The organism is Brevibacillus sp. FW306-2-1A-C05A (assembly GCF_058781555.1).
Genome location: NZ_JBYSWV010000001.1, coordinates 340,637 through 398,307, shown reverse-complemented (window position 1 = coordinate 398,307; position 57,671 = coordinate 340,637). Strand labels below are relative to the sequence as shown.

Sequence of the window (57,671 nt, the reverse complement as noted above, 5' to 3'; positions counted from 1 at the left end):
TTTGAGCAAATAACGGTTCGCCCGCTGGATGGCAGGGTGGCTTGCGGGCAGGCCGCTTTGCTGCAAGGCGTGCGACAGCAGCGCCGTGTCCCAGACGGCAGAGGTCGCCAGTTGCAAGTGCGCGCCTTCCGCCGTTTGGCAGACCGAATCGCGCAAACCTGACATCGCTTTTGCGATCAGCGGATCACGCAAAGAGTAGCCGCGGGCGAGCAAGGCAAAAATCATGAAAAACGTCGAGGTCGAGTAGTTGTACAGCGTCCCGTCTGCCTCCACGCGCGCGAGGATAAACTGCTCCAATCTGCGCAAGGACAGCTCGTGCAGCAGGCCGGGTAAAAACGGCAAGCGCAACACGTACTCGTGGATAGAGGACAAAAAGCTTTGTCCGTCCCGCGTGAAGCGCTCCAGCAGCCGATGGGGATAGACGCCGGGAGCGATGGAAGGGTTCACATACAAATCGGACAGATCGGGGGTATCCGCCGTCACGTTGACGTATTTGCGGTCAGCGACAATCATCATCGGCGCCAGATGCACACGGGCGTACCCGACAAAATCGTAAAAGCTGATCGGAGAGCTAGGAGGCAAGAGCGCAATTTCTACAGGCACGAGAAAATGAGCGGGCCACTTGTACTGCCCCGCCAAGGCAGCGGCAAACTTCGTCAGCAGGTTCGCCTCGCTCAAGCCGCCTTTGCCGCGAATAAACGCGCGAGCGCGAGCCATCCGCGGCTCCTTTTTTTCATAGCGACGCGAGAGCAGCAGCGCATAGTAGCAATCTACAGTCGTCGAGAGATTTCCCTCGGCCTCGTCCGGGTACAGCTTCCATGCGCCATTTTCTTGCTGAAGGGCCGTGATCCGCGCAGTCAGCCCGTCAATGAGCCGCTCATCATCAATCCCGAGCGTCCGCAATAAGATAATCATGTGGGCGTCTGTCGTCGGAGAGCTTTCCAGACAGAAGCGCCAGGAGCCGTCCTGCTGTTGGCTGTGCAGGACAACAGACTGAATCCGGCTGATTTCTTCGCGTACTTCGCGCAACGAAAACCACCTCCATGTAGAAAACCTGGCTGCGCCAAGCCTTTGGCGCAGCCTTCGTTGCCCTTATACTGGATAAGAATTTTATCCATTCTTATCTGTACAAAAAATGCGTTCGCCAGGCAGGAGGGATCTGTATGGGATGGTCATGGCATGCGAATCCGGCTCTATGGCCGCTCGCACGCGAGCTAGCGAAAGCAAAAGAAGCGAGGCAGGCAGCCAACTCCCTCGTCACAACAGAACAGGACACGATCGCCGAAATCAGGCGCAAGACAGCAGCGAGCAACGCCGACAACCTGGACCGAACGAGCGCCTATTTGACTTTTTTTCACAAGCATCCGGAAGTTCACTGGTCCCTTTTGGCGCACCTCGTATCGCGCAACGCCGGCTGGAGCATGACCGATCTTCGCGGCGAGCTATTGCTGCAGTTGCTTCCCGCAAAAGTACAGCACGACTATTTTGCGTTTTTGGAGCGGGGCAACTGGCTGATTTTTCAAGATGCGTACCCTCAATTATTACTGTATGAGGAGAGCCTGAAGCGACAGACCAACCTTTTTCACCTTCTTCCCGAGTTGGAAGTCTCTGTGTTCATGCAGGCTGTCTGGAACCATTTCTGGAAAACAGGCGACAGCAAGCTGCTTTCGATCGGCCTGATTGTGAACGAACAGCATTATTTGCAGACGCACATGATGGGCGACGAAGCCTATCAGACTACTGTGGTGAAGACACTGCCGTTTGCTTTGCAGGAGGTACTGCGGCTCAATCTGATCCTGTTTCCGTACCGGGCGGCGGGCCAGGAGGACGGAGCATTGCGGCTTGCAGGCGAACCTGTTTTTCATTTTGCTTCCTTGGCAGAGCGCATCGAGCTGGGGAAAAGACTGTACAGCCTGCTGTTTTGCGACAACGAGATCAAGGAAGGCGCAATAGCGTGGGCCAGCCACAAGCCGCATACCGGCTCCCGCAAAGACTTTTGGCCGCATCTGTTCCACGACTTGCGCGAGACGGCACCCGGCAAGCCGTACCAGAAAAAACTGGCGAGCTGCCAGCTTTTGCCGGGCGCCCGGCGGTTGTATTCCCCCGCCCTGCGGCAAGCCTGGAAGCCAGTCCGGCACGAGCCGCCGACGGCAGTGGATTGGTACCCGGCCACAAAAGGCGTCGTGCACAAGCTCGTTTTGTCACGGGACCAGCCGGCTTTTTCCCGGGCAGAGGACGCGTACTGCCAGGCGCTGGAAAAAATCGAGCGGGCGGTGCTGGCAAAAGCGAAGCTGCTTGGCTCGTAACAGCGGCGCCTGATAAGCTGTTGCCAATTTTTTCAGCTTCGCTTGCCGAATGTAGTAGAATAGGAAGAGAGATTACACACGTAGGAGAAGAGCAGGCATGAAAGTTGTCATAGCAGAAAAACCGGACCAGGCCATGAAGCTTGCCAGTCCGTTTCCCCATAGAAAACAACAAGGCTTCCTCGAAGTGCACCCCAATCGGTTTTTTCCCAAGGGGGCCTTTTTTACCTGGGCGGTCGGGCACATCTGTGAGCTGGTGCCGCCAGAGGCGTACAACCCGGCGTGGAAAAAATGGTCGATCGCCACGTTGCCGCTCATCCCCGAGTCGTTTCAGCATCAGGTGATGAAGTCAAAGGCAAAGCAGTTTGGCATCATCAAACAGTTGCTGAAACGCGCGGACGTCACGGAAATTATTCACGCGGGCGACGCGGGGCGGGAAGGGGAGCTGATTGTCCGCACCATCGTCGAAATGTGCAAAGTGAAGAAGCCGATGAAGCGGCTGTGGATTTCTTCGCTGACGGAGCGCGCCGTTACCGCAGGGTTTGCCGCTTTGCTCGACGAGACGCAGACGCGCAATCTGTACCACGAGGCGTACAGCCGCTCTTGCGCAGACTGGCTGGTCGGGATGAATGCTTCCCGCGTCTACACGCTGCTGTTGAAGCAGAAAGGGATCAACGACGTGTTTTCCGCAGGCCGGGTGCAGACGCCGACGCTCGCGCTGGTCGTCAAGCGGGAAAAGGAGATCGCCGCCTTCAAGCCCGAGCCGTTCTGGGAGGTCAAGGCGACGTTTGCGATCGGCAAGAAGCGCTACGAAGGCGTCTGGCACAAGGACGACGGGGAATCGCGCATTCTCGACCCGCAGCTCGCGGAGCGAATCGCCGCTTTTTGCCGGGACAAGCCGGCAGAGGTGAGCGAGGTGGAGACGGAGCGCAAAGAATTTTTGCCGCCGTACTTGTTCAACCTCTCCTCGCTGCAGGCCACCGCGAACAAAATGTTCAAGTTCTCGCCGCAAAAGACGCTGGAAATCGCACAAAAGCTGTACGTGAAAGGGATTTTGTCGTACCCGCGCTCCGATTCGTCGTTTGTCACGCAAGAAGAGGCGAAGACGTTTCCCGACATTTTGGCGAAGCTGTCCAAGCAGCCTGAGTACCAGTCGCACTTTCCGCTGTCCAAAGCGTCCATCGCCCAGGACAAGCGGTACGTGAACCAAAAAAAGGTGACCGATCACTATGCGATCATTCCCACCGAGCAGGTGCCGACCGTCTCCAGGCTGAGCGACGAGGAGCGGAAAATATACGACCTGGTCGCCAGACGCCTGATCGCCGCGCACCAGGAGAGCGCGCTGTTCGACTACACGACGGTGACGACGCTCGTCGATGGCCGCGCCGTGTTCATCAGCAAAGGAAAGGTGCAAATTCGCGCAGGCTGGCGCGATGTTTTGTTCGACGAGGAAAAGGACGACAAGGAAGCGGTGCTGCCGCCGCTCGCCAAAGGCGAGACGGGCAAAGTGCACAAGGTAGAGGCCAAGGAGAGCAAGACCCAGCCGCCCAAGCGCTACACGGAAGGCCAGTTGATTACATTGATGAAGACAGCGGGCAAGCATCTCGACAACCAGGAGCTGGAAAAGGTGCTGATGAAAACGGAAGGGCTGGGCACGGAAGCGACCCGCGCCGGGATCATCAACATGCTCAAGGAGCGCAAGTACATCGAGGTGCGCAAAAACCAGGTGTTTGCGACGCAAAAGGGCATGCTGCTCATTGACGTGATCGGCGACAAAATTCTCGCCTCCCCGGAAATGACGGCAAGATGGGAACAGCGCCTCCAGGAGATCGGGCAGGGAGAAGCCTCCGCACAAGTTTTCATGGAACAGGTGCGCAAGCTCTCGCATAAAATCGTCGAAGATGCCGTCGAGCAGTCGCGCGAGTGGAAACTGGAAGGCTACGACGTCGAGGCGCTGCCCAAATCGAAGCAGGCGACGAAGTTTTCGCTCGGCTCCAAAGTGGCGACCTGCCGGGCATGCGGCGGGGATTTCGTGGACAAGGGCGATTTTTACGGGTGCGCCAACTACAAAAAGTCGCAGTGCACCGTGACCGTATCGAAGACGATCATGAGCAAAAAGATCACGCCCGCTGCCGTGAAAAAGCTGATGGAGACGGGCAAGACGAATCTCATCAAAGGCTTTGCCAAAGGAAAAGAGCGCTTCGACGCCTATTTGCAATGGGACGAAGCGGACAAAAAGGCGAAAATCAGCGTGCCGTCGTTGGCAGAAAAAAGCTCTTGAAAAAGAAATCCGCATCATTTTGAAACTTGCTTGCGTAAGTAACGTAGATACATGTATAAAGGGTGCGGCGAAACTGGGCCGAATTACCCGGCACGTACTGAAGGAGGAACGAACCATGTCCATTTTTAAACGGCTTCGCGATTTGACCATGTCCAACCTGTATGCCCTGATTGAAAAAGCAGAAGATCCGATCAAAATGACCGATCAATATTTGCGCGATATGCAAGACGACCTGAATGAAGCAGAAAAAGCGGTCGCTGCCCAGATCGCCCTGGAGAAAAAGTTCAAGGTGCTGTATGAAGAGCAGGAAGCGCTGGTGAAAAAGCGCGATGAGCAGGCACACGTAGCTGCGCAAGCGAAAAATATCGACTTGGCCCGCCGCGCACTGGAAGAGAAGAAAGCGGCTGAACAAAAAATGGCCGAATACAAGGAAGCTTACGAGAAAAACAAGCTGGCGGCAGACGGACTGCGCGACAAGCTGGCGGAAATGAAAAAACAGATTACCGAGCTGAAAAACAAGCGCGAGACGCTCGTCGCCCGCGTGAATGCGGCGAAAGCCCAGAAGACGATCAACCAGACGATGGCCGGATTCGACAGCAACTCGGCGATGGCGGGCTTAAAGCGCATGGAAGAAAAAGCGCTGCAAATGGAAGCGGAGGCAGAAGCAAGCGGGGAGCTGTACAAAAAGCAAAGCTCGCTCGACGACGAAATCGCGAAACTGTCCAAAGACCAGCAGGTGGAAGACGAGCTGGCCGCGCTGTTGAAAAAATACGAGGGGTAAACCGCTTGGGCGGTGCCCCTTTTTCCTTGAGGAAATCGAAATGACAACGAAAAGGCTTCGTCCAAAACAGGTGGCGAAGCCGAGCTTTCTCAACTCTTTTGGGCTACGGGGGGATCGACGTGGAATTGCAGCAAATACTGGGGATGCTGGTCTGGACGGGTGCCGGCGGCATTCTGCTGTTTTTGTTGATGTGGATTGACACGCTGTTCACAAAATACAAGGACATCGCCGAAATCAAAAAAGGCAACGTGGCTGTCACAACCCGCTTTGTGATGAAGCTGTTTGCCCAAGGGTATATTTTGTCGCAGTCAATTCTCAATTCGAACGATCTGTGGATCGCGCTGTTGGTATCTGTGGTCTCATTTATCATCTTGCTGTTGTTAGAGAAAATCGCCGAGCTGTTGTTGAAAACCTTTACCGGACTTGACCTGGAGCGCGGAACCCAGCAAGGCATGGTAGGACACGCCATGGTGGCGGGATCGCTGCACGTGGTAGGGGCGCTCATTCTCGGCGCATTGGTCTAGGGAAGGCTAAGGAAGGAGTAGGACCAGATGAGTTTGTTCAAACGCATTCAAAACTTATTTGCCAAGCATGAGCCGCCTGCGCCGGAAAAGAGCATCCTGACAGTAGGACCCGGTGACGTGGTGGAAGTCTCGCTTGTTACCTACCAGGTCACGGGTAAGTCGACCAATGCGAGCCGCAACGCGACGATGCTGACTTTGCAGGATGGAACGACCATCCGCTACTTATACATCGAAGAACGCGAAAAAACGATTTTTCAGCTTTACAGCGTCATCGACGGCCGCCTCGATTCGGTTGACGAGGTGCCGACCACGATTGAAATGGACGATGTGACGTACCATCTGGAGGAGCAGTACAACGGAAGAGTCCAGGTGGTTGGCAAAGCGCCGTTCCATACGTCCGGCGAGCAGTACATCTGGCAGTTTCAATCCGATGGCCGCGAGCTGCTGCGGATCGAATGGCAGGATGGAAGATTCATGCTGTACGAAGGAGAGGCGGTATTGCCAGCGGATGTGCAGGTACTTCGCGGAACGTAAGGAGGGGTGGGCATGCCGAACGATTGGATGAAATGGATCAAGCTTTTGCTGATTCCGGCGGTGCTTCTGCTGTCAATGGCCGGCTGCGGCAGCCCCGCGATTGGCGAGAGCTATCCGCTCGAATCCGTCTCCACAAAAGATAACGGGCAGACGTCGCGCATTTACCGCGCTGAAAACAAGACGGTGCCTGAGGTAGCGAAGGAGCTTGCTGAACAGAAGCAGCCGGACGAGATTTCCAAAGAAGATGCAGAGCACATGTTCCTCATCTACCCTGACGAGCTGTACCATTTGCAGCAAGATCAGGCGAAGCCGTCCGACACGCTGATTGAGGTCGATACGAAGGAGTACGTCCGGGAAAACTACGATTCGTCCTTTTTACAGGGCTACATCCTGGCCAGCGTCCTCGACGACCTGTTCGATGGACATAAAAAAAGCTCGAAGGGCAGCTATCGCGGTTATTCGAGCAAGGACATTTACAAGCCGACAGGCAGCTACCACGTGCCGTCCGAGGCGGAGAAAAAGACTGCGCCGCCGATCACGAAGGAAGGCACGGGCAGCATTACAAAGCGCAGCGACAGCAAGAAGAAGAGCAGCGCTAAAGTCGGCCAGGACGGCAACCTGTTCAAAAAGCAGGATACGTCGTCTAGCGGGAGCACAGGCAAAATTATTCGCTCGTCCGACAGCAACTCGTCCGTTTCCTCGAAAAAATCCTCGGTTTTTACCAAGCCGAAAAGCAAGTCGCCTCCGCGCACGAAGGTAGGAAGCTCCGGCAGAATTACGAAACGCAGATAAGCGCAAGACCAACCCGCTGACAAGGCGGGTTTTTTGCGTGCCTGAACAAGCGGCAGCCCTGCCTTAAAAAAAATTCGCTTGTTCCAACAATGTTTTGTAATCAATTTTTCATAAAGCAAAGCATGGAAGCTCTGTTGCGTTTGTAAGATGTAGAGTACACGAAAAACCGGGGAAAGAAAGCGAGGCAGCCTTCGACTTGTGAAAGCGATTTCCAAAGCTGCTTTCTCGACTTTTGTTTGGCAGTGACGAAAACATGATTGTTTATCGACAAAAGAAGAAGGGATGTGCGTCCAACATTCGACAGCCTTTGTTAACAGCTTTCGCTATGATGACATTGTGAATATATAAAGACGACATGCAAGTGGATAGCGGAAGGGAAACTTGGCGGAAAGGAGCGCATCACAATGCTGGAAAAAATTCTCGAATTGCGTGCACAATCCAAATCCATCGCACAAATTGCCAAAGAATGCGGGTTGACCATAGGCCAGGTAAAATATCGTCTGCAAAAAGACAGGGCGAAGGTGGAGCGTGTGTCGTCGGAGAATCGACAGACGCCTTCGCGGCCATCCCGACGAGACGGGGATTGGCAGCTTCCGGCCTTTTACGGGCGGGATATCGTCAAAGTAATGGCGCAAGGTCCGACCGTACTGTTCGTCTACTGGGAAATCACCTGGCCACGAATGAGAATGGTGGCATCGTACTTACGGGCAGATTTTCGCCATATTCAAAAGGGATTGCGCTTGTACGACGTGACGGAGCGCCTGTTCGATGGCCAAAATGCCCATTCTGTCAGAGACATCCTGGTGAACGAGGATGCGCACTCCTGGTACGTGTACGACGTGTTGCCAGGGCGGACGTATATCATGGACTTCGGTTTATTTGAGCATGGCCGCTTTTGTCCGATTTTGCGCTCGGATGTGGTCGTGACTCCGCGAAATACAAAAGCTGCCTGGGGAGAGCCGTTGGTGGAGCCTGCACCCGATCCTTCAACACCTGCCTGGTTTGAGAACTTTTCCTCGTATTCCCTCTATTCGAAAACATCCAAATAAGTGAGGTGTCCACTGTGCATAACGGTTATCTCTCCCTCGTGCTGCACGCCCACATGCCTTACGTACGGCACGGGGACCGGGACGATCGCCTGGAAGAGCGCTGGATGTACGAAGCCATGCTGGAATGCTACATCCCGCTGCTCATGGTATTCGACAAGCTTCTCTCGGACAAAATCGCTTTTCGCATGACGCTTGCCTTGTCTCCTACCTTGCTGTCGATGCTCGACGACGAGCTTATCGTGACGCGGTTTCGCGCGCATCTCGCCAAAACGGTGGAGCTGGCAGGCAAAGAAGTAAAGCGTGCGGCGAACAACCCGCAAGAACAGCGCATCGCCAAAATGTACCTGGAACGGTTTCGCGGGATCGCCTCGTTTTGCAGCAAGCTGGATTACCGGCTCGTCGAAGGCTTCAAGCGGGTCGCCGACAGCGGCTGCCTGGAGTTGATTACATGCGCGGCGACACACGCGTTTCTGCCTTTTGTAGAAACCGAAGAAGCGATTTTGGCGCAGCTTCGGGTAGGGCTCGACACCCACGAACGAATCCTGGGCAGGCGCCCGCGCGGAATCTGGCTGCCGGAGTGCGGCTATACGCCAGGGCTGGATCGGCTGCTGAAAGAGGTAGGGCTGCACTACTTTTTCGTCGACTCCCACACGATTGAGCACGCAACGCCCCAACCGAGAAGAGGCGTGCTCGCCCCGCTCGGCACTGGCCATGACGTGGTGGCATTCGCCAGGGATGAAGTTGCTTCCAGCCAGGTGTGGAGCTCCTCCAACGGCTATCCCGGCGACTACGATTACCGGGAATATTACCGGGATATTGGCTTCGACAGGGACATGGACTACATCGAGCCGTACATTCACCCTGCCGGCATCCGCATACATACCGGGTTGAAATACCACCGGATCACGGGACCCCATGGGGAAAAGCAGTTGTATCAGCCGGACTGGGCGCGGGAAAAGGCCGCTTCGCATGCAGGCCACTTCCTGTACCACCGGGAGCGCCAGGTCGAAGCGGCGGCAGCGTGGATGGACCGCAAGCCGCTGGTCGTCGCCACGTACGACGCCGAGCTGTTCGGGCATTGGTGGTACGAGGGGCCGCAGTTTCTGGACTATTTGCTGCGCAAGACCGCGTGCGATTCGCAAACGGTGAAGCTGATTACCCCGTCGGAGTACCTCGCGGAGTACCCCGAGCAAGACCGCGGATTTTTGCCGATGTCGACCTGGGGACGCAACGGCTACGGGGAAGTGTGGCTGAATGAAAAAAACGGCTGGATTTATCGGCATCTGCATCAGGCGGAGCGCGACTTGATTGAGGCCGTGACCGCTTTTTACGAGAACGGCGGGCAGGAGCCAGAGCACGACGAGCTTGCCAGCCGCGCCTTGCGCCAGGCGGCCAGAGAGCTGATGCTGGCACAAAGCAGCGACTGGGCGTTCATCCTGGATGGGCAAACCGTCGTCGAATACGCGGTGCGCCGGACCCACGATCACCTGGCGGGCATGCGCGAGTTGCTCGCGATGCTTCGCGAAAACAGACTGGACATAGAGAAAATTGCCCAGATGGAGACTGCTTTCCCGATTTTTCCCCACATGGATGAGACGTACTATTTGCCTAAACAAACGCATAGAGTGAACGTATCGCGTCAGCTAGTAGCGGCAAGCAAAGGGCCGGAGCCGGCCGGAGTCGTCCTGATGCTGGCCTGGGAATTTCCGCCGCACGTGGTGGGCGGGCTCGGCCGCGCCGTCTACGATCTCGCCCGGCATCTGGTGCGCCAGGGCCTTGAGGTGCACGTGCTGACCCGGGCATCGGATTGGAGCGTGGCGGAGGAAGTCATGGATGGTGTCCACGTACACCGTTTGCCGACGTACATTCCCGCAGAGCAAGAAGACTTTCTGTCATGGGTGTTCCAGCTTAACCTGGCGATGGCAGATGCCACCGAACGCTTGTGGAATAGCGGCGTGCGGCCTGACATCATTCACGCCCATGACTGGCTGGTCGGCTGGGCCGCCATGGAAATCAGGGAGCGCTACTCGCTGCCGCTCATCAGCACGATCCACGCCCTGGAGCACGGGCGGCACCAAGGGATTCACACGCCGTTTCAGGAGCGGATTCACGAGAGCGAGCGAACACTTGCCCACGCTTCGGATCGGGTCATTGTTTGCAGCCACTACATGGCAGAGGAAGTGCGGCGGCTGTTCGGCATCCCCGAGTCGAAGCTGCGCGTCATATACAACGGTGTCGATCTGGCTCCGCCGCCAGCATTCGACAAAGGCAAGCTGCGCGAAGAGCTGTCGATTGGCGACGGGCCCGTCCTCTTTTTTGTCGGGCGTCTGGTGCAGGAAAAAGGAGTCCACCTTCTGCTCGAAGCGATGGCCAGACTGCGCTACGAGTTCGGCCACGCCACGCTGCTCATTGCGGGCAAAGGGCCGATGCAAGGGCAGTGGCAGCGGCGCGCAGAAGAGATGGGCATAGCGGACCGCGTGAAGTTTCTCGGCTTTGTCGACGACGCACGGCGTGACCAACTGTTTTTGCTGGCTGATCTCGCGGTTTTCCCCAGTCTGTATGAGCCATTTGGCATCGTGGCTCTGGAAGCGATGGCGCTGGGAGTGCCGGTTTTGGTGGCCGATACGGGCGGGCTTCGCGAAATCGTCCGGCACGGAGAAAACGGAGCGACGATGTACGCGGGAAATCCGGATTCGCTCACCGATCAGCTTCGCTGGCTTTTACAGGACCCGGAAAAACGGCGTCAGATGGCGCAAACAGCGCAAAACGACGTCTTGCACCATTACAACTGGACGGCTTTGGCGACCCAGACCATAGAGGAGTACCGATCGCTTGGCGTAAACCGTCTGGCGCTATCGGAGAAATAAGCACAAACAGCGCATGCTCGCAACGATGATGAAGGAGGAAGGAAAAAAGATGAAGGCAGTAATTATGGCTGGTGGTAAAGGTACACGTCTACGTCCGTTAACGTCCCATACTCCAAAACCAATGGTGCCACTCTTGAACCGGCCGTGCATGGAGTACACGATCGATCTGTTGAAAAAGCACGGAATTACAGAGATTGCAGTCACGCTCCAGTACCTGCCTGATGTCATCCGCGATACGTTTGGCGATGGTTCGCGCTACGGTGTTTCCCTCGTGTACTTTGAAGAGACGACGCCGCTCGGAACGGCGGGCAGCGTGAAAAACTGCGCCGATTTTCTCGATGAACGGTTTCTCGTCATCAGCGGGGATACGCTCACAGACATTGATCTGACGGCGGCGATTCGCTTTCATGAGCAGAATGACGCCCTGGCTACGCTGATTCTCACCCGTGTGGAGACGCCGCTGGAGTTCGGCGTCGTCATGACGGACGAACGCGGGCGAATCACCCGTTTCCTGGAAAAGCCAAGCTGGGCGGAAGTGTTCAGCGATACGGTCAACACCGGGATGTACGTCTGCGAGCCGGAAGTGCTGTCTTATATAGAAGAAGAAAAAGAAGTCGATTTCAGCAAAGAAATTTTTCCGTACTTTTTACAGGAGCAAAAACCGCTCTACGGCTACGAAGCGAGCGGGTACTGGTCGGATATCGGCTCTCTGGAAGTATATCGCCAGGCACAGTTTGACCTGCTGGACGGCCGTGTCAACCTGGAGATCAAAGCCCAGGAAATTGCCCCGCGCATTTTTCTGGAAAATCACGTCCGTGTCGACTCTTCCGTGCGGCTGGAGGGGCCGGTTTATATAAGTGAAAATGTACACCTGCAGGCGGGAGTGGAGGTCGGGCCTTATACCGTGCTCGGAGACAACACCGTCGTCTCCTCGGGAAGCAAGCTGTCGCGAGCGATCTTCTGGGAGAACAACGTCATCGGGAAAAAGACGGAAATCACCGGGACCACACTCTGCCGCAATGTCCGCATTGCCGATTGCGTGCAGACAGGAGACGGTGCGGTCATCGGCGACAATTGCCTGATCGGCGCGAAATCCGTCGTGAAGGCAGGCGTCAAGATTTGGCCGGACAAGGAAGTGGGAGAAAGCGCGATCGTGACGACTTCTCTCATCTACGGCATGAAGCAGACGAAAAATTTGTTCGGAAACAGCGGGATCAAAGGCATCGGCAATATAGACATCACGCCGGAGTTCGTGACGCGGCTCGCTGCCGCATATGCCTATTTGCAAAAGCCCGGCAGCAAAATCGCGCTGTCTGCGTGCTCGCATCCTTTTGCCCAGTTGCTCAAGCACAGCATCATGACGAGCTTGTGCTCCTCGGGCATTGACACGGTGGATCTCGGCGTTGGCAACTCCCCGCTCATCCGCTACGGCGTCCGCTCGCTCGCGTGCATCGGCGGCATCCATGTATTCATGAATGAAAACGGAGACGAAAAAGAGATCGTCCTCCAGTTCATCGACCAGAAAGGGTTGCCGATCTCGCGCGACATGGAGCGGAAAATCGAAAATGCCTACTGGCAGGAGACGTATGTGCGCAACCTGCACCATTTGGGCGAGCTGCACGTCGAGCATCAGGTCCAGGAATCTTACTTGCGCGCCTTGGCCGAGCAGCTTGATGTGCCATCCATCCAGCGCCAGCGTTTTCACCTGTTGATCGACAGCGAAACGCGGTTTTTCCCGACTTTTCTCGCCCCGCTGTTTCACGATCTGGGCGTGACGGTCACGTATGGAGCGATCCAGGACGGCATCAGCAAAAAGAAAGCCGATCTCGGCATTCGCCTGGACAAAAACGGAGAAGCATTCGCCTTGTTCACCGAGGAAGGCGCGAAGCTGTCGACGGAGCAACTGCTGGCCTTGCAGCTTTTGGCTTGCAGCGGTCGCCACAAGCGGATCGGCTTGCCAGTCAGCGCGCCAGCCGAGCTGGAGCACCTCGCCCAACTGCTGCAAATCGAGGTCGTGCGGACGAAAGTAGCGCCGCGCGCAATGATGGAGGTAGCGTCCGACGAGCGTTTCCATCCGCTGTTTGACGCGGTGTACAGCCTGATGAGCATTCTGTCCTACCTAGCCCAGGAGGAAAAGCCGCTCAGCGTGCTGCTGGAGCTTCTGCCTGCGTGCCATATGGAGCGCAAAACGGTCTTTTGCCCATGGGGAGCGAAAGGCAAAGTGATGCGCAAAGTGCTGGAGGAAAACAAAGGCAAGCTGCTTGAACTCATGGACGGAATCAAGGTTTACGATACGAACGGCTGGGTGCTGATTTTGCCTGACTCGGAAGATTCGCACGTCAAGGTCATTTCGCAAGGAGCGACGGCAGAAACGGCGGCAACGCTCGCCTCCTCCTACGCCAGACGGATTGCGGAGTATCAATGAGGAAAAAGAGAATCGACAGCCTGAGTACGGGAAGGAAGGATGTGAAGGCATGCCGAGACCGCTCGTCGTCGGGAACGGGAAACTTTTGATTAATTTTGACGACAGGCTGCACATGCGCGATCTTTACTATCCGTATGTAGGCCAACTGAATCATGTCGGCGGACATTTCAGTAAGCTGGGAATCTGGGTACAGGGACGGTTCTCCTGGCTCGATGAGGATGGCTGGAAGCGGCAGCTTGGCTATGACCGGGAGTCGCTGGTGACAGATGTTCATGCCCATCATGAGCATCTGGCCGTCTCCTTGCAGATGGCAGATGGCGTGCACCAGCGCGATCCGATTTATTTGAAAAAAGTGTGCGTCCGCAATCATGCCAACGAGGCGCGGGAGATCCGGCTGTTTTTCAACCACGACTTCAGCCTGAACGAGACGGAGGTCGGGGACACCGCCGTGTACGACCCGATTCTCTCCACTGTCTATCACTACAAACGCAACGTGTACATGATGGCCAACGGCAAAACACCGGAGGGCGGAATCGACCAGTTCAGCGTCGGCATCAAGCGGTTCAACTATGCGGAAGGAACGTGGCGCGACGCGGAAGATGGGCTGCTCGCCGGCAATCCGATCGCGCAAGGCTCTGTGGACAGCACGATTTCGTTTCGCTTGCTGCTGCAGCCGCACGAGGAAAAAACGATGTACTACTGGCTGTGCGTCGGGGATTCGTACGACGCCGTGAGAACGCTGAACCAGTACGTGCTGGACAACGACCCGGATCGGCTGCTGGGCCGGGTAGCCGTGTACTGGCGGCGCTGGGTGAACAAGGAAGAGCGGGATTTCGCCGACCTTCCCCCGGAGGTCGTCCATCTGTACAAGACCAGCTTGCTTCTCGTGCGGACGCAGATCGACCAGAACGGAGCGATTCTCGCCGCGAACGACTCCGACATCCTCCAGTTTAACCGCGACCACTACAGCTACATGTGGCCGCGGGACGGGGCGCTGATCGCAAGCGCCATGGCGAAGGCCGGCTACACAGGAACGGTCGCTCCGTTTTTTACGTTTTGCGCGCAAGCCTTGAACGAAGACGGCTATTTGCAGCACAAATACAACCCGGACGGCTCTGTCGGCTCCAGTTGGCATCCGTACGTCGTAGACGGCGAAGTCCAGCTCCCGATTCAGGAGGATGAGACGGCTTTGGTGCTGTACGCCCTTTGGGAGCAGTACAAGAGCGGCAAGCAGATTGAAGACTGCCAGGCGCTGTATGCGACACTCGTTCGCCCGGCTGCCCGCTTTTTGCTGGAATACGTTCACCCGACCCTGGAGTTGCCGAAGCCGAGCTATGACTTGTGGGAGGAGCGGCGCGGCATCTTCACGTTCACGAGCGCCACGGTGTACGCGGGCTTGATGGCTGCGGCGCGGTTTGCGCAACTGTTCGGCGACGACCGCCGCCACAAGCGCTACGAGGACGGGGCGAAAAGCATTCGCGCCGCTATGGAAAAGCATTTGTACGACCCGGGGATCGGCCGGTTTTTGCGCGGCATTTACTTGCGCCCGGACGGAGGCGTGGAAAAAGACTTTACGGTGGAAAGCAGCCTGTACGCGCTGTTTGCCCTCGAAGTTTTCCCGGTGGACGATCCGCGCGTGCAGCGCACGATGGAGGCTGTGAAAAAGAGCCTGCGGGTCGACACGGAAGTAGGCGGCTTCGCCCGCTACCAGGGCGACTACTACTTCAAAAAGTCGCACGATATTGCCAGAGTGCCGGGAAACCCGTGGATCATCTGCACGCTATGGGTGGCGGATTGGGAGATCGCCAAGGCAAAATCGCTCGAAGAATTGCAAGAGCCGAAAAACAGGCTTCTGTGGGTCGTGCGCCATTCGCTGCAAAGCGGCGTGCTGTCCGAGCAGCTTGACCCGTATTCGGGTGCTCCCGTATCGGTTGCGCCTTTGACCTGGTCTCATGCTACGTTCGTAGCTACTGTTCTGCGTTATTTGGAAAAAGTGAATGAGTTGCGCTAACGAGGGGAGAGATGGAGATGACCGCAATCCGTTTCGGTACGGACGGCTGGCGCGACATCGTGGCGGACGGCTTTACGATGGAAAATGTCCGCATAGTCGCGCAAGCTATCGCCAGCTATACAAAAGAAATCGGCCAACAGGAGCAGCCGATTTTGGTCGGGCACGACACGCGTTTTCTCGGTCGGCGATTCGCCGAGGAAATCGTCAGCGTGCTGGCCGCGAACCAGATACGCTCTTACCTGGTCAATGAGGCGGCCCCTACGCCTGCTGTCGCTTTCGGGGTCAAGCATTTTGCCGCCAGCGGAGCGATCATGGTCACCGCCAGCCACAATCCGCCTGAGTACAACGGCATCAAATACATTCCCGAGTACGCAGGTCCGGCGACGCCGGAAATTACCGCCCGGCTGGAAGCTTGGATCAGCGAGATCGCATCCGCCAAAGAGGTGCCGACGGTTTCTTTGGCAGATGCGACCCGCGACAGGCTGCTGCAAGTGATCGTGCTGCGGCCCCATTACGAGGCGCATCTGCGGCGCATCGTCAACATGGACATTTTGCGCGGGTCGTCCCTGCACGTGGTGGTGGATGCGATGCACGGGGCAGGCAAGGGGTATGTCAGCTCGCTTTTGGCAGAAGCCGGGGTGAAGACGATCGGCATCCGGGAGACGCCGGACGCGGCTTTCGGCGGGGATTTGCCTGAGCCAAATGACAAGCATCTCGGCTTGCTGAAAAAAGAAGTGCTGGAACGCAAGGCGACACTCGGGCTTGCCAATGACGGCGACGCTGACCGCTTCGGCGTCGTGGATCGGTTTGGACAATACATTCCGCCAAACGATGTGCTCGTCCTGTTGACCTATCACCTGGTGAAAAACCGCAAGCTGACCGGGCGCATCGTGCGCACGGTAGCGACCACGCATTTGCTCGACCATATGGCAGAGCGCTACGGGCTGGAACTGGTGGAGACGCCGGTCGGCTTCAAATACATCGGGGAACAAATGCGCAAGGGAGACGTCCTGATCGGCGGCGAGGAGAGCGGAGGCGCGAGCATTCTCGGCCATATCCCGGAAAAAGACGGGGTGCTGATTAATCTGCTGCTCGCAGAGCTGGTCGCCTATGAAAACAAGGAGATCGACCAGATTTTGCGCGATGTGTACGATCAGTTCGGCGAGCTGTTCCATACGCGCATCGACATGCGGCTTGCGGAAAAAGACAAGTGGATTTCGCAGATGGTGACCACGCCGCCGGAACGGATCGGTCCGTACGCGGTGCAAGGGATCAATCGGATGGACGGGATCAAGCTGCTTTTGGAAGAAGGGCACTGGGTGCTCATCCGTCCTTCGGGCACGGAGCCGCTGGTGCGCATCTACTGCGAGGCGACGAATGCGACTTCGCTTTCCAAGCTGCAAGAAGCGATTCGGGACTGGTTTTCGGAAATCAATGTATGAGCCAATAGCAAGGAAGAGCGGGCACATAGCTGCCTCGTTCTTCTTTTTGCGTTTTCGGCCGCTTGGGAGTTTTTTTGCTTACGGGGTTTTTAAAAAAAATTCATTTTGCTAGAATCAACATAAAGAAGCCGGTATGGAATGAAAGATGGGGACCTATGCGCATTGACCGAGAAGTGTTGCAAGCTTTTTTGAAAGAAGTAAAGATAGAAAGCCAGTCGCCTGACGATCCGGTCGTCGCCCTGCACATCCCCTATCCGTGGGAGTTGGTCGGCACCGGCAACTACGCCGCCGTCTTTGCCCATCCCGATTATCCGCGTGTGGTCATCAAGCTGTACGCCCCAGGCAGACCAGGCTGGGAGCAGGAGATCGAGGTGTACAAAAAGCTCGGGGAGACGCGCTCGTTCCCGATGATGTACGACTATGGCGAAGGCTATCTGGTCATTAAACGAATCAACGGCATTTCTTTGTTTGACTGCGCTCGTTTTGGCATCCCCATCCCGCCTCAGGTGATCGAGGACGTGGAGCGGGCACTGAAGGAAGCGCGCGAAAAGGGGCTGTTTCCGCACGACGTCCACGGCAAAAACGTGCTGATGGACCAGGGGCGGGGGTACCTCATTGACGTCTCGGACTACTACAAGAACGTTCCGGACAGCAAATGGCGGGATTTGCGCAAGGCGTACTACAAGATATACCTTCCGTTTTTGAAGGACCGTGGCTGGAAAATTCCGTTGTGGGTGCTCAACGGGGTGCGCAAAGGGTATCGGCTGTACAAAAAGGCGAGGCGCTTGTTCACGTGAGCGCACTCTGGTAAAATGAGCATTTGACATTGTGTTTTCATGGCTGGTCGAAGCAGATGAAGGAGGACGTTCCATTGTTGTATTTTCTTATTGCGGCTGTGATTATTGGACTGGATCAGTGGACCAAGCACCTTGTAGTGAACCATATGGAGCGGGGAGAATCCATCCCGTTGATCGCGGATGTGTTTCATCTCACCTCGCACCGCAACATGGGGGCCGCGTTCGGCATTTTGCAAAATCAGCGCTGGCTCTTTATTGTCATTACGGTTGCCGTCGTCGTCGGCATCGTGTATTCGCTGATCCGCCTCGGCAAAAAACAGCCGCGCGCTTCTTTCGCATTGTCCCTCGTGTTGGGTGGGGCCATCGGTAATTTTATCGACCGCGCAACGACCGGACAAGTCGTGGACTTTTTGGATTTCACCCTGATTAACTTCCCGATTTTCAACGTCGCGGACATGGCGATTACGATCGGCGTCGGCATTTTGCTGTTGGATGTCTTCCTGGAAGGCAGGAAAAGCGGACGGTAATGCCCGTTTCGGGTGATACGAAACGGGGTACGGACAGTAACTTTGTGAGGAGACAAACATGAACGACACGCAACTATTCGAACGTTATGATTGGAACGTGGAGCCTGAGGACGCAAACGAGCGGATCGACAAGTTCATCACGCTGCAAAATGAAGACTGGTCGCGCTCGCAGGTACAGGCGTGGATCAAGGAAGGTCGCGTAACGGTAAACGGGGAGCCGATCAAGAGCAACTACAAGCTGCAGGCAGAAGATGAGGTTACGCTGCGCGTTCCGCCGCCAAAAGAAATGGCAATCAAGCCGGAGCCGATGCCGCTTGAGATCGTTTACGAGGACAGCGACGTCGTCGTCGTCAACAAGCCGCGCGGACTGGTGGTTCACCCTGCTCCGGGGCATTACAGCGGTACGCTCGTCAACGGACTTTTGGCGCACTGCAAAGATTTGTCCGGCATTAACGGCGTCCTTCGCCCGGGAATCGTGCATCGCATCGACAAGGACACGTCAGGGCTGCTCATGGTAGCGAAAAACGACAAGGCGCATGTCGGCCTGGCTGAACAGTTGAAGGAGCACTCTGTGACGCGCACATACATCGCGATCGTCCACGGGGTCATTCCGCACGAGATGGGCACGATCGACGCGCCGATCGGACGCGACCCGAAAAATCGCCAGCAGATGGCGGTCGTCTTTGAAAACAGCAAGCCTGCTGTGACGCATTTTATCGTGCTGGAGCGCTTCAAGGAATACACGCTGGTGGAGTTGAAACTGGAGACGGGCCGAACGCACCAAATTCGCGTCCACATGAAATACATCGGCTATCCGCTGGCGGGCGATCCGAAATACGGACCGAAAAACACGCTGGAGATCGACGGACAGGCTCTGCATGCGAAGACGCTCGGCTTTACTCATCCGCGCACGCAGGAGCGGCTGGAGTTCGAGGCGCCCATGCCGAAAGATTTGAGCGATCTCGTAGACTTTCTCAGACAGGCGTAAAAGACGGGAGGAAGGCAAGTGCTGAAAAGACTGGCGCATGTGACGCTGTACGTTCGCGATTGCGAGGAAGCTCTGCAATTTTACACGGAAAAGCTCGGCTTTGAAAAACGGATGGACACGCGCATGGACGACGGCTCGCGCTGGCTGACGGTCGGCCTTCCCGGCCAGGAGCTGGAAATCGTGCTGCATGATCCGACCCACTGGCACCGGGAGGAGATCGCACGGGAGATGCTCGCGGCCGTCGGCAAAAACCCGATGTGGGTGTGGGAGACGGACGATTTTTGGCAGACGTATGAAACGATGCGTCAGCGCGGCGTGAAGTTTGTCAGCGAGCCTGTCGAAGTCGTCTACGGCATGGAAGCGATTTTTGAGGATTTGTACGGCAATCGCTTTTTGCTGCTTGCACCTGCGAGCTTGTGATCGTACATAAAGGCATAAAGGCTTTGGGATTCGAAAACGCTAGAAGAGGGCAGCCGTTTTTTTCTGGCGTTTTTTCAATCGAGTTTGGCGGGGAGGGGATACTCATCAACCGAATATGGCGCAAAGCGGTCTCTGTGGCGGCGATGCTCGGCATGCTGGCGCTTGCGGGTGGACAGTCCATGGCAGCCGAACAGGGGCAGCTCCCGGTCAGAAGCAACAAGGAAGTGACCGTTCCGGCGCAGATCGCTTTTACGAGCAACCAACAGTTGTTTTTGCTGGACCTACAGGACAAAAATGGAGCGCCAAAGCCGATTACGAAAGACGGACTGGCGGAAATCGTCGGCTGGTCCGGTGATGGCCAATGGCTTTTGTTCGTGAAATACAAAGGAGCCGACCGTTATTCCGCCCCCGGCTACTTGTGGCTCGTTCGCGCGGATGGCAGCGGAGCGGTTCAGCTCGACGACAGGCCCGTCACGGGAGTGCCGAAATGGTCGCCGAAAAGAAACCAGGTGGCTTATATCGTCAATGCAGGCAGTAGCGAGCAGCCTCGAGGCGTGCTCGTGCTCAAGGAAGTCCGCGACAACGGAGAAGTGGCCGCAGGAGCTGCGACGCCTGCCGCTTTCTTCGACTTCACCTGGATGCCGGACGGAGAAGCGATTTTGACTTCCACAGAGGCGGGGAAAAACCGTCCGATGACGTTCGTCCTGCAAAATCTGGCCGGACAGCCATTGGCTACTTATCCGCTCGCGGAACCGCCCAATGTCGAAGAAGGCATTTACGCCCTGGCAGCCACAGGGATGAACGTATCGCCCGACGGCCAGCTCGTCGCCTACTACGTGCGATACAACGCCGCTTCGCTGTCTGCGGACGGCGTGCCAATCCAGTTGTTCAACCTGAAGCAGCCAGCGAAAAAGCCGATCGAGCTGGGCACAGGTCTGGCTTACCCGCAGTGGCTCTCTTGGACGGCGAACAGCCAGCAGCTCGCCTTCATCGACGGGACGGACCGGATGGCGACGCAAAACAAACATCTGAAGCTGGCAAATCGCGACGGCAAAGTCGTCTCGGCGAGCCCGGCTGACAGCGTGGATACGTATCCGGTCTGGACGGCAAAGCCGCCGTACACGCTGTTTTTTTCCAGAGGAAAAGCGACAAACTATGCGTTTGATCCGAAAAAGGTGATGGTTCCCGGCCAGCGCATCTGGGCGAGGGACGCGAACGGTGCGGAACAGCCTTGGACAAAAGGCGCGGAGCAAACGGCTGATTATTATCCGTCCCCGTCACCGGACGGCAGCAAGCTTTTGTTCCTGCGACTCGATCGGGCCGAGCACGGTTCGCTATTCTATCAGGCAGACGGAAAAGAAAGCGAGCTGGTCAAAGGCATTACAGGCGATATTGGCTACTACGCCAACTACTTGCCGGAATGGATCGCTGTCTATTGGAATAGTTAGATTTCTTTCCATTGCGTTGACACCGGGCTTGTTTCGTGACATAATCCTAATTGACGAATGGAACCTTTAAATCCAGTCCAGTGAGGCTGGCAAGGGCACGGAATGACAAGCAGGCATAGCGCGAGCTGGCCTCTTTGTCCGACGGCTTCTTGTCTCCTGACAAGGAGCCTTTTTTCGTAAAGCCACTGTTCCCGTCGAGGAGGGATCGAGATGATTAACAAAAGTGTCATCATGGATGAAGCGGCCATCCGCCGCGCGCTTACTCGTATCGCTCACGAAATTATCGAGCGAAACAAGGGTGTCGAGGATTGTATCATCGTTGGCATCAAGACCAGAGGGATTTACCTCGCGAAGCGCCTGGTCGAAAGAATCGAGATGATCGAAAACGTCAAAGTACCGGTCGGAGAGCTGGACATTACGTTTTACCGCGATGATCTCCAGCACAAGTCGGAGGATGCGGTGCTGCAAGGTTCGCAGCTTCCGGAGCAGATCACCGGAAAGACCGTCATTCTCGTGGATGACGTCCTCTATACCGGACGGACGGTACGCGCCGCTTTGGATGCGTTGATCGACAGCGGGCGTCCGCGGATGATTCAACTGGCGGTACTCGTTGACCGCGGTCATCGCGAGCTGCCGATTCGCCCGGACTTCGTTGGAAAAAATTTGCCGACGGCACGCACAGAAATCGTCGATGTGCAACTGTCGGAGGTAGACGTGATGGATATCGTGTCCATCCGTCAGCTCATCTAATTGAATGAATCCTCTTTAATAAGCGATCCCGTGAGGTCGACAAGAGGCAGGAATCTTCCCATGCGCATATGGTGAAGCTGGCCTCTTTGTGTCCACACAAAGAGGCTTTTTGTTTGCCGAAAGAGCGAAAACAACAGCAACGAGAGGGAAGAATAAAGAAACACAGGGGGAAGATAAAGTCATGAGCCAAAAAAACTATGTAGACGTCGATGAAACACCACATATTTCCAAACTGCTGCCACTGTCCATTCAGCACTTGTTCGCGATGTTCGGATCAACCGTTCTGGTGCCGATCCTGACCGGGCTGGATGTCGCTACCGCCCTTTTGACAAGCGGGATCGGGACGCTCTTGTTCCTCTGGATCACCAAAGGGAAAATTCCGAACTACCTCGGCTCGTCCTTCGCCTTCATCGGTCCGATTATCGCAGTGACGGCGTCGCACGGAGTCGGAACGGCCTTGCTCGGCTGCTTCCTGTCAGGGATCGTGTACATCATCGTCGCAGGCATCGTGCAAAAGGCAGGCGTCAAATGGCTGGACAAAGTGCTGCCTCCGGTCGTCATCGCTTCGGTCATCGTCGTCATCGGGCTGAGCCTGGCTGGCGTAGCGGTAGACATGGCGACGAAGGTGACGGTAGACGGCCAGTCGCAAATGTCGCTGACTTCGATTGAAATTTCGCTGGTGACCATGCTGGTGACCATCCTGGCAGCGGTGATGCTGCGCGGTTTCCTTGGCCTGATCCCCATTCTGATCGGAATTATCGTCGGTTATGCGTACTCGCTCGTTCGTCACCCTGAACTGATCGATTTTCAAAAGGTTGTGCAAGCAAAAGTGTTTGCCGCTCCGCCGCTCAAGGTGGGCGAAGTGATGAGTGTCATCAGTGACGGTTCTGCCTGGATCGCGGCGCTCGTCATCGCGCCAGTCGCGTTCGTAACCCTGGCCGAGCATCTGGGCCACCTCTTGGTTACAAGCAAGGTCATGGATCGCGACCTGATGAAAAATCCGGGTCTGCACCGCAGCCTGCTCGGGGACGGGATCGCCACTTCCCTGGCGGCTTTCATCGGCGGACCGCCTGCGACGACATACGGCGAAAACATCGGGGTTCTGGCGATCACCCGCGTTTACAGCAGAGTGGTCATCGGCCTGGCTGCGGTATTCGCCATCCTGTTCGCCTTCAACGGCAAGATCAGCGCTCTCTTGATGACGATTCCGACTCCGGTGCTTGGCGGCGTCTCGATCATCCTGTTCGGGATTATCGCAGCGCAAGGCTTGCGGATGTACGTAGAAAACAAAGTGGATTTTGCCAACAAGCGCAACATGATCGTCGCGGCTGCCATCCTGGTCACGGGAATTGGCGGATACAAAATCAGCTTTGCCGGTGTCGGGTTGCTAAGCGACCTGACCATTGACAATATCGCTTTCTCCACCTTCCTGGGAATCTTCCTGCACCTCATCCTGCCGGGCAAAGAGTCGGCGATGGGGGAAGCGTCCCGCGAAGACGAAAAACAAATTGCCTAAAACGTTCCTCATTCCTTTAAATCCAGTCCCGAGAGGCTGGCAAGGCATAGAACGTCGTTTTGGCTGCCCAGAAATGGCGCCGGATCGGCTTCTTGTCTCGCTTGCCTTGCGACAGGCAACGTGAGCCAAGAAGCTTTTTTCTTTCGATAAAACAGGAAAAAACAGAGTAACCGGAGGGATTTCGATGAACAACCTAGCGCACCTGATTGGCTTGAAAGACTTGTCCAAACAACAGATCGTCCAGCTCCTGGACCGCGCGCATTACTGGGCCGAGAGACCGGGCGAGCAGGCAGACATTCTGCACGGCCGCTTCGTGGCGAATCTGTTCTTTGAAGCCAGCACCAGAACCCGCTTTTCGTTCGAGGTGGCACAAAAAAGACTCGGCGCACATGTGTTGAACTTCATTCCGGAAACCTCCTCAACCGTAAAAGGCGAGACGGTGTACGACACGATCCGCACGCTGGAAGCGATGGGCGTGGAAGCAGCCGTGATCCGCACGAAAAAAGAAGGACTGCTGCAAGAGCTCGCCCAAAGCGTTGACCTGAAGCTGGTCAATGCGGGCGACGGGACAAACGAGCATCCGACCCAATGCCTGCTCGACCTGCTGACCATGAAGCAGCAGTTTGGGATGCTGGAGGGCTTGACGGTAGCGATTATCGGAGACTTGCGCCATAGCCGCGTACTGGGATCGCACCTGCACGCCATGCCGAAGCTCGGGATCAATCTGCTGCTCTCAGGCCCGCCGACGATGATGCCAGCGCAAATTCCGCAAGGCGTCAAAGTCGTCGGCATGGAGGAAGCGGTTCAGACAGCGGACGTCGTCATGATGCTCCGCGTGCAACTGGAGCGCCACACCGAATCGCTCTACATCTCCAAGGAAGAGTATCACAAGGCGTTCGGCCTCACGCTTGAACGGGCCAAAATGATGAAGCCAGGCGCGGTCATCATGCATCCGGCCCCGGTCAATCGCGGAGTTGAGATTCACACCGATCTGGTAGAATGCGAAACATCCTTGATTCAAAAACAAGTAACCAACGGAGTCGCAGCTAGAATGGCTGTGCTGGAAACTCTGCTGAAAGGGAGCGAAACAAAATGGGAATCATCCTTGGCAACGGCAACGTACTAAATCAGGCGGGGGAACTCACTCCGGTAGAAATATTGGTAGAAGATGGACGGATCGCGGCGATGGGCGAAAAGCTCTCCCGCGACGGCCATGAATGGGTAGATTGCAAAGGCGGAATGATTAGCGCGGGACTGATCGACGTCCACGTCCACTTGCGCGAGCCAGGCTTCGAGCATAAAGAAACGATTGAGACAGGAGCAAAAGCGGCGGTGCGCGGCGGCTTTACCACGATTTCCTGCATGCCGAACACGCGCCCGTCCATCGACAGCGTGGACACGGTGACGTACATCTTGGACAAAGCGCGCGAAGCGGGACTGGCTCGCGTGATTCCGTACGGCGCGATCACCGTGCGCCAACTGGGCAAAGAGCTGACGGACTTCGCCGCCTTGAAAGAAGCGGGAATTTTTGCCCTGACCGATGACGGTGTCGGCGTGCAGTCGACCGCGATGATGAAAAAAGCGATGAAAAAAGCAGCCGAGCTGGGGCTGTCCATCGTGGCTCACTGCGAAGACGATGATCTGCTGATCCCGGGAGCCGCCCTGCACGACGGCGTGGTCGCAGCGCGCCACGGACTGCCTGGCATTCCTTCCGAGTCGGAGTCCGTCCACGTCGGACGCGACATTTTGCTGGCGGAGCAGACAGGTGTGCACTACCACGTGTGCCACATCAGTGCCAAAGAATCCGTGCGCCTGGTGCGCGACGGAAAACGCGCCGGCGTCAACGTGACGTGCGAAGTGACGCCGCACCACCTGCTTTTGTGCGACGAGGACATCCCGGACAGCCTCGACACCAACTGGAAAATGAACCCGCCGCTTCGCTCCCGCGAGGATCGCGCGGCGCTGATCGCCGGACTCAAAGACGGCACGATCGACATGATCGCCACAGACCATGCGCCACACACCCAGGAAGAAAAAGCGAACGGCATGGCCCGCGCGCCATTCGGCATCGTCGGTCTGGAGACAGCCTTCCCGCTGCTCTATACGCACCTCGTGCAAACAGGCGAGCTGACTTTGCAAAGACTGGTCGAGCTGCTGACGGTGCAGCCAGCGAAAGCTTTCGGGCTGCCGTACGGACGCCTGGAAGTCGGAGCGGTAGCAGACGTGACCGTCATCGACCTTGCGACAGAAAAAACGATTGATCCGACCACCTTTGCGAGCAAAGGGACCAATACACCGTTTGCCGGATGGGCGTGCAAAGGATGGCCGATCCTCACGCTGGTAGACGGCAAGATCGTACATCAAGAGGCGTAGAGCCACACACGCCAGTGCCCCACGGAGAAGGCGGCTTTACCACGAAAATGAAGGAGGAGCATAGATGCGTGCAAGATTGATTTTGGAAGACGGAACGGAATTTATCGGAACGGCGTTCGGAGCGACGAAGGAATCCTACGGGGAAGTGGTGTTCAACACAGGACTGACGGGCTACCAGGAGGTTTTGTCTGACCCGTCCTACTGCGGACAGATCGTGACCATGACGTACCCGCTGATCGGCAACTACGGGATCAACCGCGACGACTTCGAAGCTGTTCGTCCGTACATTCACGGCTTCGTCGTCCGCGAGCATTGCGATATGCCGAGCAACTGGCGGAATACGAACACGCTGGATGAGCTGCTGAAAACATACGACATCCCGGGGATTGCAGGCGTTGACACGCGGATGCTGACGCGAAAAATCCGCTACCACGGCACGATGAAGGGCATGATTACGACGAGCGAAGCCCCGCTGGCCGAACTGCTCGCAGCCCTGAACAACACTGCCTTGATGACCGATCAAGTATCGCGCGTCTCTACGAAAAGCGTCTTCAGTTGCCCAGGTACAGGCCATCGCGTCGTGCTGGTAGACTTCGGCTCCAAACACGGCATCTTGCGCGAGCTGACCAAGCGCAACTGTGATGTGGTGGTCGTGCCGTACAACGTGACGGCGGAAGAAATTCGCCGCATCCAGCCAGACGGCATCCTGTTGTCCAACGGCCCTGGCGACCCGAAAGACGTGCCGCAAGCGATCGAAATGATTCGCGGCATCCTTGGGGAATACCCGCTGTTCGGCATCTGCCTCGGCCATCAGTTGTTCGCACTCGCCTCTGGCGCTGACACGATGAAAATGAAATTCGGACACCGCGGCGGCAACCATCCGGTAAAAGAGCTGCCGACCGGGCGCACATACATTACATCCCAGAACCACAGCTACGCCGTAAAAGAAGATTCGCTCGCAGGAACCGAGCTGGAAATTACGCATATCGCCCTCAATGACGGAACAGTCGAAGGGCTGCGTAACAGAGCGAAGAACGCCTTCTCCGTCCAGTACCACCCGGAAGCGGCTCCAGGCCCATACGACTCCGGCTACCTGTTCGACCAGTTTCTTGCGATGCTGGAAACCGCTAAGGAGGAAAAAAACTATGCCAAAACACGCTAACCTGAAAAAAATCCTCGTGATCGGGTCTGGTCCTATCGTCATCGGGCAGGCTGCCGAGTTTGACTACGCGGGCACACAGGCTTGCGAAGCGCTGAAAGAAGAGGGGATGGAGGTTGTCCTGATTAACTCCAACCCGGCGACGATCATGACCGATACAAACATGGCGGACAAAGTGTACATCGAGCCGATCACGCCTGAATTTGTAGCACGCGTCATCCGCCAGGAAAAGCCGGACGGACTTTTGCCTACGCTCGGCGGCCAAACGGGCTTGAACATGGCTGTCGCGCTTGCCGAAGCGGGCATTTTGGAGCAGGAAAACGTGAAGCTGCTCGGCACGAAGCTGGAATCGATCAAGCAAGCGGAAGACCGCGAGCTGTTCCGCGCCCTCATGAAGGAGTTGGGCGAGCCTGTGCCGGAATCGGTCATCGTCAGCACGGTAGAGGAAGCCGTTGATTTTGCCAACGAGATCGGCTACCCGATCATCGTGCGGCCAGCCTACACCTTGGGCGGAACGGGCGGCGGCATTTGTGAAGACGAAGAAAGCCTCCGCGAAATTGTCGCGAGCGGCCTGAAATACTCGCCGATTACGCAATGCCTGATCGAGCGAAGCATTGCTGGCATGAAGGAAATCGAGTACGAAGTCATGCGCGATGCCAACGACAACTGCATCGTCGTCTGCAACATGGAAAACATCGACCCGGTCGGCGTGCACACGGGTGACTCCATCGTCGTCGCGCCGAGCCAGACGCTTGCCGACCGCGAGTATCAAATGCTGCGCTCGTCTGCCTTGAACATCATCCGCGCACTCGGCATCGAAGGCGGCTGCAACGTGCAGTACGCGCTCGACCCGCATAGCTTCCAATATTACGTCATCGAGGTAAACCCGCGCGTGAGCCGTTCTTCTGCGCTCGCTTCCAAGGCGACAGGTTACCCGATCGCGAAAATGGCGGCGAAAATCGCGATCGGATACACACTGGATGAGCTGAAAAACCCGGTAACTGGGCAAACGTACGCCTGCTTCGAGCCGACGCTCGACTACATCGTGAGCAAAATTCCGCGCTGGCCGTTTGACAAGTTCCAGTCTGCCAACCGCAAGCTCGGTACGCAAATGAAAGCGACAGGCGAAGTCATGGCGATCGGACGCACGTTTGAAGAATCGATCATGAAAGCGATCCGTTCCCTGGAGATCGGCACGTACCACATCGAGATCAAAGGAGCAGAGGAAATCAGCGAAGAGGAACTGAAGACCCGTCTGGTGCATGCGGATGACGAGCGACTGTTCCTCGTGGCAGAGGCGCTGCGCCGCGGCTGGACCATCGAGGAGCTGCACAGCCTGACGAAGATCGACCTGTTCTTCCTGCACAAGTTCCATAAAATGGTTGATTTTGAACAGGAGCTGGCAAAAGGTCTGACGGCTGAGAAGCTGTTCGAAGCAAAACGGATGGGCTTCACAGACCGCAAAATTGCCGAACTGTGCGGCGAAACGGAAGAAGCAGTCCGCGCGCTGCGCAAGGAAAAAGGCTATGTCCCTGTGTACAAAATGGTCGATACGTGCGCAGCCGAATTTGAGGCGCAAACGCCGTACTACTACTCCAGCTACGAAGTAGAGGACGAGCGCATCGAAACAGGCAAAAAGCGCGTGGTCGTGCTCGGCTCCGGCCCGATCCGCATCGGCCAAGGGATCGAATTTGACTATGCGACCGTGCACGCTGTCTGGGCTTTGCGCGAAGCAGGCTACGAAGCCGTCATTATCAACAACAACCCGGAAACGGTATCGACAGACTTCAACACTTCGGACCGGCTGTACTTCGAGCCGCTGTACATCGAAGACGTGATGAACATTCTCGATGTGGAAAAACCGGAAGGCGTAATCGTCCAGTTCGGCGGCCAAACCGCCATCAACCTGGCTGACAAGCTGGCGGAACGCGGTATCAACATTCTCGGAACGAGCCTGGAAAACATCGACGCAGCGGAAAACCGCGAGAAGTTCGAAGCGCTCCTGCGCAGCCTCGACATCGCACAACCGCCAGGCAAGACGGTAACCTCCGTGGAGCAAGCAGTGGTAGCAGCGGAAGCGCTCGGCTTCCCGGTACTCGTTCGCCCATCCTACGTGCTCGGCGGACGCGCAATGGAGATCGTCTACAATCAGTCTGAGCTTTTGGAGTACATGGAAAAAGCAGTGAAAGTCAACCCGGATCATCCGGTACTGGTCGACCGCTACATGGTCGGGGTAGAGGCCGAAGTCGATGCGATCTGCGACGGGGAAAACGTCCTGATCCCGGGCATCATGGAGCACATCGAGCGCGCAGGGGTGCACTCCGGCGACTCCATCGCGGTCTATCCGCCGCAATCGCTGTCCCAGGCGATCAAAGACGAGCTGATCGAGATGACGACGAAGCTGGCGCGGGCGCTGCAAATCAAAGGGCTGCTCAACATCCAGTTTGTCATCTACAAAGATCGTCCGTATGTGATCGAGGTTAACCCGCGCTCGTCCCGTACAGTGCCATTCCTGTCCAAAGTGACAGGCATCCCGATGGCGAACATCGCGACCAAAGCGATTCTCGGTCACTCGATTGCCGACCAAGGCTTCACGCCTGGCTACCATCCGGAAGAGTCTGTCGTATCGGTAAAAGTTCCGGTGTTCTCCTTTGCGAAGCTGCGCCGTGTGGATATTACGCTCGGACCGGAAATGAAGTCCACCGGGGAAGTAATGGGACGCGAAAGCACCCTGGCCAAAGCGCTGTACAAAGGCTTGGTCGCAGCAGGCATGAACATCCCGACGCAAGGCACCTTGCTCGTAACGGTCGCCGACAAAGACAAGGAAGAGGCGCTCGCAATCGTGAAACGCTTCCGTCACCTCGGCTTCAAGCTGATGGCGACAGCGGGCACAGCGGATTATCTGGAACAGGCGGGTCTGCCTGTGACGCGTGTTAACAAACTGTCCGAGGGTACGCCGAATTTGCTCGACGTGATCCATACAGGCGAGGCCAACATCGTGCTCAACACGCTGACAAAAGGCAAAACGCCACAGCGCGACGGCTTCCGCATTCGCCGCGAAGCAGTGGAGAACGGCGCGGTTTGCCTGACGTCGCTGGATACGGCTGCGGCCCTGCTGCACGTACTGGAAACGATCACCTTCTCGACAGAAGCGATGCCTGCCCAACGCGCAGGTGCCAAAGTCGCAGCGGTGACTGTATAAACGAAACGGACCCAAGCCATGGCGGCAGGGAGAAAAAGGGGAGAGCAGTGTGCAACAACAACTGACAGATGTGCGGGAGCGTATGATTGTTGCGCTCGACTTTTCCACGATGGATGAAGTGAAAAAATGCCTGGAGCCATTGCAAGGGCATATCCGCTACGTAAAAGTGGGGATGGAGCTGGCCTATGCCGAAGGACCTGCCATCGTTACGTACCTGAAAGAAAAAGGGTTGAAGGTGTTCGTCGACTTGAAGGTGCACGACATCCCGAACACAGCCAAAGGCGCGATGAAAAGCCTTGCCCGTCTCGGAGCGGACATGGTCAACGTCCATGCGGCTGGCGGCGTGACGATGATGGCAGCGGCGAGGGAAGGACTGGAGCAGGGGACAGCGGCTGGCGCTCGTCGTCCTCTCCTGATCGGAGTGACGATGCTGACCTCTACAGGCGTGCAAACGATGAACCACGAGCTGGCGATTCCAGGTTCGGTGGAAGACGTAGTGGTACACTACGCGATGATGACCAAGCAGGCAGGACTGGACGGGGTTGTCGCTTCGCCGCTGGAAGTGCCGATGATTAAAAAGGCGGCGGGCGACTCGTTTGTCACCGTGACACCTGGCATTCGCCCGCTGGGGACAGACCAGGGCGACCAGACGCGGATTACGACGCCGGAACAGGCATTCCGCCTGGGCAGCGACTATCTCGTGATCGGACGCGCCATCACCGGGGCAAGCGATCCGGCAGGCGTATGGCAAAGCATCGTGGCAGCGGTCGAGGCAGATCGTGCGTAACAAGCATTCACGCGGGAAGGGATGGAAGAAATGACGACAACGACAACGGCGAAACAGATTGCGGCGCACCTTTTGGAAATCGGAGCGGTTCACCTGCGCCCGGAACAGCCTTTTACCTGGACTTCCGGGATCAAATCCCCGATTTATTGCGACAACCGGATTACGATGTCTTATCCGCATGTGCGTCGGGCGATTGCGGGCGCGTTTGCCGCGCTTATCAAGGAGCGTTATCCGGACGCGCAAGTCGTGGCGGGAACGGCTACAGCGGGCATTCCGCACGCGGCCTGGGTCGCTGAGCTGCTCGACCTGCCGATGATTTACGTGCGTGACAAGGCCAAAGGCCACGGCAGACAAAACCAGATCGAGGGTGCGCTGTCTGCAGGGCAAAAAGTAGTGGTCATTGAAGACTTGATTTCCACAGGCGGCAGTTCCCTGAAAGCAGCGCAAGCGGTTCAGGCAGAGGGCGGCGAGGTGCTCGGAGTCGTGGCGATTTTCAGCTACCAGTTCCCCGATGCGGAAGCCTTGTTTGCCGAGGCAGGCATTCCTTGCACGACGATTTCCCATTACACCGCACTGCTTGAGGCAGCGAAAGAGCAAGGCGTGATTACAGCCGAGCAGGAAACCGTGCTGGGCGAATGGCGCAAATCCCCGCGGACGTTTTTTGAATAATACGCTTATGGGCCAAAAGTTTGTGAAGAGTGGAGACAGTTGAGAAAACTGCTCCACTCTTTTTTTTCCTGCTTTTTTTCGCACTGTTGCGGCGTGTGGTTTTTCTTGTGTTGTGGATGAAAAAGGGAAAAGAAAAGCGCGTCCCGGCATCAGGAATGGAGAGAGAAGCGTCTTTGCATTGGCTGACAGGCATTCGTGCTTTGCTCGCTGGCCTCTGGTCTTGAAAGTCCGCCGCTGCTTGATTTTTTCGGCAAGCGGATTGTGAGTGCGGATCAGCTCAAACGTTTCAACCGGATTTGCACCCCTTCCGCTTCGTAATAAGCAGTGATCCACGGCTCATCGGCTTGCGACGCGGCCAAGTTTTCCGGAAAAAAGATGCCGGGTGTAGCGGCTTTGCCCCTCGCCTGCCAGTATGCGCTGGGCCTGGATGGCCGCGCCTGTCGCCGTCAGATGGGTCTGGCCATTTGGATCGCTGATCTCTACCTGGCGACGTATGCGAACGCCGCGCTGATCGCGTCCCTCGATTTGCACAACGACTTCGTGAGCCGCGCCCTGGCCCGGATTGTACAGGATGCTTTGCCGCACCTTTTGCCCAAGCAGCTTCCATAAGCCGCTGCGCACGAGCGAAACTAGCGCCGCCGTCGACCATTTCTGATCGAAAGCGATGCGGAAGCTGGCGGAGGTGACAGGCGGCGTCTGCACGAGCGTCAGGTGATCGGGAGTGTCCAGCCGATAACAGTTCGTGCGAAAGCCGTTCGGGAACGTAACGGCAAGCGGCTCCGACATGGGCACGACCGTTCTCGCCGCGCCTTTCGTGTAGATATTGAACGGAATGGTCAAACGGTTCATGTAAGCAGCAGAATTCGGCCCGGCCTTATCCTTGGTAGCGTACAGCGCAAAAATGTCGATCGTCACCTCTTGCAGGTCAGCGGAATGCAGTTTGCCGAACAGAGCTGGCGTGCCACCCATCCAGCCAGAGGCGAGAACAACCGGAGATTGAAGCTCGCTGCTGGCCAGCCGGTCGATTGGGCGCGTGAATCGCTCGGTCCAGCGCGTAATGTCCACAAGCGGAATGCAGCGCGAGACGGCAGCAAGCAACAGGGCGTCGTCGGGATCGTTGACCGCGTTGACTATCAACGCCAAATCGTCGGGGGCGTGGGCAAGCGGATCTTGCGCTGTCGTGTCCACGAGCAGCGGATGCAGTCGCGGGGAAGCGAAAGGAAGCGGTTTTCCCGGATTTCTGCCGCCCAGCAGCAACAGTAGCTCCTGGTTTTGGCCGTGCAAAATTTTGGCGATTTGGCTGCCGACAGTCCCGAATCCGCCTGCAATCAATACTTTTTTCTCCGTTGTCTCACGCATGATAATCTCCTTGGATGAAATGTTCATTTATTTAAGTTTATTAACATAAAGGAGTTAAGAAAAGGGACGCTTTGTCCCTGGGTGTTTGTTTCGATGGCTACCCGTATGGTCGCTATAGTCGCTGTGAAAGGCGCTTGGATCGGTGCCGCAGTGGAGGGAGGAACCGGGAGAAAACGTTCAAGGTGCTTGTGCCTCCAACAAGGAAGTGGAGACTGCCCGCCTGTGGGGAAAGAGAAAACCGCATCCAAAGCCGGGGATTCTGGGGAGTCGTTCAAGGTGGACGCTTGAAAGCGCGTTTTTTCCCGCAGGCTCGGTCCGAGTCCAAAAGACCTCGCTTATTTCTCCTGGTTCCTCCACGGGTTGTAGATTTCAACGAATCACGACCAGCCGCAAAAATCAAACGCCTGTCTCACCCAATCGCTCTGCTAACATTCTTCCTCCACAAATTGGACGAGCTGCTTAAACAGGCTGATCGCCTCCGCAATTTCCAGACGGTAGTAAATCTCTGTCCCTTTCTTCTTAGCCTGAAGCAATCCAGCCTGCCGCAAAATTTTCAAATGATGGGAAACTGTCGGTCTGGACATGGGGATATGCTCGGCGATTTGAGAGACGTTCAAACTCTCCTTGTCAATCAGCAGAGCGACAATTTGCTGGCGAACCGGATCTCCTAGCCCTTGGAAATAAGGGCTCAATTGCATGAAAATTTGAATGGCCTTTTCGTTACAGGTTGGATGACTCATAGCCACACTCCGTTAATAAACTTAATCATTTGAACGTAGTATAAAGCTTCTTCCTTTTTTTTGCAACACGAAAAAAAGCTGATTTTTCAAAGGAAAATCGCTCTGTCCCTCTCCTGGGATAGATGTAATTGTAAAGAAAAACAGGTAATAGTAAGGGGGGTACAAAAAATTGAAGGAAGGTGCTTTGGTCATGAAGCAATGGTATGGGAGTACAGCCTCCCGAGAAACAAAGGGGAAAATCAGAAAAGTATTCAGTTTATGCGTTTTGGCGCTGGCGCTGCTCTTTTTCATCCCGAACACGGGGCTGGCAGTAGGAAAAGGGGCCCAAGGACCAGACGTCTATGTGATCCAAGGGATGTTGAAATCATTAGGTAGCTATTCGGGTCAAATCAATGGATACTACGACGATGTCACGGTGAGTGGTGTCAAGCATTTTCAGAAAAAGCACGGCTTGCCCGCAACAGGTTCTGTGGACAAGCGCACCATGCAACGGATGGTTTACGCCTATGACCGCGTAGTCTCAAATCCGCATCGCGGAAGCGGCGGCAAAGGCATCGGTGGCGGAGCAGGTCAAGGTGGCGGAGCAGGTCAAGGTGGCGGAGCAGGTCAAGGTGGCGGAGCGGGCCAAGGTGGCGGAGCGGGCCAAGGTGGCGGAGCGGGCCAAGGTGGCGGAGCAGGACAAGGTGGCGGTTTCGGCGGTGGTGCTGGTGAAGGCGGCGGAGCAGGCCAAGGTGGCGGAGTCGGCGAAGGAGAAGGTCGCGGCAAAGGCTACGGCGGCGGAGCTGGTGAGGGCGAAGGCCGCGGTAAAGGCATTGGCGGCGAAACTGGCGAAGGAGAAGGCCGCGGCAAAGGCATCGGCGGTGAAGCTGAAGAAGAGGAAGGCGGCAAAGGAAATGGCAACGGCGGCGGCACCGGAGAAGGTGGCAAAGGAAATGGCAACGGCGGCGGCACCGGAGAAGGTGGCAAAGGTAACGGCAACGGTGGCGGCACTGGAGAAGGCGGCAAAGGAAATGGCAATGGAGGCGGTAACGGAAACGGCTCCGGTAATGGAACTGGCAAAGACAACGGCAAAGATGCCGGGGACAATGAAGGAACCGGAAAGGACTAAGCCTGACTTGTCAAACAAAAACGCTTCGTTTCTCTCGCAGAGACGAAGCGTTTTTTTTTGCTTTCCGCCAATTCCAGCGACCCAAATCTTTCGAAAAACAGTTCCAAAGAAACAGCCGTCCGTTTCTTTCGGCCTCTGCTCATTTCCGACTTTCCATATTCTGATTGCAGGACGTTTGCATTATAATAAAGACGTCTACGCTCCTTTTTTTGGATAGGATGAAAGGCTTTTTACCTAGCATGAAAGTCATGCCAACGCAAGCTGCACATACATAAAAACGAAGTAAATGATGGCAGAGGATGAAGTACATGGCGAAAATAGAGATCATAAAAAGCATGCTGAGCGAGGACGAGGAAAATGCCCATGGATGGCTTCTGTTGGGGTTGGAGCATGCGGAGCAGGGGGATCGCACGGCAGCATTGCAGGCTTTTACGAAAGCTCTCACGTATGGAAACGAGAAGATAACAGGCAAAATTGCGGCAGAATTGCATAAGCTGCAAGGAGAATCCACGTTTTTTCCAGCGGAAAAAGGGAGCGAGTTTTGGCAACCCTCTACATACGGTTCGACGCCCGCTGTGCGGAATCAGGGGATGGAGACGAGCGATGGGCGTGAAACTGCGAAACACGCGGAGCGATTCGATAGCACGATCCGCTATCACTCGGTTGGCGGCTTGCATCCTATCAAAGCGGCGATTCACGATACGCTTTTCGCTCCCACCGGGCAGTTGGAGCGGCAGGCTGAATTTGTCCGGCAAAAGGGCGTGCTGCTTTACGGCCCACCAGGGTGCGGCAAGTCGTTGCTCGCCAAAGCGACGGCCGGGGAGTACGGCGCTCACTTTCTGCGATTGCCTGCAACACAGAGAGGAGAGGCTGTATTGGACAGGGCTGGTTCCGCTGCGTCTTCTCTCTTATGGCCTGCTGCTTCAAGAGAATCGACGCTTCTCGCTTTTTGGGACGAGCTGGATGGGACGCATTGCCAGCCGGGCGTTTTTTCCAACTATAGCAGCCCCCAGCCTGTTGAAAAGTGGCTTTCGCAGCTAGCAGAGCTGGGGAGCAGGCTGCTCATTTTGGGAGCGACAAATGTGCCATGGGAAATCGACCCCGCTTGGATGCGGGAAAGCGGCTTTGCGCACCTGCTTTTTGTCGGGCCACCTGACCGGGCCGCGCGAGAAGATATTTTTCGCCTGAAGTTGAAAGGCCGCCCCGCTGAGCCGCTTGATTACTCGCAACTGGCGGGATGGACCGAGTTTTATTCGGGAGCGGATATTGAATACGTGGTGGAGCTTGCGACCGAGCAAGTTTTGCATGACGTCTGGACAAAAGGCATCGAAAGACCGATCCAAATGAGCGACCTGCGCGAGTCGATCGCGGCTACTCGACCGACGACAATCGAGTGGCTCAGGACAATCAAGGAGCAGTTGCCAACGATCAACACAGATGGCGATTATGCGGCTGTGGAACAATATCTCGCTATGCATCGGCGCATTTAAACAAGGAGGACCGCATTCACGAAAAGCGAGTGAGGCGGTGCTCCTTTTTTGCGGAATAGAAAGAATATTGACGCAACGTCTGTCTTTCTATAATCTGAGGGTAATCGAGCAGATCCAGCAAATAATGGGGGGAATCGACATGAAGCTGTACGACATATCTCGCCCGCTAACGGCAGCTACGCCGACCTGGCCAGGTGATACCGCTTATCGTTATACCGTAAACTGGCCGAAGGCAGAGAGCGGCTCTGTCAATGTAGGAAAGCTCGTGATGAGCATCCATACGGGGACACATGTAGATGCTCCTTTTCATTTTGACGATGCGGGCAAAAAGACGCTTGAATTGCCGCTCGATCTGTATGTGGGAGCGGCGCGAGTCGTAGATGTGTCGGGACGCGCGAGCATTGGCGCTGACGATTTGGCGGGAGTCGATCTGTCAGGCGTGACGCGTTTGCTGCTGAAAACGTTGTCGTGGTCCGACCCCGAGCAGTTTCCCGCAGAGATATGCTACCTTCGCCCTGATTTGCCGCCGTATTTGGCCGAGAGAGGCATCCGGCTGCTCGGCGTGGATGTGCCTTCTGTCGACCCGCTGGCCAGCAAGGAGCTGCCCGCTCATCACGGCTTGCACCAGCATGGCATCTATATTTTGGAAGGACTTTTGCTGGACGCGATCGAGCCTGGCGACTACGAGCTGATTGCCCTGCCGCTCGCCCTGGCCGATGCCGATGGCAGCCCGGTCCGCGCCATCCTCCGCCGCTAAAGCGAAGACAGACGAAAAACCGTCTATACCGGGAAGCGGCATGCACGGTTCTTCTGTGCCTTTATCTCAACTTACGCCCTACTTGATTTGCAAAAGAGGGGAAGTTTTCTCGATGACATCCCAGTTCATGCCGCGCGCCTTCAGCCGCTCCAAAAACGGGATCGGGTCGATCAGCTCGGGTGGGATGCAGCCTGTTATGGTAAGCAGCCCCTCTGCCATCATGTCTACGGCAACGACAGGCGGGATGCCGGTTTGCCAGATCGTTGCCTGAAACTCGGTTTTTTGGAAAACCTCGTCATGATTGGCGATCGTGTAGACGTAAACTTCTTTTCGCTTGTTATCCTTTCTGCCTTTGACGAGCGCGCCGACACTCGAATAGCCGTGAATTTTTCCGGCGAGGTCAACGGGCTTCGGCATGGTCGTGACGACGACGTCGCGCGGGGCGACGCGCACCCCTTTTACTTCAATTTCCTCGTCGCTGTCCAGCCCCAAATAGCGCAATACTTTCAACGTATTGACAAACTCCGGGTGCAGGGCGTACTTGAAGTCGACGTATTTGCAGCCTTTTGCTCGCCCAATCGTCTCGCCGAGCGTGGTTGCTTCTTCATGCTCCACGTTGTAGCAGTCCAGCCAGCCGATCGGCTCTGGAAATTCAAATTCTTCCTTGTTGGCAAAAGGGGTAGGAAAGTACTGCTCGCCTTTGGAGGCGGTCCAGTAGTTCGGCTTCGCGAGGCATTCCTGAATGGCTGTCTGCGGGCTGAAATACGAGCAAAAGCCGTCGTAATCGACGACAGAATTATCTCCGTCCCGAATCAAGATCGCGTCCACTTCATCGAGCGCATCGACGGCGTAACGCGCAGCGATGTTGGAAAAACCGGGATCGCAGCCAAGTCCCATAATCCCCAAAATTCCCGCTTTCCGAAAACGGTCGTTCCAGGAAAGCTGCTTTTGCAGCCATTGCGGACCGCAGGAAGCTGTGTCAATATAGTGCGTTCTTGTGTGCAGACAAGCCTCCATGACAGCGAGGTTGTTTTCTGGCAAGCCAATATGCAATAAAAGGTCAATGTCGCCCAAAATGGATCGTACGCTGGATACGTCACGGGCATCCACGCGTTTTACCTGGATATCGACATCCGTCTCCCGGCGCAGCTCCTGAGCCAGCTCTGCCGCAGGGCCGATGGAGATGTCAGCCAGGACCAGCTTGGTTACAAACCGGGATTTGATAAGCTCACACGCGCTTACTTGTCCGACTCCGCCTACTCCTAAGATTGCGACTCGCATAGAGTCCTCCTCCCTGGTGACAAATCTGCTATCTTCGCATTCGGAACAGCCATTTTTGCAAAAATAACGAAACAGACGAGGGGCGATTCACTCCCGCCATTACATCATCAATGGGCTCGCGGGGACGCAAGCAAAGCATCATGGGAAACCTCCTTTTAGGTGCTGGGATGTTCACCTGCCATGCAAGATAGCAAGGTGGATAGTACATGTATATGAACCGTTCCTCACGTCCCATGCGCGACAGCGTGCGATCAAAAACAATTCTTTGCAGGTGTTTTGCTTGATAAAGTGGCCGTTTTCTCTAATAATAACGGTGTGTACCTACGATGCATTCAGCATGGCAAGCGTACGGAAGGAAGGAAACGCATATGGAACCGATGAGCTTTGTCCTTTTTGGTGCTACAGGAGATTTGGCGAAACGCAAAATTTTTCCGGCGTTGTTTAATTTATATGTCGATAAAAAGCTGCCTGCTGCCTTTTCCATTGTCGGAGTGGGCAGGAGAGCATGGTCTGATACGGCGTTTATCCAAAGTGTAGAGCAGTCCATCCGGGAGTTTTCCCGTCGCCACGAGATCGACCAGGCGGTGCTTGCACCATTTTTGGCGGCGTTCTCGTATGTGGCAGTCGATGTGACGGATGCTGCGGGATACGCGTCGTTGCTTGAGCGGGTGGAGCAGCGGGAAAAGGAGTTCAACCTCCCGCAAAACCGGATGTTTTATTTGTCGGTGGCGCCCGAGTATTTTGAAGTGATTGCGGCCAACATCCAGGAGAGCGGACTCGGCTCTCCACAGGGCTGGAAGCGCCTGATTATCGAAAAGCCGTTTGGGCGCGACCTGCAATCGGCCGAAGACTTGAATCAGAAGCTGACGAAAGCTTTTACCGAAGAAGAAATTTACCGCATCGATCATTATTTGGGCAAGGCCATGGTGCAAAATCTGGAGGCGCTGGAGTTCGCCAACCCTGTGTTTGCCGCGCTGTGGAACAATCGGCACATCGCAAACGTGCAGATTACAGCCAGCGAGACGGTCGGAGTGGAAGAAAGGGCAGGCTTTTACGAGCAGGCCGGAGCACTCCGCGACATGGTGCAAAACCACATGCTGCAAATGCTGATGATGGTCGCCATGCACATCCCCAAGCGGATTACGGCAACCGATATTCGGGCACAAAAGCGCAAGGTGATGGAGGCAGTGCGGCCGCTGAAAATAGAAGAGGTGGCGCAAAACGTCGTGCGCGCCCAGTACAGTGCCGGGCAAATCGGGGAGACGCCTGTTGTTGGCTACCGGGACGAGCCGGGGGTATCGCCTGCGTCCATGACGGAAACGTATATCGCAGCGCGCGTTTGGATCGACGACCCGTTTTGGAGAGGCGTGCCTTTTTACATTCGCACAGGAAAGCGGCTGAAGGAAAAAGCGACCCGCATCGTCATCGAATTCAAAAACCCTTTGGAGCGGCTGTACCGGGAGCAGCAAGAAAAGACATTGCCCAACCTGCTCATCATCAACGTCCATCCCGAAGAAGGAATCGCCTTGCAGTTGAATAGTAAGAATCCGGCCAATAGCGGAAAAATTGAGCCTGTCACGGTTGACTTCAGCGCAGGCCACCAGGACGTGCCAGAGGCGTACGAACGACTGCTGTTCGATGCGCTGCGCGGCGATTCCACTTACTTCGCCCACTGGAACGAAGTGCGGCTGTCGTGGAAATGGGTGGAGCCGATCCTTGCCGCCTTCGAACGCAATCTCGTTCCGCTCGTCTCGTATGAGGCAGGTTCACACGGTCCGGAGGCCGCGCGTGATTTGCTTCGGGAAGAAGGATTTTCCTGGTGGCTAGATCATGTAGAAGAACGTGAGCTGGAGCCAGTGCATCGGTAGTGTGTGCAGAGGGAGTGTCGGGCGCACGAGCGAAAAGGCTACGTGCCCAACCCGGCCCCTTCGGCCAGCCAGCGAAAAACTGCCTGCAAATCCCACGACTTTCGGCCAATCAGCCCAAAAACAGGGGGGAAGCGATTCATGCGATTTGGCGTAATCGGTACCAACTGGATTACAGAAGAGTTCATCCAGGCAGGCCTTACGGTAGAGGGCTTTTCCCTGCAAGCTGTTTGCTCGCGAACGCTCGAGCGCGCCAAGGAATTTGCGGCCAAGTTCGCGGCTCCTTTTTTCTACACGAATCCTGCAGAGATGGCGGCGAGCGGACAAATCGACGCCGTCTACATTGCCAGCCCCAATTGCTTTCATGCAGAGCAGGCCATCCTGTGCATGAGCTTGGGGCTGCACGTCTTGTGCGAAAAGCCGCTCGCCTCGAATGCGGACGAAGTAGAGGCGATGCTTGCGGCGGCGAAAAAGCATGATGTTCTGCTCATGGAAGCGGTCAAATCGACCCTCGTGCCGAACTTTTTTACGATTCAGGACCATTTGCCCAAGCTGGGGAAAATTCGCCGCTTCATCGCCAGCAATTGCCAGTATTCCTCCCGCTACGATGCGTATCGCGCGGGCGAGGTGCTGCGGGCTTTTGACCCGGCTTACTCCAACGGAGCCTTGATGGATATCGGGATTTACTGTCTCTATCCGGCAATCGTTCTGTTTGGCAAGCCGGAGCAGGTCAAGGCAGAAGGAGTTGTGCTGGCGTCAGGGGTAGACGGAGAAGGCAGCATTCTTTTGAAGTACGAAGAGATGGACGCCATCCTCAGCTTTTCCAAGATTACCACCTCCTATCAGCCAGCGGAAATCCAGGGGGAGGACGCCACGATGGTGATCGATAAAATCAATCACCTGACGCGCATCGAGATTCGCTACCGAGACGGCAGGATCGAGGATGTGACCAGGCCCCAGACGCCGAAGGCGATGCACTACGAAATCAGGGAGTTTATCCGGCTGGCTTCGGCGGGCGCCAGAGAGTCGGCGACCAATTCACATGCAGCCTCCCGATTGACGATGGAAGTCATGGACGAAGCGAGAAGGCAAATCGGCGTCGTCTTCCCGGCCGATTTGCGGCGCGGAAGCAAGCATCCGGAGACAGGGAAGAACGAACAAAACAGGGAGGCGAAACGCGATGAAAATGTTTGATGTGACCGCACCTATTTTTGAAGGGATGACGGTGTACAAAAACAAGCCGGAAAAGCAGCCGAAGATTTTGTCTGCAACAAACGGCTACGTGACCGAGTCGAGAATCGACATGGATGTGCATTCTGGCACACATGTGGACGCGCCGCTGCACATGGTGAAGGACGGGGAGACGTTTGAAAGCATTTCGCTGGAAAAGCTGGTAGGAAACTGCCGCGTACTCGACCTGACGCATGTGGAAGACAAGATCGGGCGAGCCGAGCTGGAAGGTTACGACATTGCGTCGGGAGAGTTTGTCCTGTTTCAAACGAAAAATTCGTGGGAGGATGCTTTTTCGTTCGAGTTCGTCTATTTGGCACAAGACGGCGCAGCGTATTTGGCGGAAAAAGGCGTGCGCGGTGTCGGCACGGATGCATTGGGGATTGAGCGCAGCCAGGAAGGACACCCAACCCACAAAACGTTGTTTGGCGCAGGCGTGATCGTGATTGAGGGCTTGCGGCTTCGCGAGGTGCCCGCAGGAAAATACTTCATGGTTGCTGCCCCGTTAAAGCTGGTCGGCACAGACGCTGCTCCGGCAAGGGTGCTGTTGTTTGAGGGCTGGCAGGGATGAAGGTAAATAAAGCGTTCGCAGGGGGGAGCTGCGGGTTCGGGTACGGGTTCGGGCACGGATACGTATGCCCAACTGCTTTGCGCGACAGAGGGTCTGGCTTGCTATCCCTTTAAAACGGCCGTGATGTTACCACAGAGCATCTGAAAACCGGATGCTCTAAGAAAAGGCCAGACAGCAAAGGAATGACCGTTCCCAAAATCAAAGGAGGCGAAAAGCATGCCAAGTCGACCAAATCGCGAGGAATACGGGGAGTATTTTGCCTACTATGTCGAGCAAGTGCCAGAAGGCGAGTTGACAGCCGTACTGGCGAAGCAACTGGCGCAGACCGTCGAGATGTATGCCGGGCTTACCGAGGCGCAAGCGGAGTATCGCTACGCGCCGGGCAAATGGACCGTAAAAGAAGTGTTGGGGCATCTGATCGATACGGAGCGGATTATGAGCTACCGCTTGCTGCGAATTGCCCGGGGAGATCAGACACCGCTCGTCGGATTTGACGAAAATGCGTATGTTGCGCAAGCTTTTTTTCAGAAACGCGACCTGGCCGATTTGCTCGAAGAATATCAGGCTGTTCGGCAGTCGACGCGCGCTCTGTTGCGGGGAGTGGCAGAGGAGGCGTGGACGCGAACAGGGACGGCCAACGGCAACAAACTGTCCGCACGCACTTTGGCCTATGTCATTGCCGGGCATGAGGCCCATCACTGTCGCATATTGCGGGAAAGGTATTCACTGTAGACGGTATGCAAAAGCGAACCGCGTTGATTTGATTCGTCCCTTTCGCTTGTTTATTCTACCATTTTCAGGAAAAGTAGAATAGAATGGTAGTAACGATTTGCAAAATTGCATACGGGGGAACAGGTTCCTTGCGGCGATTCGCTGCTAAGGATAATAGGGAAGCTCGGTGCAAATCCGACACGGTCCCGCCACTGTAAGAGGGGAGTTTCGCGCACACAGGCCACTTGTCCAGCCGCTGGACAGGGAAGGCAGCGCCAGACGATGATCCCGAAGTCAGGAGACCTGCCTGTTTCAACAACACTGATGGACCTACGGGAGATAGGGAGGTGTTAGAGGACTCGCCATACTGGCAAACGGACAAGGATGTCTATTGCTTGCCTGCGCATTTTCTAACGATCGGATCTTTTTTCGATCAGTAGAAAATGCGTTTTTTGTTTTGGGGAGAGGAAATCGGCGCTGATTGACCGTGAGCAACTCAAAGGAGGGAGCAGCATGGTTCAGCTTTTCATCTGTCAATGGTGCGGTTATGTCGAAGAACGAGAGCTGTCGGGGGAAAGCGAGGAAGGGCTGGTCCGTTGCGTTTGCTGCAGTACGGAGGAAGTCGAAAGCGTTTTTGCCAGGTGAAGGCGACCGTACATTCGGAACGGTTGTCCCGTTTTTGGCCGTATCTGAACCGTTTCTGACCGCATCTAGCCTGGTTAAAAACGAAAAAGAATTTTGTTGACGAATGCTTTGGAATTTCTTAGAATAGGCTCAACAGCAAACAAAGTTCTTATCCAGAGAGGTGGAGGGTCTGGCCCGATGAAGCCCGGCAACCGTTGCGTAGTGCGACAAGGTGCCAATTCCTGCGGGGCGTTTTCGTTCCGAAAGATAAGAAGCGGGTACATCGTAGCAGTTATGACGAACCTTCTTCTTAGCGAAGAAGGTTTTTTGATGTTTCCGCTCAACAAAGGCTTTCTTTTCCAATAATCTTTTCGCTTGGCCGCTTTCTCGACGAGAAAGAGCAAAAATTCATAGTTTTCTTTATCCAGAGAGGCGGAGGGACTGGCCCGATGAAGCCCGGCAACCGTCACACAGCTTGTGACAAGGTGCCAATTCCTGCAGGGCGGAAGCGTCCTGGGAGATAAGGAGAAGGATTTCGTTGATGCCAAAACCTTCTTCTTAGCGGGAAGGTTTTTTCTTTTTACGAAAATATTGCTATGAGGTGGTAGAAATGAGCGCAGGTGTAGTCAAGGTAGGGCTGCTTGGATTGGGAACAGTAGGGGGCGGCGTCATCAAGACGATTCGTTCGCAGCAGGAGAAGCTGGCTGCGAGATTGGGCAAGCGAATCGAAATTGTCAAAGCATTGGTCCGCGATTCGGAAAAAGAACGGGCCGTTCAGGTAGATCCCGCGCTTTTGACCACGGATTTTGAGGACGTGTTGAAAAGCGATGTGGACATTGTCGTCGAGGTGATGGGGGGCGTCGAGCCGACGTATGACTACGTCCGTGCCTTGATCGAAAAAGGCTGCCACGTGGTGACGGCGAACAAGGAGCTGCTTGCCAAACGCGGCACAGAGTTGGTCGATCTGGCAAACCGGCATCAGGTCCATCTGGCCTATGAGGCGAGCGTGGCAGGCGGCATCCCGATTTTGAGCGTGCTGCGACAGTTTTTGCGCACGAACGATATTCAAGGAGTGCGCGGCATTCTCAACGGTACGACGAACTTCATCCTGACGAAAATGGAAGCGGAGCAGCTCCCCTATCAGGAAGTGTTGAAGCAAGCGCAGGAGCTGGGGTATGCGGAAGCCGATCCGCGCTCTGACGTGGAAGGATTCGACGCGATGTACAAACTGTACATTCTCGCGCAGCTTGTGTACGGAGAATCGCTGCCGCTTGCAAATGTCGTGCGCAAAGGGATTGCCGATTTGTCTCCTGGTCACATCCGTATCGCAAACGAGCTGGGCTACCGGATCAAGCTGATTGCCCAGGCGCACAAAACAGAGCAAGGAATCCGGCTCTCGGTTCAGCCGACCATGCTGCCTGTCGCTCATCCGCTGGCGCAAATTCAGGATGCTTTCAACGCTGTTCAGCTTTCCGGAAACATCGTAGGCGATCTGCTGTTTACGGGCAGAGGCGCAGGCGAGCTGCCGACGGCAAGCGCCGTTGTCGAGGATTTGGCTTATTTGTTGACGCAGCCGTTTACCCCGCATCCGGCCTGGAAGGAAAAAACGGCCGAAGCGCAGCCGGGTCAATGGCAGGACGAGCGCGTGCTGTGTTATCTCGAAGGCTCGTGTCTCGCTGCGACGCCTGATCGCGTCCTGCATTTCTTGCGCGAGGCGGGCGTGACGGTGACGAAGCTGAAAGTCCAATTCGATCTGGGCGGAGTATTGCGCGCGGGGTTGATCGTAACAGGGATTCGCGAAGAGCACGAGGAAGTGCTGAAAAGCGATTTTGGCCTGTCCGTCCGCTGCTTCCCGCTGCTGGAAACGGCATAACCCGAAAAAGCGGCGCAAAAGAAAAAACGGGCAGGCAGCAAGGACGAATGCCAGATGGATGGCGTCCTACTGCCTGCCGTTTTTGTCCGAATGCTTGGGGGGATCAGGGGCGGAGCCGTTTTGCTGGTTTCCCGGGAAGACGGCTTTTTCCCATTTGGTCATGAAATAGCCCGAGAGCAGAAAAACGCCAATGGCTGCTACGGTAATGATGGCTCCTGTCATGCTCTCCCTCCTTTTGCTCGTAAAAGCGGTCTTGCTATGGTTTACGAATAAGGCTTGGAGAGGTTTCAGCCAAAAGAACAGGGATGCGCCCGTTTTTTCATGAGCGGCTTCCGGCTGAAGTGGCGAATAGGACGGGGGTTATACTATGCCATGCCATGCTAACTTCCCCGCACGCGGCCCTCTGCGTCAATCTGGACGTTTTCCGAGAGCGATTCGATTCGCTTGCGCAAAGCGGCTCCATCTGTGGCGTTCATCGGCACGGCTTGTCCCAGTTCGGCGTGGAACGGAAGCATTGTCAGGTCGCAGGCGGCGTTTTTCGTACAGCTTGCTTGCAGCACCATCGTTTCCCACGTTTTCGGCTCGGTCGAGCGCGTGAAAATGAAGTTGCCCAGGCTGTAGGCGATCCATTTGCCGCGATACTGCTCAAAGCCTTGCAGCACGTGCGGATGGCCGCCGACGATCAGGTCAGCGCCTGCGTCGATGTACGCCTTGGCGAGTTCTTTTTGATGATCGACGGGAAAGTCTTCGCGCTCTTTGCCCCAATGGGCGATCACGACGACGAGATCAGCCTGTGCTTTCGCCTGCTCGATGGCTTGGACGGCCAAGGCGGGGTCGTAGGTTCCCGCCAGTCCCGGCCCGTTTTTTTGCGCGAACCAGCTCACTTCCGGTATGACCCGGCTGAATCCGAGCACGGCGAGCCTGATGCCGTTTTTCTCCACAAAAACAGGCGCGAAGGCGCGGGTGGCATCGACTCCGCCCCCGACATAGGCGATCCGGTGTTCCTCCAGCGCGGCGAACGTATCGAGCAAGCCGTCTACGCCCTGATCCATCGAGTGGTTGTTCGCCAGATTGACCGCGTCGATTCCGGCGGCCTGCATGGCGGGCGCAGCCAAAGGGGACGACTTGTAGACGTACGCTTTGTTGTCGGCGGGAGTCCCTCTCGTCGTAAGCGGCGTCTCCAGGTTGGCGATGGTGTAGTCATCCTGCAAAAAAAGCGAGCGCACATGCGTGAACGGGTAGTCGTAGCCTTTTTCTAGCAAAACGTTTTCCACATTTCCTGCCATCATGACGTCCCCGACAAAGCTGAGCCGGACAGTCGGCTCCGGGGCAGCGACCGGCTCTGGTGCGGGAGTGGCTTTGGGAGCCTCGTGCTTGCCGAGCGCAGTGAAGCCGAGATAAGCGCCTGCCCCGAGGACGGCGAGCAAGCTGAAAAGCAGCGTATTTTTCCCTGCCCGAAGCCACTTTGGTTTTGTCTGTCTTCGCCGGGAGCGTCTCCGGCTGTGATTCGTCTCGTTCATGCTTCTCCTTTCTTCGCTAACGAAAAGCTGCTAAATTTTGCTATGATAAAGGTAATTACGAAAAGAGGCGAAAAAAGATGCAATTGTCCTTTGACCATCTGGTTCATTTTGTCCATCGTCCGCCCGCAGAAGCAGCGCGGCTGTTTCGCGAAGCCGGATTTCACGCTGTAACGGGAGGCAGGCACACCCATTGGGGGACATGGAACAGTCTCAGCTATTTTGGCTTGTCGTATGTGGAGTTTTTGGCGGTCGAGGATGCGGCGGTTGCCGGACGATCCGACAATCCGCTCATCGCGCAGTTGGTCGCGGAGCACGAGCTTGGCGAAGGGCTTGGACAAATCGCCTTGCGCACCAGCGAAATGGATCGGTGGGTGGAGCGATTTCGCGCGCTTGGGCTGAAGCTGACAGGGCCAGTAGACGGCAGCCGCACAAGAGACGACGGAAAAACATTGCGCTGGCGCATGCTGTTTGCCGAAGACCCGCAGACTGCGCGAAAGCTGCCGTTTTTGATTGAGTGGCAGGAGACAGACGAGGAGCGCCAGGCAGATTTGACGCAGCGCGGGATCATCGCTCCGCATCCGAACGGAGCAGCCGAGCTTCTGGCTGTCGGCTTCGCTGTCGCGAATTTGGACGCGGCTGCTGCGGACTGGACGCGGTGGTTCGGCTTGCAGGGCGGGGAAGTTTTCACGGATGAGCGACTGGGTGCGCGTTGCTTGTCGCTTGCGCTGCCCGGCGGAAGCATCGTCCTGTGTGAACCGACGCAGCCTGGAGCGGCGCAGCAGGCGTTAGCGGCGAGCGGAGAGCGTCCTTTTTTCGCGAAAATCGGCGCGGCGAATGCATTGCCGCTTCCGCACGACATTTGCGGCGGGATTTATCTCACTTGACGGACAGCAAAAGCAAGAAACCGGAAAAAAGGAGGCAAGCCTTTGACTGTACCTAAGCATTCACTGTCTGCTGCAGCGATCATTGTCAACGAGCGCAAGGAAGTGCTGCTGATAAAAGGCCCGAGGCGCGGCTGGGAGATGCCTGGCGGAAAAGTGGAGGAAGGCGAGTCCATCCGGGCGGCAGCCATCCGGGAGACGAAGGAAGAGTGCGGCTTGGACATCGAAATTACGAAGTTTTGCGGCGTGTTTCAAAACGTGAGCAAGTCGATCTGCAATGTGCTGTTTTTAGCGAGGCCGATTGGCGGGAAGCTGATCGCGACGCCCGAGTGTCTGGAAGCCGGGTTTTTCCCGATTGAAGAGGCGCTGCAAAAGGTTACGTGGAGCAACTTCCGGCAGCGAATTGAGCTGTGCTTGCAGGAGGAAAAGCACCCGTTTTACGTGGAGTTTTGAAAGAACACGCAGCTTGGGAAAGCGGCGTGGGCGTGCAGAGACGAATCCACGACTCGGCGCAGGAACGAGTGAAAGAAGCTGTCCGAAAGCGGACGGCTTTTTTGTGTAGCCAATATACGTGCAACATAATAACGTAGTCAGAGTTGTCAGGAAATATTTTGTTTCTTTTTAGAGTAATAAATGTTACGCTTTGAAGTAATTGAAGTAATTGAAGTAATTGAAGTAATTGAATGGTAAAGAGGGAGCGCATGACGGATAACTTGACTCTTAATGTCGCCTTGCTCAGACGCAAGGTTCCCAACCTGACTGCAGCCGCTAAAGAGGCAGGCTTGCGGCCAGCTACGGTGTCCAATTTGTGTACGGGCAAAATTCCTGTCGGCCGGGCAGAGGTTCGCACGTTGGTGAGTCTGGCTGAGCTGGCAGGCTGTCGTCTTGACGATTTGATTATTCGCGGCGGGCAAACGAAAATGCTGGAGACGGGAATCAAGGTGATCGACGTTTTCGCCCCTGTCGTTCGCGGGGGGACGGTCGGGTTGGTGGCAAAGCCAGGGATGGGACAACTGGTCGTGCTGGCGGAGTTGTTTTTGCGCCTGAAGCAGACAGGCTTTACCCCTGTTTTCTGGCGCCCGGCTCGGGATGTCGTGGGCATGGAAGAGGTCATTTCAGAAGCGGCAGCCGTATGTGATAGCTGCGAAGAGTGCTTTCAAGCCATTTTGCAAGCAGAAGAACACGGCACAGCCGTACTGGCCGCTGACCGGTCTTACGTGTTATTTGGGGAGCTTGGCAAGTTGCGGGGCATGCTGGCCGAAGCGCGAGTAACAGACTTGACCGTATTTCTGATTGATGTGAGCGGCGTGGCCACGGAAGAGATTGTCCCCTATGGTCCGTTGGATACGCTTTGGCAATTTGATTTTGTCTTGTCCAGCAAGCGTTTTTATCCGGCGATTGATCCCGTAGCCTCTACCGCGACTTTGCTGGAAGACGCGCATTTCGAAAACCGTCATTTTACAGTCCAGCAAAAAGCCAAGAAACTGTTGCGCAGATACCGCGAGCTGGCACAATGGCTTGAAGCGAGCGAACAGGCTGCCGTTCCCCCGGAGGAAACGGAGACATTCGTGCGGGGCAGGAGACTGGAGCTGTACTTGACGCAGCCTTTTTACATCGCAGAGCCAGTGACCAAGCTTGCGGGAGTGTGGGTCAACGCCGCTGATTCATTGGAACATGTGTCGCGTATTGTAGAAGGAAAAACGGATGGGCTTGACCCGCAACTGCTTTTTTACATCGGTGGCTTGCCCGATACAGTGCCTACGGGGGAGATGGGGTAACGTGGAGCAAAACGAGCTGTTTGCCAAAAGAATCGTAATGAGGCCAAGCGACGAGAAGACTTCTCTTGTAGAGGTAAAAAAGGATGTCGTGTACAAGACATCCGATCGCGGCGATCTGAAAATGGACGTGTACTATCCAAAAGGGAGTGAGTGCTCCAAAGGGATGCCTGCTGTCATACTCATCCACGGAGACGGACCGTGGCATTTTTTGCAAACGATCAAGGACAGCGGACAATACGTATCGTGGGGACAGCTTCTTGCTGCGAGTGGCCTGATCGCTGTCACGTTTACCCATCGTTCCACGGAGAGGTTTTCCAAGCTTGATGAGGCTGTCCGGGATGTGGAGGACGCTTTGGCGTACATACGCGAGAGCGGAGAGCAGCTTGGCATCGCGCGCGAGCGACTCGGGATCTGGGTGTGCTCCGCCGGTGGCCCTGTCGGACTTCCGACTGCGCTGCGGAATAAGGCGGGTGACATTCGCTGTGTCGCCGCATTGTACGCGATTATGGATTTGTGGAGCGCGCGGGCTATGCTTCCTGATCTGGATGAGCAAACTTTGCGGGCTGCATCCGCACGGGCTGCTCTGGAGGAAGCGCCTGCAAACCTTCCGCCGCTTCTGGTAGCGAAAGCAGGGGCAGATCGGGCGGACTTGAACGCGACGATTGATGACTTCGTTTTGACCGCCTCCAAGCAAAATGTTTCTCTCGATTACTACCTCCATCCCGATGGTCGCCATGCTTTCGATCTCTGGGATGACGATTTGCGGAGCAAGCAGATCATTAACCACTCGGTAGCTTTTTTCCAAAATCATTTACTGGAAGCAAACAGCGGTAGCTAAAAACAACGGTTCGCTTACACCCGGGCTTAACGTTACACATCGATCATGACCAGAGTGTAGCACGCTAACGGTGTCATCTTTTTCATCACGCATGGCGTCAAAACCATTTTCATACCAAAAAAGCAACCGCCTCCTCCCCCAAAAGAGGAAGCCGGTTGCTTTTTCGTTTTTCCTACGCCTCATTGCGTGCCAAACGTCTTTTTCGTCAATTGGCGGTACATGTACAGCATCGCGATTCGCCAAGGGACGAGCATGCCGAAAGCAAGCAGGAAAAACAGTCCGCCCGTCTGAATCGAGGTGAAGCTGTCGTTTATCACCAGCTTGATAATCACCCGGATGATTAACAGACCGACCAGGATGAAGAAAAAGGCTCGGGAGCGCTTGAGGTAGACGTCTTGGCCGATCACTTCGAAACGCGAAGTCATAATCAACGGAATCGAGAAAAACAACCCCGTGACAAAAGCCGCTACATCGTACATCGGCGGGAGCGCCGCCTCCGGAAAGAAAAACATCGCAAAGCCCGTCGCCATGAAGAAAGGCGGCAAGATAATGCTCTTTGCCGACACAGGCTTTTTTTGCCTGCGCATACGCACAAAGATGAGTGCAGTCGCCATCAGGAGCGGAACCAGAAGGCCGAATGTAGGGGAAGATAATATCTGCATGGAAAAAACGCCTCCAAAGACTTGCCACATATTTTCAACGTTGTTTTTTCTAGTCTAGTGTACACCAAATGGAGGCGCATGGAAAAGCAGGAGACAGGCAAACGGCGCTTTTGCTAGGCGGCCGCCTCGTCGCTTTGACGGACGTCCAGCTTGTGCTTTTTGCTGTAGACGAACGTCAGGATGCCGGACAAGAGCGTCAGCGAGCCGATGAACAGCAAGTAGCCGCTGATCCCGAGCAAATCGAGACCGATTCCGGTAATCCCGAGCGCGAGCAGGAAACAGGTGCGATCCAGCATGCTTTTGAACGAGAAAAACCGTCCTTGCTGGTGGGCGGGCAGCCGCTTCTGAAAGATCGTCGCGATCACCGGGAAAAAGAAGGCGACGACAAAGCCGAACAGGGAAAAAGAGGACAGCACCATGGCCTTATGATCGGCAAACGACATCCCGAATTGCGAGAGGGCAAAGAAAAACAGCATGAGCGTCGAGGCTGCGACCAAGTTTTTGCCGCCGATCCACCGTTTGGCAAGCAGGCCGCCGATTAGGATGCTCGTTCCTTCTACGGCGTAAATCCAGCCCATGAGCTGAGGCGCCTGCTGGAGTTCGCTGAGGTTGAGAATCAACAAATTGATGCCGCCCAAAAACAGCGTAATCAACCCGTTGTTGATAAGCCCGACAAACAGCGCCGGGTCTTTACGGGCAATCGTCAGCACTTCGCGAAACTCCACTTTTTCCTTCAGGTTGCGCGAGGCGACAGGAGGAATGCGCAGGAACAGCGTGACGACGGCGAGAATCGCGTACGCAATCATCGAGCAGACGTACAGCATGGACAGCTCCATGGAGACGACGAGAATGCCCCCGAGGGCCGTTCCGCCGATGCGCGACAGCGTGGAAATGTTCAAGTAGGCGCTGTTCGCTTTCAGCAGTTCATCCTTGGTCAAGATGGCAGGCAGGGAGGCTTGCACGGTCGGGAAGTAAAACGCCGCCGACACTTGCATGACGAGCAGCGAGACAATCATCCACAAAATCGAATCGTACGCGAGTGCGGGAAACATAAACACAGGACTCAAGGTTCGAGCCAGGCTGGCACAGAGCATGATTTTTCCTTTGTCGTACATGTCGATGACGACGCCTGCTTTCGGAGCAAGCAAGATGCTTGCGATCAGGCCGGTCATCAAAATCAGCCCCTTCACGGTTTCGGAAGGGATCAGGCTCTGCATGAACGACAAATTGGCAATAATGGAAATCCACATGCCTGCCCCAGCGACGATCTCTCCTGTCATCAGCAGGAGAAAGGTTCGGTTACGCCACAACATGAGAGCCACTCCAAATCTTTTTTAGTTTTTGACAAAAAAAATGAACCGATCGATTTTTTCAAAACGGTACCACTCAGTATAGCATCTGCCCAAATATTTGTATATTTATTGTCAATAGATGTATGCTTCCTGGCAATAACGGGCACATTACAGGAACAATGGGCGGCGATTACGCAACAAAGGAGCTTATCGTAAATGGCGCGAAAACGTACGCTGCTTCTCCTGATCGGGTATGGGTTTGCTGCCACGCTCGCCATTTTTTACGGGCTGGTAGAACGGCACAGCTTGTTTGTCACGTTTGTTTCGTTTCATTTGGCGGTCTGTGTAGCAATCCCGCTGTTGCATGGCTGGTGGGAAAAAAGCTTGCAAGAGCATTGGCGCTTGGCGTGGGGCCTCTTTGAAAAACGAGGGGCGCTTTTCGGGATTGGGCTGGGGCTGCTGTTTTTTACAGGAATCCTGACAGGACTGTGGCTGATTTTGCAGGCGGAGGGCAGGCCGGACATCGTGCGGGCCGGGCTGGAGTCATGGGGGGTGAACCGCAACTGGATCGGTTTGTTTGCGCTGTATCTGGTGGTCGTCAACTCGCTTTTGGAGGAATTGTTCTGGCGAGGCTTTGTCCTGCAGCGAATGCTGCGCTCGCTCTCCCGTGTCGTCTCCGTGTTGCTCACGAGTTTTTTTTACACGTTGTACCACCTGATTATCACGACGGCCTTGTTCGGCGTGTGGCAAGGCTTGCTGCTTACGACCGCGGTGTATGGCGCGGGCGTCATCTGGGGGTGGATGAAAGGGCTGTTTCCGTCCATCTACCCGACCTGGTTCAGTCATTTGCTGGCGGATTTGGGGTTGGCGCTGGCTGTTGTTTTCTGGATTTATTAGCGTAAAACAGACGAAGGGGGAGATCGCCATGCTGGCGCTGCACGAGGAAGTTACGCTGCGCAAGCGTCTGCTCAGCATCCTGCGGCAAAAAAACGAGCACGTCCAGCTTTACTTCGATACATACGGCTTCACGCCAACGGGACCACTGCTCGCTTATTTGCGCGCGATCAAAGGGTGGGCGAACCTCCGGCGTGCCGATTTGTGGCAGGTGGTGGAAAATGACCCGGAGCGGCAGATCGAGTGGGATGGGGGCGAGTTGATTCGTGCCACGTACGGCTTTGCGCCGAGCCAGACGGCAACCCGGCTCACAGAGGTGGAACCTCCGGCGCGCCTGTATTACGGCACGCACGCAAAGCTGGTGCAGCAAGCGCTCGCCGGGGGACTTTTGCCGATCGCAAGCGAGCACGTCCAGCTTGCTTTTCGGGCAGAAGACATCGGGATGCCGGAGGACACGCTCTGTTTGCTGACCGTTCAGGCGGCTCGGGCGCGGGCAACCGGCATCCGATTTTTCCAAGGGAGCGGAGCATTTTGGTTCAGTGAGGCGATTCCAGCGGCTTTTGTCGCGGAGTGAGCGCATCAGGTTGCGGAATCGGGATCGTTCTGTTTGCCTTGGTGGAGCTGTAGCTGGCGCTCTCGTTCCGCGAGGACGTCGCTGCGGTCGCGCAACGTGTGCTTGTTTAGCAAAAACGGATCATTCATGTCGCTGTCGCGATACTCCGGCTGATTTTGCTTGGCACAGGCCGCTTTGTACGCGGCAATCAGCTCGGCTGCCCGCATCGGCAAGGTGATGCTGCGGTAAGGCAAGCCTTGTTCAATCTCTTCCAGGCGGACTGCCAAGAGGCGCTCCAGGGCCGTGCTGTCCAAGCCGAGGCGCTCCAGCTCCGCGTGATGCTGTTTCACCAGCGCGTGGGCACTTGTGAGCATTTTGCGGGCGCCGTTTACGTTGCCGCGTCGGTGGTGGTACAGCCCGACGGCAATTTGAATCAAGCCGACCCAGACAGACTGGCGCTCCGCGGGTGGAGCGCTTTTCCAATATTCTTCCAAAATCTCGTGACACTCGAAATAGTCGCGTTCGACATGAAACTGAACCAGGTAGTCCAGATACGGCTCAGGATACATGATGGACTTCACCTCGCTCTTTTTTGTAAGAAAAAACGCCTCGACGCTTTGCGGGCAAGCGGCTGTGGCTGTTTGCCGCCAACCACAAGGTCGTGACCGTTATGTTTTCAACGGTTTGTTTATGTACTATTATAAAGCATAGAGTAGAGAAATCGAGGTGGGAAACACGATATGACAAGAGATGAACTGATGGCTGTCTTGGAAAAAAAGCGAATGACCGAAATCATAGAGCTGATTGAGGATGCCGAGCAAGGCGAACTGGAGGAGCTTGAACTGGTGGAAAGCCTGGGGCTGCTGATGGACCAGGAGCTGAACAGGGAAGTTCTTTCCCTTTTGGAGAGCCTTGGCGTTACCATCGTGTATGTGAGCGGTGACGAAGAGGACGAGGAAGACAGCGAAGACGACGAAGACGAGGATTAAGAAGAAACCAACCTAGCTCTTTGCGGCCAGGTTGGTTTTCTTGCTGATTTGCCCCTACTTTTGGGTCCAGACCCGGTTTTTGTTGCGGGTCGCGGGAAACTTTTCGCCTTTGTCCAGCTCGATAATCATCGGGTCCTGTACGCTGGCGCCGGTTTCCCCGATTTCCATGTACACTGCGTTTTTTGGCGACTTGTCGCCTTCACGAAAACGGCTTTGTTCTCCCATAGGGACACCTTCTTTCTCGCAATGTGTGATCTGCCTTAGTATGGCCGTCGCGGGGATGTTCATGCTGGCTGCCTCTATTGACGTTCGATTCAAAATTCATATACGATGGTTTCAACGATGGATGAAGAGGTGAATTCATGCTACGCCTGACCCTGCAAAAGGATTCGAATGTGTCGTACCACGAACAGCTCTACCAACAAATTGCTTCCTCGATTCGCAGCGGAGAAATTCCGCCGAATGAGCAGTTGCCGACGGTCAGGGAGCTAGCGGCACAACTGAAGGTCAATTACAACACGGTTCGCAGCGTTTATCTCCGCTTGCAGCAGGAAGGGATGGTCGATTCGCGTCAAGGGCGCGGGACCATTGTCAGCAATATTGTTAACGATCCTCTACTGACCCGCAATCCCGCGCATCTCGCTTTGCTGGCCAAAGAGACGCTGCACAAAGTAAAGGCCATGGGCTATTCCATGGATGAATTTACCCGTGTCCTCTCGTGTGTCATGCTGGAGATCAACCAGTTTCCTGTCCTGTTTTTGCGTTTCACAGAGCTGGAGCTTGCCGAGTATTTGCGCCTGGTGCAATACCATCTCCCCAGTGTCATGCTGGAGGGGCGGACCTTCGATGATTTTGCCCAGCGAGTCGAACAGGACCCGAGCTTTTTGCAGCAATACAAGGCGATCGTCACTCACCCTTCCGTTAATTTGCGCATGAAGCACCGTTTGCCGCGAGAGGCTCCGCCTGTCGTCAGCCTCGATTTTATACCCGATCCGACTACGGTCATTCCGGCCATGGAGGCGTATCCCCGCCATACAAAAGTCGGGCTGGTCTGTGCGACGATCCGCGGTGCGGCAGGAATGATAAATGACTTGTACAACGCAGGCATCACGCATCTGGATATTCGGACGATCGAAGCGAATCATCCCGACGTGTTCGACCTGATTACGAATTGTGATGTCGTCTACATATCGAAGCCCGGCTATATGGTCAGACCGCATTTGCTGACGCTGCCAAAAGTAAAGGAATACCAGGAAATTCCCGATCACCACGGAATCAATGAACTGCGCAAGATCGTGACGCAATGATTTTTTGCCTGTTATGCCCTTATTTTCTGGCGGTTTGCAGAGCTTTTTCCTTCCTGATATGTACAAAAGCCGCCGGCAGCCTGTCTGCCGGTTGTGCTGTTTTCAGGCAAGACATCCGCTGATTTTGCCGCAAGAATAGACAAGTGTACCATGCCGATGCACCTTCACCTACATACTTTGTAGATGTAACGAACAGGAGGGGGTGAGGTTCATGGGTTGCGGATGCAGAAAGTCTCATTGCAAGTGCTACTACAAGAAGTGCTGCAAGAGGAAATACTACAAAAAACATTGCTACTACAAGCCTTACTACAGAACGGAATGTAAAACTGGTCGTGAAAGCTGCGGTCACCATCACCATCACGGCGAAAGCTGCGGACACGGCGGTTACGGGTCCTCTTGGGGTGGCCACGACAGCAAATATTAATTCATCGAAAAAAAGCGCCTTTACGGCGCTTTTTTCGTGCTATCCAGTATAAGGGCCACTATGACTGCGTCAATGGTTCGGCGCAGCCAAGTTTTCGAATTTTTTCGCAAGTTTGCGGTGCTGGCATCGTACACTACAGTAGCGAAGGGAATGGGGGAATGCAAATGAACCATCTGGTTGGAAAAGACGAGCGAATGTGGGCCATGATCGCACATTTGTCCGCGCTGATCGGCTTTCTGATCCCATTTGGCAATGTGCTGGGGCCGCTTTTGGTCTGGTTGTTCAAACGCGAAGAGGGCCCCTTTTTTGAGGAGCACGGCAAGGAAGCGCTCAATTTCAGCATCTCGGTCACGATCTACGCAGCCATTTCCAGCATCCTGCTCATTGTCTTCATCGGCGTGATTTTATTGACCGCCCTGTTCTTTTTCTGGATCGTCTTCGTCGTGATTGCCGCCGTTCGGGCCAACGAAGGGAAAACGTACCGCTATCCGCTGACGTTGCGATTTATCAAATGAGTGATTCGCCATCGAGCAGCCGTTCCTTTGGGAACGGCTTTTTTTCGTAATTTTCCCGCAACAGGCAGGGTGAATGGTCATTCATCGCGAAAAACTAGGGAGGACAAAGAATCGGGGCGAAGGGAGTGGGAAGTCATGCTGACTGGCGTTACGGTTGTCGATTTTTCTCGTCATCTGCCTGGGCCGATCTGCACCATGCGACTCGCTGATCTGGGAGCGGAAGTCATCGAGGTGGAGGCGTTTCGCGAAGACGAGCACGCCTCGGCGGTTTTTCCCAGCCCGTCTGCGGCCAGAGAAACGGGAGCGTTTTCCTTGCGTTCGCATCGCAATCACAAGAGCATTTCGCTTAACCTGCGGACAGATGAAGGAAAGGCGCTCGCGTTTGCTCTCGCCAGACAGGCTGACGTCGTGGTGGAAAGCTACCGTCCAGGTGTCATGCGCCACCTCGGGCTTGACTACGATCGCCTGTGGGCCGCTCACCCGGCTGTCATCTACTGCTCGGTCACCGGGTACGGACAGAGCGGGGAGATGCATCAGCTCGGCGGGCACGATCTCAACGTTCAGGCGGTCAGCGGCTTTCTCTCCCTGCTGCGCGATGCTTCCGGCAAGCCAGTCCTGGCAGACATTCCTCTCTCCGATTACGCCCTGGGTCTGTACGCAAGCGAGCAAATTTGCGCGGCGCTGGTGCAGCGGGCACGAACCGGGCGCGGCGCCTATCTGGACGTGGCCGCCGCCGACTTGCTCGCGACGTGGGTAGGGCTGCA

General features: G+C 55.7%; 51 protein-coding genes, 1 pseudogene and 3 riboswitches (2 of these 55 running past the window's edge). Of the genes and pseudogenes, 42 read left to right on the top strand and 10 right to left on the bottom strand.

The genetic code is table 11. The features are described 5' to 3' along the window. Positions 1–1,029 carry the 5' portion of a squalene--hopene cyclase gene (gene shc, locus AC3WJN_RS02045; protein WP_007784257.1) on the bottom strand. 873 nt of this gene lie to the left of the window's left edge, so 1,029 of the gene's 1,902 nt are visible here — the first part of the coding sequence; its start codon is at positions 1,027–1,029; its stop codon lies beyond the left edge, outside the window. Positions 1,030–1,163: 134 nt separating this feature from the next. On the opposite strand from shc, the gene AC3WJN_RS02040 reads away from it, so the two are divergent. The 24 genes from AC3WJN_RS02040 (at position 1,164) to pyrE (ending at position 31,645) form a co-directional block, all read left to right on the top strand. After that, positions 1,164–2,306, top strand: a complete 1,143-nt coding sequence (locus AC3WJN_RS02040; RefSeq protein WP_007784262.1) for a DUF2515 family protein — start codon at positions 1,164–1,166, stop codon at positions 2,304–2,306. A gap of 97 nt (positions 2,307–2,403) precedes the next feature. Next, entirely contained in the window at positions 2,404–4,584 is a 2,181-nt protein-coding gene (locus AC3WJN_RS02035) for a DNA topoisomerase III (protein ID WP_007784264.1), read from the top strand. Between the two features lie 115 nt (positions 4,585–4,699). Then, positions 4,700–5,365, top strand: a complete 666-nt coding sequence (locus tag AC3WJN_RS02030) for a PspA/IM30 family protein (protein WP_005833405.1) — start codon at positions 4,700–4,702, stop codon at positions 5,363–5,365. 119 nt (positions 5,366–5,484) lie between these two features. Beyond that, positions 5,485–5,889 carry a DUF350 domain-containing protein gene (locus AC3WJN_RS02025; RefSeq protein ID WP_007784267.1) on the top strand — a complete coding sequence of 135 codons (405 nt, stop codon included), beginning with the start codon at positions 5,485–5,487 and terminating at the stop codon, positions 5,887–5,889. Between the two features lie 27 nt (positions 5,890–5,916). Beyond that, positions 5,917–6,423: a DUF4178 domain-containing protein gene (locus AC3WJN_RS02020; protein WP_005833401.1), complete on the top strand. Its 507-nt coding sequence runs from the start codon at positions 5,917–5,919 to the stop codon at positions 6,421–6,423. Positions 6,424–6,435: 12 nt separating this feature from the next. After that, complete coding sequence (locus tag AC3WJN_RS02015; RefSeq protein WP_007784270.1) at positions 6,436–7,215, top strand: DUF4247 domain-containing protein; 780 nt, start codon at positions 6,436–6,438, stop codon at positions 7,213–7,215. A gap of 404 nt (positions 7,216–7,619) precedes the next feature. After that, the gene (locus tag AC3WJN_RS02010) at positions 7,620–8,264 is read left to right on the top strand and encodes a DUF4912 domain-containing protein (protein ID WP_007784272.1); all 645 of its coding nucleotides are present in this window, start codon (positions 7,620–7,622) and stop codon (positions 8,262–8,264) included. A gap of 14 nt (positions 8,265–8,278) precedes the next feature. Further along, positions 8,279–11,131, top strand: coding sequence for a 1,4-alpha-glucan branching protein domain-containing protein (locus AC3WJN_RS02005; protein WP_007784274.1), 2,853 nt, complete (start codon positions 8,279–8,281; stop codon positions 11,129–11,131). A 49-nt stretch (positions 11,132–11,180) separates the two neighbouring features. Next, complete coding sequence (locus AC3WJN_RS02000; RefSeq protein ID WP_007784276.1) at positions 11,181–13,556, top strand: sugar phosphate nucleotidyltransferase; 2,376 nt, start codon at positions 11,181–11,183, stop codon at positions 13,554–13,556. A 49-nt stretch (positions 13,557–13,605) separates the two neighbouring features. Continuing rightward, positions 13,606–15,567 (top strand): glycoside hydrolase family 15 protein, encoded by a 1,962-nt coding sequence (locus AC3WJN_RS01995; protein ID WP_007784277.1) that lies wholly within the window; start codon positions 13,606–13,608, stop codon positions 15,565–15,567. 11 nt (positions 15,568–15,578) lie between these two features. Then, positions 15,579–17,009: a phosphoglucomutase/phosphomannomutase family protein gene (locus AC3WJN_RS01990; RefSeq protein WP_007784279.1), complete on the top strand. Its 1,431-nt coding sequence runs from the start codon at positions 15,579–15,581 to the stop codon at positions 17,007–17,009. 155 nt (positions 17,010–17,164) lie between these two features. Continuing rightward, positions 17,165–17,806, top strand: a complete 642-nt coding sequence (locus tag AC3WJN_RS01985) for a serine/threonine-protein kinase (RefSeq protein WP_005833387.1) — start codon at positions 17,165–17,167, stop codon at positions 17,804–17,806. A 74-nt stretch (positions 17,807–17,880) separates the two neighbouring features. Further along, entirely contained in the window at positions 17,881–18,333 is a 453-nt protein-coding gene (gene lspA, locus AC3WJN_RS01980; RefSeq protein WP_005833386.1) for a signal peptidase II, read from the top strand. A 58-nt stretch (positions 18,334–18,391) separates the two neighbouring features. Then, the gene (locus tag AC3WJN_RS01975; RefSeq protein ID WP_025844996.1) at positions 18,392–19,321 is read left to right on the top strand and encodes an RluA family pseudouridine synthase; all 930 of its coding nucleotides are present in this window, start codon (positions 18,392–18,394) and stop codon (positions 19,319–19,321) included. 18 nt (positions 19,322–19,339) lie between these two features. Continuing rightward, the gene (locus tag AC3WJN_RS01970; protein WP_005833383.1) at positions 19,340–19,741 is read left to right on the top strand and encodes a VOC family protein; all 402 of its coding nucleotides are present in this window, start codon (positions 19,340–19,342) and stop codon (positions 19,739–19,741) included. 179 nt (positions 19,742–19,920) lie between these two features. Beyond that, positions 19,921–21,189, top strand: coding sequence for a TolB family protein (locus tag AC3WJN_RS01965; RefSeq protein WP_309478757.1), 1,269 nt, complete (start codon positions 19,921–19,923; stop codon positions 21,187–21,189). A gap of 210 nt (positions 21,190–21,399) precedes the next feature. Beyond that, positions 21,400–21,939 carry a bifunctional pyr operon transcriptional regulator/uracil phosphoribosyltransferase PyrR gene (pyrR, locus tag AC3WJN_RS01960; protein ID WP_005833379.1) on the top strand — a complete coding sequence of 180 codons (540 nt, stop codon included), beginning with the start codon at positions 21,400–21,402 and terminating at the stop codon, positions 21,937–21,939. A 181-nt stretch (positions 21,940–22,120) separates the two neighbouring features. Continuing rightward, positions 22,121–23,455 carry a solute carrier family 23 protein gene (locus AC3WJN_RS01955; protein WP_005833377.1) on the top strand — a complete coding sequence of 445 codons (1,335 nt, stop codon included), beginning with the start codon at positions 22,121–22,123 and terminating at the stop codon, positions 23,453–23,455. Between the two features lie 184 nt (positions 23,456–23,639). Then, complete coding sequence (locus AC3WJN_RS01950) at positions 23,640–24,581, top strand: aspartate carbamoyltransferase catalytic subunit (RefSeq protein WP_492329211.1); 942 nt, start codon at positions 23,640–23,642, stop codon at positions 24,579–24,581. Then, positions 24,548–25,828: a dihydroorotase gene (gene pyrC / locus AC3WJN_RS01945; RefSeq protein WP_310669773.1), complete on the top strand. Its 1,281-nt coding sequence runs from the start codon at positions 24,548–24,550 to the stop codon at positions 25,826–25,828. The genes AC3WJN_RS01950 and pyrC overlap by 34 nt, the downstream gene beginning before the upstream one ends. Positions 25,829–25,892: 64 nt before the next feature. After that, positions 25,893–26,990: a carbamoyl phosphate synthase small subunit gene (locus AC3WJN_RS01940; protein ID WP_005833371.1), complete on the top strand. Its 1,098-nt coding sequence runs from the start codon at positions 25,893–25,895 to the stop codon at positions 26,988–26,990. Beyond that, positions 26,974–30,189 carry a carbamoyl-phosphate synthase large subunit gene (gene carB, locus AC3WJN_RS01935; RefSeq protein ID WP_327953350.1) on the top strand — a complete coding sequence of 1,072 codons (3,216 nt, stop codon included), beginning with the start codon at positions 26,974–26,976 and terminating at the stop codon, positions 30,187–30,189. Before AC3WJN_RS01940 ends, carB begins: the two co-directional genes overlap by 17 nt. Positions 30,190–30,238: 49 nt before the next feature. After that, entirely contained in the window at positions 30,239–30,976 is a 738-nt protein-coding gene (pyrF, locus tag AC3WJN_RS01930) for an orotidine-5'-phosphate decarboxylase (RefSeq protein WP_025844987.1), read from the top strand. Between the two features lie 30 nt (positions 30,977–31,006). After that, the gene (gene pyrE / locus AC3WJN_RS01925; RefSeq protein WP_007784299.1) at positions 31,007–31,645 is read left to right on the top strand and encodes an orotate phosphoribosyltransferase; all 639 of its coding nucleotides are present in this window, start codon (positions 31,007–31,009) and stop codon (positions 31,643–31,645) included. A 272-nt stretch (positions 31,646–31,917) separates the two neighbouring features. Here pyrE and AC3WJN_RS01920 read toward each other — a convergent pair. Both AC3WJN_RS01920 and AC3WJN_RS01915 read right to left on the bottom strand, forming a co-directional pair. Next, positions 31,918–33,004: pseudogene (locus tag AC3WJN_RS01920) on the bottom strand (saccharopine dehydrogenase family protein). A 425-nt stretch (positions 33,005–33,429) separates the two neighbouring features. Continuing rightward, positions 33,430–33,744, bottom strand: coding sequence for an ArsR/SmtB family transcription factor (locus AC3WJN_RS01915; protein WP_007784302.1), 315 nt, complete (start codon positions 33,742–33,744; stop codon positions 33,430–33,432). Positions 33,745–33,934: 190 nt separating this feature from the next. Here AC3WJN_RS01915 and AC3WJN_RS01910 point away from each other — a divergent pair, with 190 nt between their 5' ends. The 3 genes from AC3WJN_RS01910 to kynB all read left to right on the top strand — a co-directional run bounded on the left by AC3WJN_RS01910 (position 33,935) and on the right by kynB (position 37,099). Further along, a complete protein-coding gene (locus tag AC3WJN_RS01910; protein WP_492329210.1) occupies positions 33,935–34,852 on the top strand; it encodes a peptidoglycan-binding domain-containing protein in 918 nt (305 codons plus the stop codon). A 308-nt stretch (positions 34,853–35,160) separates the two neighbouring features. After that, positions 35,161–36,342: an ATP-binding protein gene (locus AC3WJN_RS01905; RefSeq protein WP_025844976.1), complete on the top strand. Its 1,182-nt coding sequence runs from the start codon at positions 35,161–35,163 to the stop codon at positions 36,340–36,342. A gap of 139 nt (positions 36,343–36,481) precedes the next feature. Then, positions 36,482–37,099: an arylformamidase gene (gene kynB / locus AC3WJN_RS01900; protein ID WP_005829717.1), complete on the top strand. Its 618-nt coding sequence runs from the start codon at positions 36,482–36,484 to the stop codon at positions 37,097–37,099. A 78-nt stretch (positions 37,100–37,177) separates the two neighbouring features. Here the strand turns inward: kynB and AC3WJN_RS01895 are convergent, their stop codons facing one another. Then, on the bottom strand, positions 37,178–38,380 hold the full coding sequence (locus AC3WJN_RS01895; RefSeq protein ID WP_026557371.1) for a saccharopine dehydrogenase family protein: 1,203 nt from the start codon (positions 38,378–38,380) through the stop codon (positions 37,178–37,180). 368 nt (positions 38,381–38,748) lie between these two features. Between AC3WJN_RS01895 and zwf the strand changes: the two genes are divergently transcribed. From zwf to AC3WJN_RS01870, 5 genes are all read left to right on the top strand, one after another. Further along, positions 38,749–40,248, top strand: coding sequence for a glucose-6-phosphate dehydrogenase (zwf, locus tag AC3WJN_RS01890; protein ID WP_007786311.1), 1,500 nt, complete (start codon positions 38,749–38,751; stop codon positions 40,246–40,248). Between the two features lie 138 nt (positions 40,249–40,386). Further along, positions 40,387–41,439 (top strand): Gfo/Idh/MocA family protein, encoded by a 1,053-nt coding sequence (locus tag AC3WJN_RS01885; RefSeq protein ID WP_007786309.1) that lies wholly within the window; start codon positions 40,387–40,389, stop codon positions 41,437–41,439. Next, positions 41,426–42,046 (top strand): cyclase family protein, encoded by a 621-nt coding sequence (locus AC3WJN_RS01880; RefSeq protein ID WP_005829724.1) that lies wholly within the window; start codon positions 41,426–41,428, stop codon positions 42,044–42,046. Before AC3WJN_RS01885 ends, AC3WJN_RS01880 begins: the two co-directional genes overlap by 14 nt. Before the next feature lie 216 nt (positions 42,047–42,262). Beyond that, entirely contained in the window at positions 42,263–42,778 is a 516-nt protein-coding gene (locus AC3WJN_RS01875; protein WP_005829727.1) for a DinB family protein, read from the top strand. Positions 42,779–42,882: 104 nt separating this feature from the next. Continuing rightward, positions 42,883–43,082, top strand: a riboswitch (cobalamin riboswitch). Between the two features lie 465 nt (positions 43,083–43,547). Further along, positions 43,548–43,655: riboswitch (SAM riboswitch) on the top strand. 143 nt (positions 43,656–43,798) lie between these two features. Further along, positions 43,799–43,908, top strand: a riboswitch (SAM riboswitch). A gap of 83 nt (positions 43,909–43,991) precedes the next feature. Then, the gene (locus AC3WJN_RS01870) at positions 43,992–45,254 is read left to right on the top strand and encodes a homoserine dehydrogenase (RefSeq protein ID WP_007786304.1); all 1,263 of its coding nucleotides are present in this window, start codon (positions 43,992–43,994) and stop codon (positions 45,252–45,254) included. A 66-nt stretch (positions 45,255–45,320) separates the two neighbouring features. Here the strand turns inward: AC3WJN_RS01870 and AC3WJN_RS01865 are convergent, their stop codons facing one another. After that, a complete protein-coding gene (locus AC3WJN_RS01865) occupies positions 45,321–45,476 on the bottom strand; it encodes a hypothetical protein (protein WP_007786301.1) in 156 nt (51 codons plus the stop codon). A gap of 158 nt (positions 45,477–45,634) precedes the next feature. After that, positions 45,635–46,774: a CapA family protein gene (locus AC3WJN_RS01860; RefSeq protein WP_005829732.1), complete on the bottom strand. Its 1,140-nt coding sequence runs from the start codon at positions 46,772–46,774 to the stop codon at positions 45,635–45,637. Between the two features lie 77 nt (positions 46,775–46,851). Here AC3WJN_RS01860 and AC3WJN_RS01855 point away from each other — a divergent pair, with 77 nt between their 5' ends. From AC3WJN_RS01855 to AC3WJN_RS01840, 4 genes are all read left to right on the top strand, one after another. Then, on the top strand, positions 46,852–47,658 hold the full coding sequence (locus AC3WJN_RS01855) for a VOC family protein (RefSeq protein WP_007786298.1): 807 nt from the start codon (positions 46,852–46,854) through the stop codon (positions 47,656–47,658). 42 nt (positions 47,659–47,700) lie between these two features. Next, positions 47,701–48,108, top strand: coding sequence for an NUDIX hydrolase (locus AC3WJN_RS01850; protein ID WP_007786295.1), 408 nt, complete (start codon positions 47,701–47,703; stop codon positions 48,106–48,108). Between the two features lie 248 nt (positions 48,109–48,356). Then, a complete protein-coding gene (locus AC3WJN_RS01845; RefSeq protein WP_007779253.1) occupies positions 48,357–49,433 on the top strand; it encodes a P-loop NTPase family protein in 1,077 nt (358 codons plus the stop codon). Between the two features lies 1 nt (position 49,434). After that, the gene (locus AC3WJN_RS01840; protein ID WP_005829740.1) at positions 49,435–50,271 is read left to right on the top strand and encodes an alpha/beta hydrolase; all 837 of its coding nucleotides are present in this window, start codon (positions 49,435–49,437) and stop codon (positions 50,269–50,271) included. A gap of 179 nt (positions 50,272–50,450) precedes the next feature. On the opposite strand, the gene AC3WJN_RS01835 is transcribed toward AC3WJN_RS01840, so the two are convergent. Beyond that, positions 50,451–50,933 carry a CcdC family protein gene (locus AC3WJN_RS01835; RefSeq protein ID WP_005829742.1) on the bottom strand — a complete coding sequence of 161 codons (483 nt, stop codon included), beginning with the start codon at positions 50,931–50,933 and terminating at the stop codon, positions 50,451–50,453. Between the two features lie 113 nt (positions 50,934–51,046). Further along, entirely contained in the window at positions 51,047–52,246 is a 1,200-nt protein-coding gene (locus AC3WJN_RS01830; protein WP_005829744.1) for an MFS transporter, read from the bottom strand. Between the two features lie 195 nt (positions 52,247–52,441). On the opposite strand from AC3WJN_RS01830, the gene AC3WJN_RS01825 reads away from it, so the two are divergent. Beyond that, positions 52,442–53,122 (top strand): CPBP family intramembrane glutamic endopeptidase, encoded by a 681-nt coding sequence (locus AC3WJN_RS01825; RefSeq protein ID WP_007779246.1) that lies wholly within the window; start codon positions 52,442–52,444, stop codon positions 53,120–53,122. Between the two features lie 28 nt (positions 53,123–53,150). Beyond that, entirely contained in the window at positions 53,151–53,693 is a 543-nt protein-coding gene (locus AC3WJN_RS01820) for an RNA 2'-phosphotransferase (protein WP_005829748.1), read from the top strand. Between the two features lie 5 nt (positions 53,694–53,698). Here the strand turns inward: AC3WJN_RS01820 and AC3WJN_RS01815 are convergent, their stop codons facing one another. After that, the gene (locus tag AC3WJN_RS01815) at positions 53,699–54,241 is read right to left on the bottom strand and encodes a DUF309 domain-containing protein (protein WP_007779241.1); all 543 of its coding nucleotides are present in this window, start codon (positions 54,239–54,241) and stop codon (positions 53,699–53,701) included. A gap of 171 nt (positions 54,242–54,412) precedes the next feature. Between AC3WJN_RS01815 and AC3WJN_RS01810 the strand changes: the two genes are divergently transcribed. Further along, on the top strand, positions 54,413–54,661 hold the full coding sequence (locus AC3WJN_RS01810; RefSeq protein ID WP_005829751.1) for a hypothetical protein: 249 nt from the start codon (positions 54,413–54,415) through the stop codon (positions 54,659–54,661). 54 nt (positions 54,662–54,715) lie between these two features. On the opposite strand, the gene AC3WJN_RS01805 is transcribed toward AC3WJN_RS01810, so the two are convergent. Continuing rightward, positions 54,716–54,886 (bottom strand): YjzC family protein, encoded by a 171-nt coding sequence (locus tag AC3WJN_RS01805; RefSeq protein WP_005829753.1) that lies wholly within the window; start codon positions 54,884–54,886, stop codon positions 54,716–54,718. A 137-nt stretch (positions 54,887–55,023) separates the two neighbouring features. On the opposite strand from AC3WJN_RS01805, the gene AC3WJN_RS01800 reads away from it, so the two are divergent. From AC3WJN_RS01800 to AC3WJN_RS01790, 3 genes are all read left to right on the top strand, one after another. After that, the gene (locus AC3WJN_RS01800; protein ID WP_005829754.1) at positions 55,024–55,968 is read left to right on the top strand and encodes a GntR family transcriptional regulator; all 945 of its coding nucleotides are present in this window, start codon (positions 55,024–55,026) and stop codon (positions 55,966–55,968) included. A gap of 588 nt (positions 55,969–56,556) precedes the next feature. After that, positions 56,557–56,907: a DUF4870 domain-containing protein gene (locus AC3WJN_RS01795; protein ID WP_005829756.1), complete on the top strand. Its 351-nt coding sequence runs from the start codon at positions 56,557–56,559 to the stop codon at positions 56,905–56,907. 135 nt (positions 56,908–57,042) lie between these two features. Further along, positions 57,043–57,671 carry the 5' portion of a CaiB/BaiF CoA transferase family protein gene (locus tag AC3WJN_RS01790; protein WP_005829757.1) on the top strand. Its footprint extends 547 nt past the window's final position, so only the first 629 of its 1,176 coding nucleotides appear in the window; the start codon lies at positions 57,043–57,045; its stop codon lies beyond the right edge, outside the window.

Coding starts and splice junctions, on each gene's coding strand:
- AC3WJN_RS01795 (WP_005829756.1), top strand. CDS start 56,557: ATGAACCATCTGGTTGGAAAAGACGAGCGAATGTGGGCCATGATCGCA.
- carB (WP_327953350.1), top strand. CDS start 26,974: ATGCCAAAACACGCTAACCTGAAAAAAATCCTCGTGATCGGGTCTGGT.
- AC3WJN_RS01820 (WP_005829748.1), top strand. CDS start 53,151: ATGCTGGCGCTGCACGAGGAAGTTACGCTGCGCAAGCGTCTGCTCAGC.
- AC3WJN_RS01810 (WP_005829751.1), top strand. CDS start 54,413: ATGACAAGAGATGAACTGATGGCTGTCTTGGAAAAAAAGCGAATGACC.
- AC3WJN_RS01940 (WP_005833371.1), top strand. CDS start 25,893: ATGCGTGCAAGATTGATTTTGGAAGACGGAACGGAATTTATCGGAACG.
- AC3WJN_RS01990 (WP_007784279.1), top strand. CDS start 15,579: ATGGAGATGACCGCAATCCGTTTCGGTACGGACGGCTGGCGCGACATC.
- zwf (WP_007786311.1), top strand. CDS start 38,749: ATGGAACCGATGAGCTTTGTCCTTTTTGGTGCTACAGGAGATTTGGCG.
- AC3WJN_RS01815 (WP_007779241.1), bottom strand. CDS start 54,241: ATGTATCCTGAGCCGTATCTGGACTACCTGGTTCAGTTTCATGTCGAA.
- kynB (WP_005829717.1), top strand. CDS start 36,482: ATGAAGCTGTACGACATATCTCGCCCGCTAACGGCAGCTACGCCGACC.
- pyrR (WP_005833379.1), top strand. CDS start 21,400: ATGATTAACAAAAGTGTCATCATGGATGAAGCGGCCATCCGCCGCGCG.
- AC3WJN_RS01995 (WP_007784277.1), top strand. CDS start 13,606: ATGCCGAGACCGCTCGTCGTCGGGAACGGGAAACTTTTGATTAATTTT.
- AC3WJN_RS01975 (WP_025844996.1), top strand. CDS start 18,392: ATGAACGACACGCAACTATTCGAACGTTATGATTGGAACGTGGAGCCT.
- AC3WJN_RS01905 (WP_025844976.1), top strand. CDS start 35,161: ATGGCGAAAATAGAGATCATAAAAAGCATGCTGAGCGAGGACGAGGAA.
- AC3WJN_RS01870 (WP_007786304.1), top strand. CDS start 43,992: ATGAGCGCAGGTGTAGTCAAGGTAGGGCTGCTTGGATTGGGAACAGTA.
- AC3WJN_RS01915 (WP_007784302.1), bottom strand. CDS start 33,744: ATGAGTCATCCAACCTGTAACGAAAAGGCCATTCAAATTTTCATGCAA.
- AC3WJN_RS02035 (WP_007784264.1), top strand. CDS start 2,404: ATGAAAGTTGTCATAGCAGAAAAACCGGACCAGGCCATGAAGCTTGCC.
- AC3WJN_RS02020 (WP_005833401.1), top strand. CDS start 5,917: ATGAGTTTGTTCAAACGCATTCAAAACTTATTTGCCAAGCATGAGCCG.
- AC3WJN_RS01855 (WP_007786298.1), top strand. CDS start 46,852: ATGCAATTGTCCTTTGACCATCTGGTTCATTTTGTCCATCGTCCGCCC.
- AC3WJN_RS01880 (WP_005829724.1), top strand. CDS start 41,426: ATGAAAATGTTTGATGTGACCGCACCTATTTTTGAAGGGATGACGGTG.
- AC3WJN_RS01910 (WP_492329210.1), top strand. CDS start 33,935: ATGAAGCAATGGTATGGGAGTACAGCCTCCCGAGAAACAAAGGGGAAA.
- AC3WJN_RS01835 (WP_005829742.1), bottom strand. CDS start 50,933: ATGCAGATATTATCTTCCCCTACATTCGGCCTTCTGGTTCCGCTCCTG.
- AC3WJN_RS01865 (WP_007786301.1), bottom strand. CDS start 45,476: ATGACAGGAGCCATCATTACCGTAGCAGCCATTGGCGTTTTTCTGCTC.
- AC3WJN_RS01800 (WP_005829754.1), top strand. CDS start 55,024: ATGCTACGCCTGACCCTGCAAAAGGATTCGAATGTGTCGTACCACGAA.
- AC3WJN_RS02000 (WP_007784276.1), top strand. CDS start 11,181: ATGAAGGCAGTAATTATGGCTGGTGGTAAAGGTACACGTCTACGTCCG.
- AC3WJN_RS01985 (WP_005833387.1), top strand. CDS start 17,165: ATGCGCATTGACCGAGAAGTGTTGCAAGCTTTTTTGAAAGAAGTAAAG.
- AC3WJN_RS01895 (WP_026557371.1), bottom strand. CDS start 38,380: ATGCGAGTCGCAATCTTAGGAGTAGGCGGAGTCGGACAAGTAAGCGCG.
- AC3WJN_RS01805 (WP_005829753.1), bottom strand. CDS start 54,886: ATGGGAGAACAAAGCCGTTTTCGTGAAGGCGACAAGTCGCCAAAAAAC.
- AC3WJN_RS02015 (WP_007784270.1), top strand. CDS start 6,436: ATGCCGAACGATTGGATGAAATGGATCAAGCTTTTGCTGATTCCGGCG.
- AC3WJN_RS01965 (WP_309478757.1), top strand. CDS start 19,921: ATGGCAGCCGAACAGGGGCAGCTCCCGGTCAGAAGCAACAAGGAAGTG.
- AC3WJN_RS02010 (WP_007784272.1), top strand. CDS start 7,620: ATGCTGGAAAAAATTCTCGAATTGCGTGCACAATCCAAATCCATCGCA.
- AC3WJN_RS01830 (WP_005829744.1), bottom strand. CDS start 52,246: ATGTTGTGGCGTAACCGAACCTTTCTCCTGCTGATGACAGGAGAGATC.
- AC3WJN_RS01845 (WP_007779253.1), top strand. CDS start 48,357: ATGACGGATAACTTGACTCTTAATGTCGCCTTGCTCAGACGCAAGGTT.
- AC3WJN_RS01955 (WP_005833377.1), top strand. CDS start 22,121: ATGAGCCAAAAAAACTATGTAGACGTCGATGAAACACCACATATTTCC.
- pyrE (WP_007784299.1), top strand. CDS start 31,007: ATGACGACAACGACAACGGCGAAACAGATTGCGGCGCACCTTTTGGAA.
- AC3WJN_RS01950 (WP_492329211.1), top strand. CDS start 23,640: ATGAACAACCTAGCGCACCTGATTGGCTTGAAAGACTTGTCCAAACAA.
- AC3WJN_RS01885 (WP_007786309.1), top strand. CDS start 40,387: ATGCGATTTGGCGTAATCGGTACCAACTGGATTACAGAAGAGTTCATC.
- pyrC (WP_310669773.1), top strand. CDS start 24,548: ATGGGAATCATCCTTGGCAACGGCAACGTACTAAATCAGGCGGGGGAA.
- AC3WJN_RS02040 (WP_007784262.1), top strand. CDS start 1,164: ATGGGATGGTCATGGCATGCGAATCCGGCTCTATGGCCGCTCGCACGC.
- AC3WJN_RS02030 (WP_005833405.1), top strand. CDS start 4,700: ATGTCCATTTTTAAACGGCTTCGCGATTTGACCATGTCCAACCTGTAT.
- AC3WJN_RS01825 (WP_007779246.1), top strand. CDS start 52,442: ATGGCGCGAAAACGTACGCTGCTTCTCCTGATCGGGTATGGGTTTGCT.
- AC3WJN_RS01875 (WP_005829727.1), top strand. CDS start 42,263: ATGCCAAGTCGACCAAATCGCGAGGAATACGGGGAGTATTTTGCCTAC.
- AC3WJN_RS01860 (WP_005829732.1), bottom strand. CDS start 46,774: ATGAACGAGACGAATCACAGCCGGAGACGCTCCCGGCGAAGACAGACA.